This window comes from Pseudomonas sp. A-1 (assembly GCF_004801855.1).
In the GTDB taxonomy this organism is placed as follows: Bacteria; Pseudomonadota; Gammaproteobacteria; order Pseudomonadales; family Pseudomonadaceae; genus Geopseudomonas.
The window spans coordinates 1-40468 of sequence record NZ_SSTC01000043.1 but is presented as its reverse complement, the minus strand read 5'-3'; the positions used below and the strand labels follow the sequence as shown (position 1 = coordinate 40468).

31 protein-coding genes are annotated in these 40468 nt (G+C 69.0%); 13 read left to right on the top strand and 18 right to left on the bottom strand.

The genetic code is table 11. The annotated features are described in order from the left end of the window. From E5198_RS11785 to E5198_RS11770, 4 genes are all read right to left on the bottom strand, one after another. Positions 1 to 368, bottom strand: a 368-nt coding sequence (locus E5198_RS11785; RefSeq protein WP_136490187.1) for an ATP-binding cassette domain-containing protein, incomplete at its 3' end; no start/stop codon positions are given. 283 nt (positions 369 to 651) lie between these two features. Continuing rightward, positions 652 to 2040 carry a VOC family protein gene (locus tag E5198_RS11780; protein WP_136490186.1) on the bottom strand — a complete coding sequence of 463 codons (1389 nt, stop codon included), beginning with the start codon at positions 2038 to 2040 and terminating at the stop codon, positions 652 to 654. Between the two features lie 233 nt (positions 2041 to 2273). Further along, positions 2274 to 3524, bottom strand: coding sequence for an aspartate aminotransferase family protein (locus E5198_RS11775; RefSeq protein ID WP_136490185.1), 1251 nt, complete (start codon positions 3522 to 3524; stop codon positions 2274 to 2276). Positions 3525 to 3841: 317 nt separating this feature from the next. Further along, positions 3842 to 4732 (bottom strand): LysR family transcriptional regulator, encoded by an 891-nt coding sequence (locus E5198_RS11770; protein WP_136490184.1) that lies wholly within the window; start codon positions 4730 to 4732, stop codon positions 3842 to 3844. 134 nt (positions 4733 to 4866) lie between these two features. On the opposite strand from E5198_RS11770, the gene E5198_RS11765 reads away from it, so the two are divergent. The 3 genes from E5198_RS11765 to E5198_RS11755 all read left to right on the top strand — a co-directional run bounded on the left by E5198_RS11765 (position 4867) and on the right by E5198_RS11755 (position 10803). Next, positions 4867 to 6357, top strand: coding sequence for an aldehyde dehydrogenase family protein (locus tag E5198_RS11765; RefSeq protein ID WP_136490183.1), 1491 nt, complete (start codon positions 4867 to 4869; stop codon positions 6355 to 6357). 140 nt (positions 6358 to 6497) lie between these two features. Continuing rightward, positions 6498 to 8453 (top strand): DNA topoisomerase III, encoded by a 1956-nt coding sequence (locus tag E5198_RS11760; RefSeq protein ID WP_178084067.1) that lies wholly within the window; start codon positions 6498 to 6500, stop codon positions 8451 to 8453. A 100-nt stretch (positions 8454 to 8553) separates the two neighbouring features. Beyond that, the gene (locus tag E5198_RS11755; RefSeq protein ID WP_178084066.1) at positions 8554 to 10803 is read left to right on the top strand and encodes an LTA synthase family protein; all 2250 of its coding nucleotides are present in this window, start codon (positions 8554 to 8556) and stop codon (positions 10801 to 10803) included. On the opposite strand, the gene E5198_RS11750 is transcribed toward E5198_RS11755, so the two are convergent. After that, entirely contained in the window at positions 10800 to 12464 is a 1665-nt protein-coding gene (locus tag E5198_RS11750; RefSeq protein ID WP_136490181.1) for a SulP family inorganic anion transporter, read from the bottom strand. The two genes, E5198_RS11755 and E5198_RS11750, sit on opposite strands and share 4 nt — an antisense overlap. A 211-nt stretch (positions 12465 to 12675) precedes the next feature. Here E5198_RS11750 and E5198_RS11745 point away from each other — a divergent pair, with 211 nt between their 5' ends. Continuing rightward, complete coding sequence (locus E5198_RS11745; RefSeq protein ID WP_136490180.1) at positions 12676 to 13569, top strand: diaminopimelate dehydrogenase; 894 nt, start codon at positions 12676 to 12678, stop codon at positions 13567 to 13569. A gap of 94 nt (positions 13570 to 13663) precedes the next feature. Here the strand turns inward: E5198_RS11745 and katG are convergent, their stop codons facing one another. Beyond that, entirely contained in the window at positions 13664 to 15835 is a 2172-nt protein-coding gene (gene katG, locus E5198_RS11740; protein WP_136490179.1) for a catalase/peroxidase HPI, read from the bottom strand. A gap of 523 nt (positions 15836 to 16358) precedes the next feature. Between katG and E5198_RS11735 the strand changes: the two genes are divergently transcribed. Both E5198_RS11735 and E5198_RS11730 read left to right on the top strand, forming a co-directional pair. Continuing rightward, positions 16359 to 17207: an alpha/beta fold hydrolase gene (locus E5198_RS11735; RefSeq protein WP_136490178.1), complete on the top strand. Its 849-nt coding sequence runs from the start codon at positions 16359 to 16361 to the stop codon at positions 17205 to 17207. Between the two features lie 115 nt (positions 17208 to 17322). After that, positions 17323 to 17934 (top strand): hypothetical protein, encoded by a 612-nt coding sequence (locus E5198_RS11730; RefSeq protein ID WP_136490177.1) that lies wholly within the window; start codon positions 17323 to 17325, stop codon positions 17932 to 17934. 676 nt (positions 17935 to 18610) lie between these two features. Here the strand turns inward: E5198_RS11730 and E5198_RS11725 are convergent. From E5198_RS11725 to hmpA, 8 genes are all read right to left on the bottom strand, one after another. After that, complete coding sequence (locus E5198_RS11725) at positions 18611 to 19705, bottom strand: CaiB/BaiF CoA-transferase family protein (RefSeq protein ID WP_136490176.1); 1095 nt, start codon at positions 19703 to 19705, stop codon at positions 18611 to 18613. Further along, positions 19702 to 21327, bottom strand: a complete 1626-nt coding sequence (locus tag E5198_RS11720; RefSeq protein WP_136490189.1) for a long-chain fatty acid--CoA ligase — start codon at positions 21325 to 21327, stop codon at positions 19702 to 19704. Before E5198_RS11720 ends, E5198_RS11725 begins: the two co-directional genes overlap by 4 nt. 95 nt (positions 21328 to 21422) lie before the next feature. Then, positions 21423 to 22196: an enoyl-CoA hydratase gene (locus E5198_RS11715; protein ID WP_136490175.1), complete on the bottom strand. Its 774-nt coding sequence runs from the start codon at positions 22194 to 22196 to the stop codon at positions 21423 to 21425. A gap of 16 nt (positions 22197 to 22212) precedes the next feature. Beyond that, the gene (locus E5198_RS11710) at positions 22213 to 23403 is read right to left on the bottom strand and encodes an acetyl-CoA C-acyltransferase (RefSeq protein ID WP_136490174.1); all 1191 of its coding nucleotides are present in this window, start codon (positions 23401 to 23403) and stop codon (positions 22213 to 22215) included. A 14-nt stretch (positions 23404 to 23417) separates the two neighbouring features. Beyond that, complete coding sequence (locus E5198_RS11705; protein WP_136490173.1) at positions 23418 to 24182, bottom strand: SDR family NAD(P)-dependent oxidoreductase; 765 nt, start codon at positions 24180 to 24182, stop codon at positions 23418 to 23420. A gap of 234 nt (positions 24183 to 24416) precedes the next feature. Next, entirely contained in the window at positions 24417 to 25472 is a 1056-nt protein-coding gene (locus tag E5198_RS11700; protein ID WP_256659066.1) for an AraC family transcriptional regulator, read from the bottom strand. Positions 25473 to 25637: 165 nt separating this feature from the next. After that, positions 25638 to 26828 (bottom strand): NnrS family protein, encoded by a 1191-nt coding sequence (locus E5198_RS11695; protein ID WP_136490172.1) that lies wholly within the window; start codon positions 26826 to 26828, stop codon positions 25638 to 25640. 173 nt (positions 26829 to 27001) lie between these two features. Further along, entirely contained in the window at positions 27002 to 28183 is a 1182-nt protein-coding gene (gene hmpA / locus E5198_RS11690; protein WP_136490171.1) for an NO-inducible flavohemoprotein, read from the bottom strand. 182 nt (positions 28184 to 28365) lie between these two features. On the opposite strand from hmpA, the gene norR reads away from it, so the two are divergent. Together norR and E5198_RS11680 are read left to right on the top strand one after the other, a co-directional pair. Then, complete coding sequence (gene norR, locus E5198_RS11685; RefSeq protein WP_136490170.1) at positions 28366 to 29925, top strand: nitric oxide reductase transcriptional regulator NorR; 1560 nt, start codon at positions 28366 to 28368, stop codon at positions 29923 to 29925. Positions 29926 to 30055: 130 nt separating this feature from the next. Beyond that, positions 30056 to 30478 carry a DUF6306 domain-containing protein gene (locus E5198_RS11680; protein WP_136490169.1) on the top strand — a complete coding sequence of 141 codons (423 nt, stop codon included), beginning with the start codon at positions 30056 to 30058 and terminating at the stop codon, positions 30476 to 30478. A gap of 72 nt (positions 30479 to 30550) precedes the next feature. Here E5198_RS11680 and cysS read toward each other — a convergent pair whose 3' ends face one another. After that, entirely contained in the window at positions 30551 to 31936 is a 1386-nt protein-coding gene (gene cysS / locus E5198_RS11675; RefSeq protein WP_136490168.1) for a cysteine--tRNA ligase, read from the bottom strand. Then, positions 31937 to 33607: a glutamine--tRNA ligase/YqeY domain fusion protein gene (locus E5198_RS11670; protein WP_136490167.1), complete on the bottom strand. Its 1671-nt coding sequence runs from the start codon at positions 33605 to 33607 to the stop codon at positions 31937 to 31939. Between the two features lie 140 nt (positions 33608 to 33747). On the opposite strand from E5198_RS11670, the gene E5198_RS11665 reads away from it, so the two are divergent. The 3 genes from E5198_RS11665 to E5198_RS11655 all read left to right on the top strand — a co-directional run bounded on the left by E5198_RS11665 (position 33748) and on the right by E5198_RS11655 (position 36086). Then, a complete protein-coding gene (locus tag E5198_RS11665; protein WP_136490166.1) occupies positions 33748 to 34245 on the top strand; it encodes a peptidylprolyl isomerase in 498 nt (165 codons plus the stop codon). Between the two features lie 4 nt (positions 34246 to 34249). Continuing rightward, positions 34250 to 34975, top strand: coding sequence for a UDP-2,3-diacylglucosamine diphosphatase (gene lpxH / locus E5198_RS11660; protein ID WP_136490165.1), 726 nt, complete (start codon positions 34250 to 34252; stop codon positions 34973 to 34975). Positions 34976 to 35429: 454 nt separating this feature from the next. Next, positions 35430 to 36086: a hypothetical protein gene (locus E5198_RS11655; protein ID WP_136490164.1), complete on the top strand. Its 657-nt coding sequence runs from the start codon at positions 35430 to 35432 to the stop codon at positions 36084 to 36086. A 60-nt stretch (positions 36087 to 36146) separates the two neighbouring features. On the opposite strand, the gene E5198_RS11650 is transcribed toward E5198_RS11655, so the two are convergent. Further along, a complete protein-coding gene (locus E5198_RS11650; RefSeq protein WP_136490163.1) occupies positions 36147 to 36749 on the bottom strand; it encodes a tRNA-(ms[2]io[6]A)-hydroxylase in 603 nt (200 codons plus the stop codon). A gap of 140 nt (positions 36750 to 36889) precedes the next feature. On the opposite strand from E5198_RS11650, the gene E5198_RS11645 reads away from it, so the two are divergent. Further along, positions 36890 to 37756: a universal stress protein gene (locus tag E5198_RS11645; protein WP_136490162.1), complete on the top strand. Its 867-nt coding sequence runs from the start codon at positions 36890 to 36892 to the stop codon at positions 37754 to 37756. 69 nt (positions 37757 to 37825) lie between these two features. Here E5198_RS11645 and E5198_RS11640 read toward each other — a convergent pair whose 3' ends face one another. Further along, complete coding sequence (locus E5198_RS11640; RefSeq protein WP_136490161.1) at positions 37826 to 38302, bottom strand: DUF1289 domain-containing protein; 477 nt, start codon at positions 38300 to 38302, stop codon at positions 37826 to 37828. 331 nt (positions 38303 to 38633) lie between these two features. Here E5198_RS11640 and E5198_RS11635 point away from each other — a divergent pair. After that, on the top strand, positions 38634 to 40468 hold a 1835-nt coding region (locus E5198_RS11635; RefSeq protein WP_136490160.1), incomplete at its 3' end, for a bifunctional aconitate hydratase 2/2-methylisocitrate dehydratase.

Here is a 40468-nt window from a genome sequence, read left to right as displayed (position 1 = left end):
AGCACGCGGCGCGGCGCCTCGATCACGTTGTCGAGGATGGTCATGTGCGGCCACAGGTTGAAGTTCTGGAACACGAAACCCAGCTCGCTGCGCAGGCGGTTGATCTGCCTGGGGTCGGCGGCGACCAGGTGGCCTTCGCGGGCGGTCTTCAGCCGCAGCTGCTCGCCGGCGACGTGGATCTCGCCCTTGCAGGGGTTTTCCAGCAGGTTGATGCAGCGCAGGAAGGTCGACTTGCCGGAGCCGGAGGAGCCGAGGATGGAGATCACGTCGCCGTCGCGGGCGGTCAGCGAGACGCCCTTGAGCACCTCCAGCTCGCCGTAGCGCTTGTGCAGGTCGCGGATTTCCAGGGCGGGGGCGGATGCTTGCATGGCTACACCTTTGTTGTTCTTGTCTCGCGTCCGGTCCGGGGCGGCCGGCGCGATGGCCTTGGTCACACCCCGATGAAAGCAACTCCGCGCGCACTGCTCAAACGAAAAGAACGACGCTTTCCATTCCAAAAACTACTGTTCGCGGCGCTCCTCACTGGCCCGGAAAACAAAAAATCCCCGGCGCACACGGCGACCGGGGACAGGGTAAGAACAGCGATGGGGAGAACCGCGCGCGACCGGGCAAGCCCGGTACCAGGACGCGGCGCCTGACGCGCGGCAGCGCCTACGCCAGCGGCAGGCCCAGCTCCTGCGCGCAGGCCTGCAGCGAGGCGTTCTGCACGCGGGCGTAGAGCATCAGCTCGTCGAGCGCCGGGCGGCCGAGGGCGCGCTCGAACTCGGCGCGGTTGGCGCTCCGGTCGTAGGCGCCGCGGGTGTTGCCGCCGAGGTTGGACTGGAAGATGCCCGCTGCGCTGACCGGCAGGAAGTCCTCGTAGCGCTGCGGCTCCCAGCGCAACTGGCCGGCCTTGAGAAGCGCCTCGCGATCGCCCGCCAGACAGCCCTCGCGGCGGGCCGTACGGCCCGCGTCGGTGACTTGGTAGCGGCCGAACACCAGCCCGTCGCGGCGCAGCTGGTCGTAGTCGTCGGGGAAGTCGGCGAAGCAGGCGGCCAGCGCCTGGGCGTAGGCCTGCGGGTAGTCCGCCGCCGGCACGCCCTGGCAGCGTTCGCGGGCGGCGGCGAGCAGGCGGTCGTAGAGCGCGCGGCCGCGGGCAGTCAGTGCGGCGCCGCGCTGCTCGATCTCGCCGAAGCGCGCGCTGTGCGAGCCCGGCGTGCCGCAGGCGAACTGCACCGCCTCGTCGAGCGCCTTGAAGCTGGTCTGGCGCAGCAGGATCGGGCAGCGCCGCGCCGGCGGGCCCTCAACCAGTTCCTTGGCCGCCATACCGCGGCCCGGCATCGCCGCCTGCACGGCGTCGATGTCCAGGGTGCAGGGGGTCAGGTGGTTGATGTGCGGATTGGGGAAGGCCACCACGTCGGCGATCAGGCGGTGCTGCTCGTGCAGCTGGCGATACACGGCGGCGCTGACCCGCGCCTGGCGCTGCCAGCGGAAGGTCTGCAGCGCCTCGCGGATGAACACGCCGGCCTGCTGCTCGGTCAGCCCGCCGGCCTGCTCGCACTGCTCGATCAGCGCCAGCGCCTGCTCGGTGAAGATCTGCCGGCCGGCGAGGATCCCGACGGCCTGGGCGCGCAGCGCCGGGTCATCGATCAGCTCCAGGCGCAGCAGCGAGGTGAACACGCGGAACGGGCTGTGCGCCAGCGCCGCCTCGTCGACCGCGCGGAACGCGGTGGCATGCACCGGCACGCCGGCGCAGCTCAGGTCGTAGTAGGCCACCGGCTGCATGCCCATCACCGCGAACAGCCGCGCCATGGTCGCCAGTTCCTCGGCGCTGCCCAGGCGGATGGCGCCGTGGCGCTCCTCGGCCAGACGTTGCAGCTCGCCGCTGGCGCACAGCGTTTCGGCCAGCGCCGGGGCCGCGTCCAGCGTGCGGCGGTTGATCCGGCCGACCAGGTCGAGCAGGTCGCCGTACAGCGGCACCTCACTCTGGTACATGGCGGACATGGCCAGGGAGAAACGCGCACGGATCGCGTCCGGACTGACAAAGGCGTTCTGGTTCATCGCACTGCACTCCTGGGAATCTGCTGCGGCCCGTAGGGTGCGCCGTGCGCACCTCTTGGCCATCGCTGGTGCGCACGGCGCACCCTACGGATTCATTCTGTTGAGGACTGAACCGCCGCTCAAACGACAAATTCTCTGCACTTCATTCCGCCGAGGAATTCCGATACCCGTAGGGTGCGCCATGCGCACCGCCGGCCTCTTATGGTGCGCGCGGCGTACCCTACGGGCGGGGTTCAGAGACTCGCCTGCAGGCAACGACGGAAGATCGCCATGCCTTCGTCGAGGATCGCCTCCTCGGCGGTCAGCGGCGCCAGCAGGCGGACGATGTGGCGGTGCTTGCCGCTCGGCATCAGCAGCAGGCCGGCCTCGCGCGCGGTTGCCAGCAGGCGGCCGAGGCGCTCGCTGCCCGGCCCGCCGTCGCCCGCGCGCAGCTCGATGCCGCGCATGGCGCCGACGCCGGTCAGGCGTGCCAGCGCCGGGGCCAGCTCGCTGTCCTGCCAGGCGCGGAAGTGGCGCAGGATGCACTGCTCCTGGCGCTCGCCCCAGGTCGCCAGGTTGGCGTCGCTCATCAGCTCCAGGCTGGCCAGCGCCGCCGCGCAGGCCAGCGGGTTGCCCGAGTAGGTGCCGCCCAGGCCGCCCTTGGGCAGCGCATCGAGCAGCTCCGGTCGGCCGACCAGCGCGCCGAGCGGCAGGCCGCCGGCGATGCTCTTGCCGAGCAGCAGCAGGTCCGGCTCGATGCCCAGACGCGAGAAGGCGAAACGCTGGCCGGTGCGGCCGAAGCCGGACTGGATCTCGTCGACGATCAGCACGATGCCGTGCTCGTCGCAGAAGCGCCGCAGGTACTGGGCGAAGCCGGCGTCGAGCGCCTGGAAGCCGCCCTCGCCCTGCACCGCCTCGAGGATGAAGCAGCCGACTTCCTCGACGTCGATCTCCACGCTGAACAGGCGCTCCATGGCGGCGCGGGCGGCCTCCATGCTGACGCTGTTGTCGGCGCTGGGGTACGGCAGGTGGTAGACCGGGCCGGGCAGGCTGCCGACCTTCTGCTTGTAGGGGGCGACCTTGCCGTTGAGGTTGAGCGCGGCCAGGGTGCGGCCGTGGAAGCCGCCGTCGAAGGCGATCACCGCGCCGCGCCCGGTGGCGGCGCGGACGACCTTCAGGGCGTTCTCGGTGGCTTCGGCACCGCTGTTGGTGAGCATGCCGGAGAGGCGGTAGGACACCGGCACGAAGCGCGCCAGCGCGTCCAGCAGCTGGCTATAGCCCTCGTGGGGCAGCGCGTTGAACGCCGAGTGAGTCAGCCGCCCGGCCTGCTCGCGCACCGCCTCGACGATACGCGGGTGGCAGTGGCCGAGGTTGAGCACGCCGATGCCGCCGACGAAGTCGATGTAGCGCTTGCCGGCGGTATCCCAGACCTCGGCGTTGCGGCCGTGGCTGAGGCTGATCGGGTGGACGATGGCCAGGGACTGGCTGACGTGGGTCGACGGCATGGCGCGCTGCTCCGCAAGGACTGGTGGTGCGCACCATGAAATCGGCAAGGGCAGGCAGGCGGCAAACGAAAAAAAATCGCTCTCTTATTCCTTTTTTTCCTGCCAGCGCAGGATCACGCCGGGGTAATCGCATGAATGGCTTTCGAGCCGGATCAATCCGCTGTAGGGGCGAATTCATTCGCCCCTACGGACCGGGAAATCGGCTTCATATGATTGCCCTGAGGATCACCGCGGAGCAGACAACGGCGCAGCCTTGTCCACCAGCCCCCGGGGGCAGCGGCGGACAATCGCTGCGCGAGTTGTCCACCCTGCCCCGTTCAGCCCGCGTCGAGCTGGCCGCGAATCCACTTCACGAAGGCGCGGATCTTCGGCACCTCGGCGGCGTGCTCGGCGTAGGCCATGAAGTGCTTGCCGGTGCTGGGCAGCTCGTGGTCCCAGGCGATCACCAGCTTGCCGTCGGCAAGCTCGTCCTCGACCAGGAAGCGCGGCACCAGCGCCACGCCACAGCCGGCCTGGGCGGCGCGGATGCACATGTAGAAGGTCTCGAAGCGCGGGCCGTGGTAGCTGTGGCTGGTCTGCAGGCCGAGACTGTCGAACCAGTCGTGCCAGGCCTCCGGGCGCGACACGCACTGCATCAGCACCTGCTCGCCGAGCTGCTCGGGACTGGCGATGCCGCCGGCGAACAGGTCCGGCGCGCACACCGGCACCATGGTCTCGCCGAACAGCTCGATGCACTCGGCGCCCGGCCAGGTGCCCTGGCCGAAGAAGAACACCACGTCGGCCTTGCCCTCCAGCAGGTCGAACGGCTCCAGCACGTTGCGCAGGTCGAGGTGGATGTTCGGGTTGGCCTTGCCGAAGCCCTTGAGATGCGGAATCAGCCAGCGCGCGCCGAAGGTCGGCTGGGTCGCCACCTTGAGCACCTCGGTATTGCCGCCGTAGGAGAGGATGTAGTGGGTGGACATCGCCACCTGGTTGAGGATCTTGTTGACCTCGGCCAGGTACAGCTCGCCGGCCGGGGTGAGCTGCAGGCGGCGGCGGATGCGGCGGAACAGCAGGTGCTGGAGCATGTCCTCGAGCTGGGCGACCTGCTTGCTCACCGCGCTCTGGGTCAGGTGCAGCTCCTCGGCGGCGCGGGTGAAGCTCAGGTGGCGCGCGACCGCCTCGAAGCACTGCAGCGCGGTCATGGACGGCATCAGACGTTTGGACATGGCACTCTCGTTGGCAGGCAAAGCATGAATTTACGGAATGATAAGGCGAAAAACCCTCGCTTGTGAGGGCGCGAGAGGCGGATCGATACTGACCGGGAGGCCAAATTCCAACAATCCTGCGACAGGAGCCAATCATGGTCGAGCATCTTCTCAGCCGCCTGGGCGTCAGCGCCGAGGCCGCCAACCAGGGCAGCCACGTCATCCACAGCCCCATCGACGGCAGCCGCATCGGCGCCGTGGCGCTGGAGCCGGCCGCCAGCGTGTCGGCGAAGATCGCCGCCGCCCAGACCGCCTTCGAGAGCTGGCGCAGCGTGCCGGCGCCGCGCCGCGGCGAGCTGGTGCGCCTGTTCGGCGAGGTGCTGCGCGAGCACAAGGCCGAGCTGGCCGAGCTGGTGTCCTGGGAGGCCGGCAAGATCACCCAGGAAGGCCTGGGCGAAGTGCAGGAAATGATCGACATCTGCGACTTCGCCGTCGGCCTGTCGCGCCAGCTGTACGGCCTGACCATCGCCTCCGAGCGTCCCGGCCACCACATGCGCGAGAGCTGGCACCCGCTGGGCGTGGTCGGCGTGATCAGCGCCTTCAACTTCCCGGTCGCCGTGTGGGCGTGGAATGCCACCCTGGCGCTGGTGTGCGGCAACGCCGTGCTGTGGAAGCCGTCGGAGAAGACCCCGCTGACCGCCCTCGCCTGCCAGGCGCTGTTCGACAAGGCGCTGAAGGCCTTCGGTGACGCCCCGGCCGGCCTCAGCCAGCTGATCGTCGGCGACCGCGATGCCGGCGAGGCGCTGGTCGCCGACCCGCGCGTGGTGCTGGTCAGCGCCACCGGCAGCACCCGCATGGGCCGCGAGGTCGCCCCGCGCGTCGCCGCGCGCTTCGGCCGCTGCATCCTCGAACTGGGCGGCAACAACGCGATGATCCTCGCGCCGAGCGCCGACCTGGACATGGCCGTGCGCGCCATCCTGTTCAGCGCCGTCGGCACCGCCGGCCAGCGCTGCACCACCCTGCGCCGCCTGATCGCCCACGAGTCGGTCAAGGACGAGATCGTCGCACGCCTGAAGGCTGCCTACGCCAGGGTGCGCATCGGCAACCCGCTGCAGGGCAACCTGGTCGGCCCGCTGATCGACAGGCAGGCCTTCGAGGCCATGCAGAACGCCCTGGTCAGGGCCCGCGACGAGGGCGGCCAGGTGTTCGGCGGCGAGCGCCAGCTGGCCGGCGAGTACCCGAACGCCTACTACGTCAGCCCGGCGCTGGTGGAGATGCCGGCGCAGAGCGAGGTGGTGCGCCACGAGACCTTCGCGCCGATCCTCTACGTGCTGAGCTACCGCGACTTCGACGAGGCGCTGCGTCTGAACAACGAGGTGCCGCAGGGCCTGTCCTCGTGCATCTTCACCACCGACGTGCGCGAGGCGGAAGCCTTCCAGAGCGCGGCCGGCAGCGACTGCGGCATCGCCAACGTCAACATCGGCCCGAGCGGCGCCGAGATCGGTGGCGCCTTCGGTGGCGAGAAGGAAACCGGCGGCGGCCGCGAGTCCGGCTCGGACTCCTGGAAGGCCTACATGCGCCGGCAGACCAACACTGTGAACTACTCGCGCGAACTGCCGCTGGCCCAGGGCATCGTGTTCGACTGATCCTTTCCCCGGCAGCCAGCCCCGCTCCATCCTTCGCGGTGGAGCGGCGGCCAAGGCTGTACATCCATCCAGATAAAGATTGCCTGAAACGCCGTTTCTGCCCATGCTGTGCGCCATCTCCACCAGCTTTGATGGCAAGCATGCGGCTCTTCCTCTGCGAAAAACCCTCCCAGGCCAAGGACATCGCCAAGGTGCTCGGCGCCAGCCGGCGTGGCGAGGGCTGCTGGCTGGGGGCGGGCGTGACCGTGACCTGGTGCATCGGCCACCTGCTGGAGACCGCGCCGCCGGACGCCTACGACGAGCGCTACAAGCGCTGGAACCTCGCCGACCTGCCCATCGTCCCGGAAAAGTGGAAGATGCTGGTCAAGAGCAAGACCGCCAGCCAGTTCAAGGCGGTCAAGCGCCTGCTCGGCGAATGCACCGAGCTGGTGATCGCCACCGACGCCGACCGCGAGGGCGAGATGATCGCCCGCGAGCTGGTCGAGCACTGCCGCTATCGCGGGCCGATCCAGCGCCTGTGGCTGTCGGCGCTCGACGACGCCTCGATCCGCAAGGCGCTCAAGGCGCTCAAGCCGGGCAGCGAAACCTTCCACCTCTACCACGCCGCGCTGGGCCGCTCGCGCGCCGACTGGCTGATCGGCATGAACATGAGCCGGCTGTTCACCCTGCTCGGCCGCCAGTCCGGCTACCAGGGCGTGCTCTCGGTGGGCCGCGTGCAGACGCCGACCCTGCGCCTGGTGGTGGATCGCGACCGCAGCATCGCCGCCTTCGTGCCGGTGCCCTACTGGGCCATCGACGTGCAGCTGCTGGAAGGCGGCACGCCCTTCACCGCGCAGTGGCGCGCCCCGGAGGATGCCTGCGACGAGCAGGGCCGCTGCCTGAAGCCCGAACTGGCCCGGGACGCCGCCGAGGCGATGCGCCGCGCCGGCAGCGCGCGGCTTGTCGAACTGAAGACCGAGCGGGTGCGCGAGGCGGCGCCGCTGCCCTTCGACCTGGGCACCCTGCAGGAGGTCTGCTCGAAGAAGCTCGGCCTCGGCGCCCAGGAAACCCTCGACATCGCCCAGGCGCTGTACGAGACGCACAAGGTGATCACCTACCCGCGCAGCGACTGCGGCTACCTGCCGCTGAGCCAGCACGCCGAGGCCCCGACGATCCTCGCCGCCCTGGCCGCCGCCGACCCGGCGCTGGCCGCCCTGCAGCCGCACCTCGACGCGCAGCGCCGCTCGCGGGCGTGGAACGACGCCAGGGTGAGCGCCCACCACGGCATCATCCCCACCGCCGCCGCGCAGGCCTCCAGCCGCCTGGCCGGCAAGGAGCGCGCGGTGTTCAGCCTGATCCGCGCGCGCTACCTGGCGCAGTTCCTGGCCAACCACGAGTACGACCGCACCCAGGCCGACTTCGACTGCGCCGGCCATGCCCTGCGCGCGGTGGGCAAGCGCATCGTCGAGCCAGGCTGGCGGCGCGCGCTGCCCGAGGCGCTCGCGCCGGCCAAGGGCCACGAGGCGCCGGAGCCGCAGGCCCTGCCGGCGCTGCGCGAGGGCCAGGACTGCGCGGTAAGCGAGGTGAGGCTCAAGGACCTGCACACCCAGCCGCCCAAGCCGTTCACCGAGGGCGACCTGATCAAGGCGATGAAGAACGTCGCCAGGCTGGTCGACGATCCGCGCCTCAAGCAGAAGCTCAAGGACACCACCGGCATCGGCACCGAGGCGACCCGCGCCGGGATCATCCAGGGCCTGCTCGACCGCGGCTACCTGACCAAACAGGGCAAGGCGCTGGCGGCCACCCCGGCGGCGTTCAGCCTGATCGACGCGGTGCCGCGGCCGATCGCCGACCCCGGCACCACGGCGATCTGGGAGCAGGCGCTGGACATGGTGCAGAACGGCGAGATGCCGCTGGAGGAGTTCGTCGCCAAGCAGTCGGCGTGGATGAGCAAGCTGGTGGAGCGCTGCGCCGGCCTGCGCCTGACCATCAGCGGCCCGCCGGTCGCGCCCGGCCGCGGCAAGCCGGCCTGGAAGGGCAAGCGCACGGGCGCCCCGCGCAAGGCCGGCGGCACGGCAGCCCGGCGCAGCGCCTCGCCCCGCCCGAAGCAGACCTAGGCGCAGGCCCATCCAGCACGGCCCGGTCCGCGGATGGGCGCAAGAACTTTCCGCGGCCGAAGTTGCCCAAAAAAGGAGCGATCCCGCCTAGCATATCTTCATGAACATCCGATGGCGTGAGGGTTTCCTCGTGAGCATCATCCCGCGCTGCCTGCGCCATCCCCGCGCCCCGCTCGCCAGTCTCATCGGCCTGGTGCTGATCGTCCCCCTGGGCATCCGTCTTGCCCTGGGCTGGTCCGCTCCCCTCGGCCATCTGTCCGACCTGGGCATCGCCAGCCTGCTGATCGTGCTGCTGTACCGCCGTCCCTGGTGGCTGGCCCTGCCTGTGCTACTGGCGTGGAGCCTGCTGAACGTGGCGGCGGTGGAGCTGGTCAGCGCCGTCGGCCGCCTGCCGGACGTGGCAGACCTGCAGTACCTGACCGATCCGCAGTTCATGGAGAACTCCACTGCCGGCAGCCTTGCCCAGCCGTGGGTGGCCGCCGTCCTGCTCGGCGCCCTGGCCGTCTGGCTGGCCAGCCTGTGGGCCGGCCGCGCGCAACCGTCTCCGCGCCTGCCGCGGCATGCCTGGCTGGCGCCTCTGTCGCTCCTGCTGGCCCACGGCGGCCTGCAGTATCTCCACCCCAGCGAGGCGGACCAGTGGCGACTGTTCAACCTGCCGCACCAGTGGCTGGAGGCCGGCGTCGGCCACGGACAGACCCGCCTGGAGGAATGGCTGGCGGGCGATGACGCCGACACGCCACCGCCGCTGGCAGGCCTCGCCCGGCTCGACCTGGACGGCCAGAAGCTGCTGGGCGCCCCGGGGCGCGCCCGCAACGTGCTGATCGTCGCCCTCGAAGGCATCCCCGGCGCCTATGTCGGGGTGAACCGCGCCGCCCTGAACGGCAGCTACCGCGAAGACCTGATGCCCAGGCTGAGCGCCTGGGCCGAGCGGGGCATGAACACACCCGACTACGTGTTGCACAGCCACCAGACCATCCGCGGCCTGTACGCGATGCTCTGCGGCGACTACGACAAGCTCGACAACGGCACGCCCAAGGGCATCGAGATGCTCACACAGAACCAGCGCAACCGGGCCTGCCTGCCCGCCCAGCTGCGCAGCCGCGGGTTCGCCACCCACTACCTGCAGGGTGCGGGTCTCAGGTTCATGGCCAAAGACCGGATCATGCCGCACATCGGCTTCGACGCCACCCGCGGCCGGGAGTGGTTCAGGAAGCCTGCCCGCCTGGACTTCCCGTGGGGCATGGACGACAGGTCCTTCTTCGAAGGTGCGCTGGACTACGTCGGCCAGCTGCGCCGCAGCAAGCAGCCCTGGATGCTCACCCTGCTGACGGTCGGCACCCACCAGCCCTACTCGGCGCCGGCTGCGTACCTGCGCCGCCACGCCAGCCCAAAGCAGGCTGCGGTGGCCTATCTGGACGATGCCCTCGGGGACTTCCTGACCGCACTGGAGCGCTCGGGCGTGCTGAAGGACACCCTGGTGATCGTCACCTCGGACGAGTCCCACGGCATCGACGGCGTGCGCCTGGCCTCGGCCTGGGGCTTCAGCCTGGTGCTGGCTCCCGAGCAGGCACAGCTGCCCCGGATCAAGACCGGGGTCTACGGCCACGTCGACCTGAGCGCATCGGTGCTCGACTACTTCGGCTTCCCGCCCCCCAAGGTCCTCAGCGGCCGCTCGCTGTTCCGCGACTACGCCCATGGCCGCGAGATCATGTCCTACACCAACGGCAAGCTGCGCCATCACGATGGCCGGGGCACCCTGACCGAGTGCGACGTGCAGCAACGCTGCCGCTACTACGCCAGCGAAGGCTTCATCGCCGAGCGGGCCACCTTCCTCGGCCAGTATGGCGGCCGGCGCGCGCGCCAGATGGCGGCCAGGGCAAGCGCACTCGACCAGTCGTTGCTGCACACCTCGCTGAACCGGCTCTACCAGTTCGGCAGCCCGGCCGTCATCCGCCTCAAGGCGCAGGTCCGCGACGACTGGACGGACAACCTGATCGGTGCCCAGTACCTGGAGCTGCCCAAGGGCACCCTGACGCGGGTGCGTCTGACCGTGCGCTCGGTGGGCCGCAAGCAGAAGGCCTACATCCAGCTTAAGGCCAAGGAGTTCGAGCAGGACGTGCCGCTGGACATCCCCGCCCGGATACTGGTCACCCACGACAAGCCGCTGCAGATGGACTTCAGCTTCTACAACCCGGAATCGCGCAAGGCGTTCTCCTTCCACCTGCTCGGCTATGGGCGGGGAGCCATCGAGGTGAGCGACTTCAGCGTGATCACCGAGCAGGCGGAGCCGCTGCAACCCGGCGACGAGCCCCGGCTGGCGGAAGGCGGCGCCCTGCCCCGCTCCAGCTAGCCCGGCTCGCGGCGCTCGGCCGCCAGCAGCGCCAGCCCCCGGCTCACCGCATCGTCGACGCTCCAGTTGGTCAGCGCATCGGCCGGCAGACGTTCGCCAGCCGCCCGGCCCAGCACGGCGCGGGCCCGTTCGTGCAGGCGGGCAAACAGCAGGGTCATGCCGCGCGCCTCGACCTGCTGCGCCAGCTCCAGCAGCGCCTCAAGGCTGCTGCCGTCGAGATCCGGCGACTCCTCGAGACTGAGGATCAGCACCCGCGCGGCGTTTTCCGGGGCGCGCAGGCAACGGCGGACGAGCGCCAGGGTCTGCTCGGCATTGGCGAAGAACAGCGGCGCCTCCGGGCGCAGGATCAGCAGGCCCGGCACCGCCACGGCCTCCGGGTGCGCCCGCAGGTCGACGAAGTCGTGGCCCTCGCCGAGCCGGCCGAGCATCGACACCCGCGGCAGCGAGAAGCCGCGCAGGGTCATCAGCACGCTGACGCCGACCGCGACCAGCAGGCCGGCGAGGACACCGAGCAGCAGCACCGCGGCGATCGCGCTGAGCACCACCAGGCGGTCGCGGCGCCAGCCGAAGTAGCGGCGCAGCGCAGCGGGGTCGAGGCTGTGGCCCACCGCATGGATGACGATGGCGGCCAGCACCGGCATCGGCGTCAGCGCCATCCAGGGCATCAGGCTGAGCACTGCCAGCAGCACCACCAGCGCGGCGCACCAGGCGGCCAGCCGCGAGCGCGCGCCGGCAGCCTCGTTGGCCGCGGTGGCCGAGTAGCCGGCGCCGACCGGCATGCCGCCGAACAGTCCCGAGGCCAGGTTGGCGGCGCCGAGGGCGATCAGCTCGCGGTTGGCCGACAGGCCGTCGCCATAGCGCAGGGCGAAGCTGCGCATGCTGCCGTAGGACTCGGCATACAGCACGAACAGCAGGGCGAAGGCCAGCTCGCCGAGGCGCAGCCACTCGCTCTGGTCGAGCCGCGGCAACTCGGGCGGGCGGAACTCCAGGTCGATGCTGCCGACCAGCGCCACGCCGAAGCGGTCGAGGCCGCAGAACAGCTGGACGACGATGCCGAGGACGATGACCACCAGCGCTGCCGGCACATGTCGGCAAGGCCTGAGCAGCCGCAGCAGCGCCAGCGCACCCAAGCCCAGGCCGATGCCGAGGGGATTCCAGGCCGCGAAGTCGGCCAGCAGGCTGGCCGCCAGCTGCAGCGGATTGCCGTGGCCGGGATGCACGCCGAGGATATGCGGCAACTGGTGCAGGATCACCACCAGGGCCAGGCCGAAGGTGAAACCGCGCAGCACCGGCTTGGCGATGAACGCGGTGATCGAGCCCATGCGCGCCAGCCCGGCGCCGAGAAAGCCCAGGCCGGTGAACAGCACCAGGCCGCTGGCCACTGCCAGCTTGAGGCCGCCGTCGCCCGGCGCCATGGTCGCGGTGGCCGCCGCCAGCACCGCCGCCGAGGATGAGGTGGCCGAGACGATGGCGAAGCGGCTGCGGCCCACCAGCCCGTAGAAGAGCAGCCCGGCGAGCAGCGCGACCACCCCGTGGCGGGGCGGCAGGCCGGCGATGCTGGCATAGGCGACCGCCTCCGGCAGCAGCAGACCGGCCACGGCCAGGCCGGCGATCAGGTCCGCCAGCCAGGGATGGACGGCGGCACGTTCAGGCGGGCGCATGTCGATACTCGGTGGACGGGTGATGGCTGCGGGTCCGTTGCACAGGCATGTGGGCGTCCCTTCTGCGCGGCTGAGTGGGAGAAGTTCGCGCCGCCTGCCCGGTGCCGCGGGAGGCCGGGCGGGGGCTGATCTAACCTGAGGAAACCACCGATGCCGGCGCGGCATCCAGCACGTGCGGCATTGCCTCTTCATAGCACAGGCGGGCAGACCGATGAAGAAACGTCAGATTGCGGTGATCGGCCTCGGCAGGCTCGGCCACCGCTGCGCCGAGCTGCTGCTGGACGATCCTACCCTTACCCTGGCCGGCGTGGTACGGCGCACCCCCACACCGCTCGACTGGCTGGGTGACCTGCCGGTGGTCGGGCATTTCACCGAGCTGAAGCAGGTCGATGCCGCCCTGCTCTGCGTACCGGCGGACAGCATCCAGGGCCAGGCCCGGGAGCTGCTGCAGCACCGCATCCCGCTGGTCGAGTGCGCGCGCCTGCATGGCGACGCCTTCATCGCCCACCACGAGGAAATGCAGCGGATGGCCCACCTCTACCGGGCCACCGCGATTGTCGGCGCCGGCAGTGATCCCGGCATCCTGTCCCTGTTCCGCAGCCAGTTCGCCCTACTGCTGCCCCACGGACATACCCGCAGCAGCCTGCATGCCGGCACCAGCCTGCACCACTCGCTGGCGGCGGAAGGCATCGCTGGCGTGCGCAAGGCGCTGGCGCTGGAGCAGAAGAGCCAGGACGGCACGCTGCAGCGCTACGTCTACGTCGAGCTGGAGCCGGGCGCCGACGCGGCCGCCGTCGAGCAGGCCATCCGCCGCGACCCGCTCTATCTGGACGAGGAGACCCTGGTGTTCCCGGTGGACAGCGTCGCCGAGCTGGAGGCCGAGCGCGGCCTGCTGCTGGAACGCCATGCGGCGAGCAGCAACAGCAGCCACGCTGCCCTGCTGCTCGAGGCCCGCTTCGACGAGATCGAGCTGGCGGCGCGCATGATGCTGGCCGGTGCGCGGGCGCTGCCGCTGCTGCAGCACGGCGCCCATTCGCTGTTCGACCTGCCGCCGCGGGTGTTGTGGGGCGATCAGGGGGCAGCAGCGGAACAGGAGTGGATGTAGCGCGTCAGCCGTCGCCACCATCCCCTCGCACCTCCGCACTGCGCATAAACGAATCGGGCCTGCAAAGCAGGCCCGACTCACTTCCTGAGTTACGTCACGCCAGATCGAAGCGGTCGGCGTTCATCACCTTGGTCCAGGCGGCGACGAAGTCCCTGACGAACTTCTCCTGGTTGTCGTCCTGGGCATAGACCTCGGCGTAGGCACGCAGCACCGAGTTGGAGCCGAACACCAGGTCCACGCGGGTCGCCGTCCACTTGACCTTGTCGGTCTTGCGGTCACGGATCTCGTACAGGTTGTTGCCGGCCGGCTTCCAGGTGTTGCCCATGTCGGTCAGGTTGACGAAGAAGTCGTTGCTCAGCGCGCCGACCCGGTCGGTGAACACGCCATGCTGGCTGCCGCCATGGTTGGTGCCCAGCACGCGCATGCCGCCGACCAGCACGGTCATCTCCGGCGCGGTCAGGCCCAGCAGCTGGGTGCGGTCGAGCATCAGCTCTTCGGGACTGACGGCGTAGTCCTTCTTCAGCCAGTTGCGATAGGCATCGTGCACCGGCTCCAGCACGGCGAAGGAGTCCACGTCGGTCTGCGCCTGGCTGGCGTCGCCACGCCCCGGGGCGAAAGGCACGCTGACGTCGAAGCCCGCCGCCTTGGCCGCCTGCTCGACGCCGAGGTTGCCGCCCAGCACGATGACATCGGCCACGCTGGCGCCGGTCTCGGCAGCGATCTTCTCGTACACCGCCAGCACCCTGGCCAGACGCGCCGGCTCGTTGCCTTCCCAGTCCTTCTGCGGGGCCAGGCGGATGCGCGCGCCGTTGGCGCCGCCGCGGTAGTCCGAGCCGCGGAAGGTGCGCGCGCTGTCCCAGGCGGTGCTGACCAGCTCGCTGACCGACAGGCCGCTGGCGGCGATCTTCGCCTTGACCGCGGCGACGTCGTAGTCGCTGCGCCCGCTCGGCACCGGGTCCTGCCAGATCAGGTCTTCGGCCGGCACTTCCGGACCGATGTAGCGGGCCTTCGGCCCCATGTCGCGGTGGGTCAGCTTGAACCAGGCGCGGGCGAAGGCATCCTCGAAGGCGGCGGGATCCTTGTGGAAGCGCTCGGCGATCTTGCGGTACTCCGGATCCATCTTCATCGCCATGTCGGCGTCGGTCATCATCGGCTTGTGGCGGATGCTCGGATCCTCCACGTCGACCGGCATGTCCTCTTGCTTGATGTCGACCGGCTCCCACTGCCAGGCGCCGGCCGGGCTCTTCTTCAGCTCCCACTCGTGGTTGAGCAGCATGTCGAAGTAGCCGTTGTCCCAGCGGGTCGGATGGGTGGTCCAGGCGCCTTCCAGGCCGCTGGTCACGGTGTCGCGGCCGACGCCGCGCCTGGTCTTGTTGTTCCAGCCCAGGCCCTGCTCCTCGACGTCCGCCGCCTCGGGTTCCGGGCCGAGCAGCGCGGCGTCGCCGTTGCCGTGGGCCTTGCCCACGGTGTGGCCGCCGGCGGTCAGGGCGACGGTTTCCTCGTCGTCCATCGCCATGCGCTTGAAGGTCTCGCGCACGTCCTTGGCGGTCTTCAGCGGGTCGGGCTGGCCGTCGACACCCTGCGGGTTGACGTAGATCAGGCCCATCATCACCGCCGCCAGCGGGTTCTCCAGGTCGCGCTCACCGGAGTAGCGGCTGTTGGGATTGTTGGTGGGCGCCAGCCATTCCTTCTCGGAACCCCAGTAGATGTCCTTCTCCGGATGCCAGATGTCCGCGCGGCCGTAGGCGAAACCGAAGGTCTTGAAGCCCATCGACTCGTAGGCCACGTTGCCGGCCAGCACGATCAGGTCGGCCCAGCTGATCTTGTTGCCGTACTTGCGCTTGATCGGCCACAGCAGGCGGCGGGCCTTGTCGAGGTTGGCGTTGTCCGGCCAGGAGTTCAGCGGCGCGAAGCGCTGGTTGCCGGTGCCGGCGCCGCCACGGCCGTCGGCCACCCGGTAGGAGCCGGCGGCGTGCCAGGCCATGCGGATCATCAGGCCACCGTAGTGGCCCCAGTCGGCCGGCCACCAGTCCTGGCTGTCGGTCATCAGCGCGGTGAGGTCGCGCTTGAGCGCGGCGAAGTCGAGCTTCTTCACTTCCTCGCGGTAGTCGAAGTCACCCAGCGGGTTGGTCTTGGTGTCGTGCTGGTGGAGGATGTCGAGGTTGAGGGCCTTGGGCCACCAATCCATGGCCTGGTTGCCGGCGGTGGTGTTGGCACCGTGCATCACCGGGCACTTGCCGGAAGATTTCATGTTGGTTCCGCTCATGTTGTTCTCCATTCATGACTTCATGGGTTACCGATCCGAAGCAGCCTTCGGGTGCTTGCCCGCTTCATCCGCGGGTCGGCACTTCGACTCCTTGAGCCTGCTCTCACGCTTGCCGTGTTCAGCCAACCTTGTATCAATCTTGGCGTCCGGCTGCCGAGCCATCCAATAGGTTTTCGGAATGGGATTGATAGTAGACCCGGATTCGCCAGCCCATGGCCGCAGCCGCCGGCTGCTTGCGGTGTGCCGGGCTGGCAAGCTGCCGATCTGCCGGCTCGGATGGGGCGCGGAGGCAGGCGCCGTGCGCTCGACCAGGCAGCAAGGCGATCCGCCCCGGCCATGGCTACGGCCATCACCTTGCGCAGCGGGTACTTCCGGCGCCAGCGATTACCTTTACGTAAACTGGGAAATGTTGTTTCCTGTCGATCGTCGTCGCATCCGGATCTGCCAGCTGCCACCCCCACCGTTGCGGGCCTGTCCCGCGCAGCGCTGCGCAATCCTCTCTGACTGATCGCAAGGAGACCCCATGCAGCTGCGTGCTACCCGACAAGATCTCTGGATCGATACTTCCTGCGGCCGGATGTTCGTGCGTCGCTGGCGACCGCTGGGCGCTAGCGATCCGGAGGAAAATCCGCCGATCGTGCTGTTTCACGATTCCCTGGGCTGCGTGGAGCTGTGGCGGGACTTCCCGGAGCAGCTGGCCGTCGCGACCGGCCGCGAGGTCATTGCCTACGACCGCTTCGGCTTCGGCCGCTCGGCGCCGCATCCCGGGGACTGGTCGGCCCGTTTCATCCGCGACGAGGCGGAGCGCTTCTTCCCGATGCTGCGCGACAGCCTGGCGATCGACCGTTTCGTGGCATTCGGCCACAGCGTCGGCGGCATCATGGCGGCCACCTGTGCGGCGCACTATCCGCACAGCTGCCAGGCACTGGTCACGCTGTCCGCCCTGGCATTCGTGGAGGAGCGGACGCTGCAGGGGATTCGCCTTGCCAAGCAGGAGTTCGGCCGGCCGGGGCAGATCGAGCGGCTGGAGAAATATCATGGCGACAAGGCGCGCTGGGTCCTGGCGGCCTGGACGGACACCTGGCTGTCCGCAGGCTTCGCCGACTGGACGCTGGAAAGTCATGCGTCGTCCCTCGCCTGCCCGCATCTGGTCATTCACGGCGAGGAGGACGAGTACGGCTCGCTGCTGCATCCGGAGCGCCTGAGCCGGCTGAGCAACACCACCAGCGCCTCGCTGATTCTGGAGGGATGCCAGCATTTCCCCCATCGGGAATTCCCCGAGAGGGTGCTCGATGCGAGCGCCAGCTTCCTGGAAAGCCAGAGCGCATCCGTCGCCGGGAATGCTGCGGGGTGCGCCGAGGCCTGCTATTAGCGGCCTGCAGCGGGCGAAGCCACCCTGCCGGCAACCCTGCTGCCATGCGCAACACTGACTAAGCTGCATGGGGCGTGCGCAAGCAACCGCGCACAGGCATCCCGAGGAGAGCTCCATGTCCGTGATTCGCAACCTTCCCCTGCTGGTCGGCATCACCCTGCTCGGTGCCTGCGCCAGCCAGCCCGACGACCAGCCACTGACCAGCACGCTCAGCCAGAGCGCCGTCGTTGCCGCAGGCGTGCCGGGCGGGATCATCATCGAGGAGGAGAAAGTCGAGGCTACCGTGGTCGCCATCGAGCGCAGCAAGCGCACCTTCACCCTGCAGGATCGGCAGGGCAATCGGCGCACCGTGCAGGCCCCGCCGGAAATGCGCAACTACCCGCAGCTCGAGGTCGGCGACAGGGTCACGGCGACCACCAGGGTGGAAAGCGCCATCTACCTGCGCGAGCCGGGCAAGGGCGACGAGGAGTCCATGCAGGGCGCGGCCATGGTGATGACGCCGCCGGAGGGCAGCAAGCCGGGCCTGCTGGTGTCCAGCACCCGCGCGAGCACCGCCGTGATCAAGGCCATCGACCCCACCGCGCATACCGCCACCCTGCAGTTCGCCGACGGCAGCAGCCGCACCTACCAGATGCGCCCGGATGTCGAGGTCAAGCCCGAATACGTCAACCGCGAGGTGATGATCCGCCAGGACTCGGAACTGGCGGTGACCGTCGAGGCCCAGTGAGTCGGCCGCCGGCGGACGCGAGCGATGGGTGATGGAGCTGGGATAGGCGCAACGTGCCCCGCCCTCCGGGCGAAACAGCCGCGAGCCGGCAGCGCTGCCGGTCAGGCTCGAACGGATCGCAGATAGCACAAGGGGGAGCCCGTAGGCTCCCCCTTGAAGTCGGTCGTGCTGTGTTCTTCTTGTTGGTACAGGCTTGTTGTTCTTGTTGGTTGCCCGCCCGGACTCCATGGTCCGGTTAAGGTCCCAAGCAGGGACTCAAGAACAAACGTATTCCTTTGGACGCTGATGTCGCCACAACCCTAGCGGGTCCTACCGGTGCTGGCCGCTGCCTCGGGGCAGTTTTATCGTTCTCGGTCCGGTCGGGGGAGAACCCTGTCGGGCAACTCCTCTCCAAAAGAATCTGTTTGCTGCGCCTCCATCCGATTGTTCTTGTTGTTATGGAGTCGTTACGTGTTGTTTTTGTTCTGTTGTGATGCGTTCTTGTTTTTGTTGTGCCAAGAATAAAGCAGATGGCGTGCCAACTTTAGAAAACCCTTATAAATCAACAACTTGAGAATTCTGAAGCACCGCACATAGCCCCCGAAGGGGCCGTTCCCGTTACCGGACTGCCCAGCGCCCGTTACGCCGGAAAGACCCGGTAACACCTGAGGGTATGACCGGTAACCGCCCCCTCCTCTCAGGTTACCGCCGCGCGCGCTTCCCCCCACAGCGGCGCATCCGCCGCCAGCCGCACCGAGGCGCGCGCCTCCCCCGGCGTGCGCGACAGCCGTGGCGCCGGCGCCACCTGCAGCTGCCCGTCGACCTCGCGGTACACCCCGCGCGCCTGCAGGTGCGGGTGCTGCGGCGCCTCGTCGAGCGTGAGCACCGGCGCGAAGCAGGCGTCGGTGCCCTCCAGCAGCGCGCACCACTCGTCCCGCGTGCGGCGGGCGAACAGCGCGGCCAGGCACTCGCCCTGCGCCGCCCATTCAGCCGGATCGTCGCAGCCGGCGTAGAGCTGCTCGGGCGCCTCGATGCGCTCCAGCAGCTCGCGCAGGAACTGCGGCTCCAGCGGGCCGACGGCGATCTCGCCGCCGTCGGCGCAGCGGTAGCAGCGGTAGTGCGGCGCGGCGCCGCCGAGCAGGTTGCGTTCGCGCTGCATCGACAGGCTGCCGCCGGCGAAGAAGCTCATCAGCGAGGACACCCCGTCGACGATGGCGGCGTCGACCACCTGGCCCTGCTCGGAGCGCTCGCGCTCCCACAGCGCCGTCATGATTCCGAAGGCGAGGAACAGCGAGCCGCCGCCGAAGTCGCCGACCAGGTTGAGCGGCGGGATCGCCCCGCCCGAACGCCCGCCGATGGCGGCCAGCGCGCCGGTCAGGGCGATGTAGTTGATGTCGTGGCCGGCGGCGCGGGCCAGCGGTCCATCCTGGCCCCAGCCGGTCATCCGCCCGTAGACCAGCCGCGGATTGAGCTCGCGCAGCTCCTCCGGACCGAGGCCGAGGCGTTCCATCACCCCGGGGCGGAAGCCCTCGATCAGCACGTCGGCGCGCTCGGCCAGCTCCAGGCAGCGCGCCCGCCCGGCCGCGCTGCGGATGTCCAGCTCCAGCACCTGGCGGCCGCGGTCGGCCACCGGGTTGGGCCAGCCGTTGCCGCCGGCGCGCTCGATGCGCACCACGTCGGCGCCCATGTCGGCGAGCAGCATGGCGCAGTGCGGGCCGGGGCCGATGCCGGCGAACTCCAGCACGCGCAGGCCGGCCAGCGGTCCCTGCCGGGGTCGATTGTCCGTGGTCATCCCCGGGACTCCAGGCGCAGGGCATCGAGCAGATGGTCGCGGTAGCGCTCGCGCAGCACCTTCTTGTCGATCTTGCCGGTGGCGGTCAGCGGCACGCGGTCGATGACCACCGCATCGGGCATCCACCAACGGACGATGTGCGGCTCCAGGTGGGCCAGCACGCGCTTGACGCACACCTCGGCATCCTCGTGCGGCTCGATCACCAGCAGCGGGCGCTCCTCCCATTTCGGGTGGAACACGCCGACCACCGCGGCGATCTTCACCCCCGGGCAGGCCACCGCGACGTTCTCGATGTCGATCGAGCTGACCCACTCGCCGCCGGACTTGATCACGTCCTTGCTGCGGTCGGTGATGCGCATGAAGCCGTCGCCGTCGAGGGTGGCGATGTCGCCGGTGTCGAACCAGCCGTCGGCGTCCAGCGCGCTCTTCTCGCTGCGGAAGTAGCGCTCGACCGTCCACGGCCCGCGCACCAAGAGCTTGCCCGGGGTCACGCCGTCGCGCGGCAGCTCGCTGCCCTCCTCGTCGACGATCTTCAGCTCGATGCCGAACTGCAGGCGGCCCTGTCGGGTCCAGATCACCTCGTCGGTGGCCGCCTGGCCGCGCGCGGTCAGCTTCGGCGTCGGCGTCGAGATCACCCCGAGCGGGCTGGTCTCGGTCATCCCCCACAGCTGGCGGATGGTCACCCCGTACTTGCCCTGGAACTTCTCGGCCATCGCCCGCGGCACCGCCGAGCCGCCGATCACCAGGCGCTCGAGCGTGCCGGCGTCCTCGCCGCTGCGCTCCAGGTGGTCGAGGTACATGGTCCAGATGGTCGGCACGCCGCCGGAGAAGGTCACCCCCTCGTTCCTGATCAGTTCCTGCAGGCTGCGGCCGTCCATCCTGTCGCAGGGCAGCACGAACTTGCAGCCGTTGATCGCCGCGGCGAACGGCAGGCCCCAGGCGGTGCCGTGGTACAGCGACGAGCACGGCATCACGCAGTCGAAGGCCGACAGGCCGAAGGCGCCGCTGAGCCCGGCGGCCAGCGCGTGCAGCACCACCGAGCGGTGGCTGTACAGCACGCCCTTGGGATCGCCGGTGGTGCCCGAGGTGTAGCAGAGCACCGCGCCGGCGTTCTCGTCGAAGCTCGGCCAGTCAATGGGGCGCTCACCGGCGATCAGCGCTTCATAGCAGGGCACCGCACCTTCCCCGGCATCGAAGCAGTCGCGATCCGACAGCACGATGAAGTGGCGGATGTGCGGCAGCTGCGGGCGCAGGCGGGCGACCAGCGGCGCGAAGCTGCGGTCGAACAGCAGCACGCTGCTTTCGGCGTGGTTGAGGGTGAAGGCGATCTGCTCGTCGGACAGCCGCGGGTTGGCGGTGTGCAGCACCGCGCCGATGCCCGGCACGGCGAAGAACAGTTCGTAGTGGCGATGGGTGTTCCAGGCCAGCGAGGACACCCGGTCGCCGGCGCGTATTCCCAGGCGCTGCAGCAGCGAAGCTGCCTGTCCGGCGCGCTGCGCCAGGCCGCGGTAGTCGTAGCGCCACAGCGGCTCGTCGACCAGCCGCGAGACGATCTCGGTGTCGCCATGGGCGCTGGCGGCATGGGTGAGGATGCCGCTGATCAGCAGCGGCGCCTTCTGCATCAGACCTTCGAGCATTGCGATTTCCTCTACTTTCTTGTTGTTGTTTTCAACGGATATCGGCGGCCGGTTCCCTGGCCGCATGACGCAGGCACAGCTCAGCGATGGGTGAAGTTCGGCGCGCGCTTGTCGACGAAGGCCGCCATGCCTTCCTTCTGGTCGGCGGTGGCGAACACCGAGTGGAACACCCGCCGCTCGAAGCGCACGCCCTCGCTGAGGCTGGTCTCGTCGACTCGGTTGATGCACTCCTTGATCAGCATCGCCGCGGTCAGCGACTTGCCGGCGATGGCGTGGGCCGCCTCGAGGGTCTTCTCCAGCAGGCTGTCGGCCGGGAACACCCGCGCCACCAGCCCGGCGCTTTCCGCCTCGGCGGCGCCCATCATGCGCCCGGTCAGGCACATTTCCATGGCCTTGGCGCGGCCGATGGCGCGGGTCAGGCGCTGGGTGCCGCCGATCCCCGGCAGCACGCCGAGGGTGATCTCCGGCAGGCCGAAGCGGGCGCTGTCGGCGGCGTAGATGAAGTCGCACATCAGCGCCAGCTCGCAGCCGCCGCCCAGCGCGTAGCCGGACACCGCGGCGATGACCGGCTTGCGCCGCGCGGCGATGCGGTCGGCTTGAGCGAAGTGGTCGTCGTGGTAGATCTGCGGATAGGTCATGTCCGCCAGTTCCTTGATGTCCGCGCCGGCGGCGAAGGCCTTGGCCGAGCCGGTGAGGACGATGCAGCCGATCTGCGGGTCGGCCTCCAGGCGGTCGAGAGCCTGGTTGAGCTCGCCGACCAGCTGGGAGTTGAGCGCATTCAGCGCCTGGGGACGGTTGAGGGTGATCAGCGCGACGCGCTCGCGGATCTCCACCAGCAGGGTTTCGTAGTTCATCGGACTCTCCTTGTATTCAGTCCAGCAGCTCGACGGCCATCGCCGTGGCCTCGCCGCCGCCGATGCAGATGGCCGCCACGCCACGGCGCAGGCCGTGGCTGCGCAGTGCCGCCAGCAGGGTGACCAGGATGCGCGCGCCGGAGGCGCCGATCGGGTGGCCGAGGGCGCAGGCGCCGCCGTGCACGTTGACCCTGGCGTGATCGAGGCCCAGCTCGCGCATGGCGACCATGGTGACCACCGCGAAGGCCTCGTTGATCTCGAACAGGTCGACCTGATCGAGGCTCCAGCCGGTGCGCTGCATCAGGTTGCGGATCGCGCCGATGGGCGCGGTGGGGAACAGGTTGGGTGCATCGGCGAAGGCGGCATGGCCGCGGATCGCCGCCAGCGGACGCAGGCCGCGACGCTCGGCTTCGGAGCGGCGCATCAGCACCAGCGCGGCGGCGCCGTCGGAGATCGAGCTGGAGTTGGCCGCGGTCACCGTGCCGCCGTCGCGGAACGCCGGGCGCAGAGTCGGGATCTTCTCCGGACTGGCCTTGGGCGGCTGTTCGTCCTGCGCGACCAGGCGCTGCTCGCGGCCCTGGGTGACCGTCAGCGGCACGATTTCCCCGGCGAAGTAGCCGTCGGCCATGGCGTCGCGGGCGCGCTGCAGCGAGGCCAGCGCATAGGCGTCCTGCTCCTCGCGGCTGAAACCGTGCGCCTGGGCGCAGTCCTCGGCGAAGGTGCCCATCAGGCGGCCCTTGTCGTAGGCGTCCTCCAGGCCGTCGAGGAACATGTGGTCGAGCACCTTGCCGTGGCCCATGCGGTAGCCGGCGCGTGCCTTGTCCAGCAGGTAGGGCGCGTTGGACATGCTTTCCATGCCGCCGGCGACCACCACATCGGCGCTGCCGGCGCGCAGCAGGTCGTGGGCGAGGATCACCGTCTGCATGCCCGAGCCGCACATCTTGTTCAAGGTGGTGCATACGGTAGAGCGGGACAGACCGGCGCCCAGCGCCGCCTGGCGCGCCGGGGCCTGGCCGATACCGGCGGGCAGCACGCAGCCCATCAGCACTTCCTGCACCGCCTCAGGCGGCAGGCCGCTGCGCTCGACCGCGGCGCGGATCGCGGCGGCGCCCAGCTCGGGGGCGGTCACGTTCCTGAAGTCGCCCTGGAAGCCGCCCATGGGAGTACGGGCGCTGGCGACGATGACGATCGGATCTTCGTGGTTCATGGGGTGTTCTCCTGTCACTTGGCGGCCATGCGCAGGGCGCCGTCGAGGCGGATCACCTCGCCGTTGAGCATGCTGTTCTCGACGATGTGGCGGACCAGCGCGGCGTACTCCTCGGGCCTGCCGAGGCGCGGCGGGAACGGCACGCCCGCGGCCAGCGAGGCGCGCACCTCGTCGCTCATGCCGGCCATCATCGGCGTCTCGAAGATGCCGGGAGCGATGGTCATCACCCGGATGCCATGGCGCGCCAGCTCGCGCGCTACCGGCAGGGTCAGGGCGGCCACCCCGCCCTTGGAGGCGGCGTAGGCGGCCTGGCCGATCTGCCCGTCGAAGGCGGCGATGGAGGCGGTATTGACGATCACCCCACGCTCGCCGCCCTCGTCCGGAGTCCCCTCGGCCATGACCTCGGCGGCCAGGCGCAGCATGTTGAAGGTGCCGATCAGGTTGATGGTGACGATGCGGCTGAAGCTCTCCAGCGCGTGCGGGCCGTTGCGGCCGAGCACCTTCTCGCCGCCGACCACGCCGGCGCAGTTGACCAGGCCGTGCAGCGCGCCGAAGGTCTCGCGGGCGGCGGCCACGGCATTGCGGGCGGCGGCCTCGTCGGTGATGTCGGCGACCACGCCGCGGGCATTGGCGCCCAGCTCGGCGGCACGCGCCTCGACAGCGACGGCGACGTCGACCAGCAGCACCCTGGCGCCGGCCTCGACCAGCGCGCTGGCGGTGGCCGCGCCGAGCCCGGAGGCGGCGCCGGTGACCAGGAATACCTTGTTGGGGATGCGCATGAGTTGTCTCTCTTGTTCTGGCGACGCGCGGGCAGCCGGAGGCCGGCGCACGGGCGGCGCAACCACTTGATCGGGATTGGCGGGAAGGTGTCGGGCGGCTAGCCCGCGGGGGGATGCACGACAGGGAAGCGGGGCGGCATGGCGGTTTCCTTATCTTGTTCTAGTTCGGAAGCACGACAGGCGTGATGGCTTCATATTGGTCAGCGGGCCACGGGCCGGCAATGGCCGTTCCTGTCAATCTGCGTGACCGTTTTGGCCAATGCCGGGGGCGAGGATCAGGGTGCGGTAATGGCCGGGGTTGGTGCCGGTCCACTTGCGGAAGGCCTTGTAGAAGGCGCTGACGTCGGCGAAGCCGAGGCGCTCGGCGATGGCGCCGAAGCTGACCTGCGGATCGGCCAGCCAGGCGGTGGCGCGCTCCTGGCGCACGGCGTCCTTGATCGCCTGGTAGGACTGGCCGACCTCGGCCAGCCGCCGGCGCAGGGTCGAGGGCGACATGCACAGCACCTGGGCCAGCTCGTCGCCGGTCGGCCAGCGTTCGCCCGGCAGGCTGCGCAGATGGCTCTTGATGCGATGGGCCAGGCTACCGGTGTCGCGGTACTTGACCAGGATGTTCGACGGCGCGCGGGCGAGGAACTCGCTGAGCTCCGCCTCGCTGCGCCGCACCGGCAGGTCGAGCACCTCGGCGGCGAAGATGATCCGGTTCGACGGGCGGGCGAAGCGCAGGTTGTCGGAGAACATCACCCGGTAGTCGCCGATGTACTCGGGCTCCGCGCCGCGCAGCTCCACCGCCAGCAGCGGAAAGCGCCGGCCGACCAGCCAGCAGGCCAGGCCGTGCAGCAGCAGCCAGAAGGTGAAGCAGGCGAAGGGTCGCAGCGGCTCGCCCGTGCGCTCGTGCAGCACCACCTCGGCCAGGCTCTGGCTGCGGGCGAGCGTCGGACGGAAGTTGTCGAAGGTCAGGGCGAAGAAGTCCAGCGCGGTGTGCAGCGCCTCCTCCAGAGTGGCCTGGTTGCGGCAGGTGCGGCACAGGAAGGCGAAGCTGCCCCAGCGCATGCGCCGCGGGTCCATGGCGAAGAACTCGTCGTCATAGCGCCGCGCCAGATGCAGCCACAGCCGGCTGTAGTCGCGCACCTCGACCCGCGCGTTGGGGTCGGCCAGCAGCGCCGGCTCCAGGCCGATCTCGCGTAACAGCTCGTCGACCGGCTCGCCGCGCTCGGCGAAACCGCGCAGGGCCTCCTCGACCAGACGGATGGAGATGCTGTCCTTGACTACCGGTGCTACGCGCTGGATCACGGGGTCCGCTTCCCTGATGAGTGGGCGGACACCATAGGGCAAGGCGGGCCTGCAGCGCCAGAACGGGTACACAGGACCGTAGGGTGGACAACACGCGCAGCGTTTGTCCACCGGAGCGCTGCATGTTGGTGGACAAGGCTGCCCCGCCGTCCACCCTGCGTCGCCCTACCCCGGCTGCCCGTCCAGCCGCGGCCGGCACAGCATCGGCCCGTAGTGCCAGACGAACAGGGCGAAGGCCGCCACCCAGGCCGTGCCGGCCAGATGCAGGCCGCCGAGCGGGAAGAATGGCGGCAGCAGCACCCGCGCCGCGGCACCGAGGTTGACCAGTGCGAAGGCGCAGGCCATCGCCTTTGGTGCCTGCAGCGGCCGGCCGGTATGGCCGAGGCTGACCCGCGCAACCATGGCGAGGATCAGCCCGCCCATGCCGCCGACGCCGAGGGCGTGCAGGGCCAGGCTGGCGCTGGCCAGCAGGCCGAAGTGCCACAGCGCCTGCCCGGCCAGCGCCACCACCAGCCAGGCATAGGCCAGGTGCAGCGACCACAGCAGCGGCACCCGCCACAGGCCGGTGTCGTGCCAGCGTGCCAGACGCACGCCGTGCAGCAGCGCCACCAGGGCGAACAGCGCGCCCTGCCAGGCCTGCGGCGCGAGGGCCAGGCCGCTGGCGGTGAGTACGGCGAGCAGCACCAGGCCGCCCTGGGCGCTCCATTCCAGCCAGGGCAGCGCCGGCACCTGCGCCGTGCGGCCAAGACCGCGCTGAGTGAAGAACGGGATCACCCGTCCGCCGATCAGGCCCATCATCACCGCCACCAGCCACAGCGCGGCGATCACGCCCTGGCGCTGCCAGGCATCGTTGGACTGCGCGAGGCCGGCGACCACCAGCAGGTCGGCCAGGGTCAACAGGGTGAGGACGCCGACGATGGGGTAGTTGCGCACCTGACGCACCGCCCACAGCATGCGGCCGAGCACCACGGCAACGGCGGGCAGGAAGGCGATTTCCAGCGGGATCAGCAGCCACAGCGGCGCGCCCAGCAGCCAGGCCAGCCGCGCTGCCAGCCACACTGCGGCCAGCGCGGCCAGCGGCGGGCCGGAGAGGCCGGGGCGGCCGGTCCAGTTCTGCGCGGCGGTGAGCAGGAAGCCGGCGATGATCGCCGCGCCGAAGCCGAACACCATCTCGTGGCGGTGCCAGCCGAGCGCGCCGCCGGCCGGTTGCCAGGCAGGCCAGAGCCCGGCCAGCGCGCCGAGCCAGAGGGGAATGGCCAGCGCGGCGAAGGCCGTGCCGGCGAGGAAGAAGGGACGAAAACCGAGGCGCCACAACGGCGCGATCTGCAACAGGGCCTTGCGGTCGACCAACTGCATGATGTGTTCCTGTATTGCTGATGGTGCCCACGCTCCTGCGTGGGCACCGGACTCCGGGCGCTCCGCGCCCTGCCACGGCGGTAGCGGGACGCGGAGCGTCCCTGCACAGCGTTCCCACGCCGGAGCGTGGGAACGATCACTCCACCCTACACCGGGCCTCACCGCAGCTTAGATCAAGCTTCCAGCGCCGCCGCCGGGCCGAAGAACTCGTAGCGGCACTGCGCCTGCGGCACGCCCAGCTCGGCGAGCTGCTGCTTCACCTGGGCCATGAACGGCTTCGGGCCGAGGAAGTAGGCGTCGAGGTCGCGCTGCTCCGGCAGCCAGTCGTTCAGCAGTGCAGCGCTGCTGAAGCCCTCGGCGTCGGCCTGATCGCCCTCGCGCGGCTCGCTGTAGCAGTAGAAGCGCTTGAGCTGCGGGTGCTGCGCGCTCTTCTCGTCCAGCCACTCGCGGAAGGCGTGCACGCCGCCGTGACGGGCGAAGTGGATGAAGCGCACCTCGCGGCCGGTCTGCAGCGCCTGCTCGAGCATGGCCACCGCCGGGGTGATGCCGACGCCGGCGGTGATCAGTGCCAGCGGCTTGTCGCTGTCCTCGAGGACGAAGTCGCCGGCCGGCGGGAACACTTCCAGCTCGGCGCCGACCTGCACCTCGTCGTGCAGGTAGTTGGAGATGCGGCCGCCCTCCTCGCGCTTGACGCTGATGCGCAGCTCGCGGCCGTTCGGCGCGGCGGACAGCGAGTAGTTGCGGCGCATCTCCTCGCCGTCGATGACGAAGCGCAGGCCCAGGTACTGGCCCGGCACGAATTCCGGCACCGCGCCGCCGTCCACCGGCTGCAGGTAGAAGGAGGTGATCTCCTCGCTCTCGGCTTCCTTGCGCGCCACGCGGAACTGGCGCGAACCACGCCAGCCGCCTTCCTTGGCCTCGTTGGCGGCGTACACCGCTTCCTCGGCGCCGATCAGGATGTCGGCCAGCTGGCCATAGGCGGCGCCCCAGGCTTCCAGCACCTCGTCGGTGGCGATCTCCTCGCCGAGCACTTCGCGGATGGCGCGCAGCAGGCAGGCGCCGACGATCGGGTAGTGTTCCGGCAGGATCTGCAGCGACACGTGCTTGTGCACGATCTGGCCGACCAGCGGGCCCAGCTCCTGCAGGCGGTCGATGTGGCGGGCGTACATCAGCACGCTGTTGGCCAGCGCGCGCGGCTGGTCGCCGCTGGCCTGGTGGGCCTGGTTGAACAGCACCTTCACCTGCGGGTACTCGCCGAGCATGATCTTGTAGAAATGCTTGGTCAGGGTTTCGCCGCCGGTTTCCAGCAGCGGGACGGTGGCCTTGATGATGGCGGTTTGTTGAGCAGACAGCATGGACAACTCCTGAATGGGACCAAGTGAGATGGGCGGCCATCGACAGGCCGCCTGCACGCAAGCACAATGGACATATCAGTTTCCGTGCCAGATTTTTTATTCAATAAAATCAATGACTTGAGATTATCGAGAGTCATCTAGACAACAACCGAACGCTGTCAACCCGACAACACGCTATCGAAATGACAACGCATCCGCTGCTCAACGCCCTGATCCCGCTGGTCGCCGACCTGTCCCGCGACCTGCCGGAAGCGGAACGCTACCGCCGCCTGCTCGGCGCCCTGCGCGCCCTGCTGCCGGCCGATGCCGCCGCCCTGCTGCGCCTGGACGGCGACACCCTGGTGCCGCTGGCGGTCGACGGCCTGAGCGCCGACACCCTCGGCCGGCGCTTCCGGGTCAGCGAGCATCCGCGCTTCGAGAGCCTGCTGGCCCATCGCGGGCTGACCCGCTTCGCCGCCGACTGCGCCCTGCCCGACCCCTACGACGGCCTGGTCGAGGGCCTTTCCGGCCACCTGGAAGTGCACGACTGCCTGGGCTGTCCGCTGTACGTCGACGAGCAGCCCTGGGGGCTGCTGACCCTCGACGCCCTCGACCCGTCGCGCTTCGAGCACATCGACCTGGACAACCTGGAAGCCTTCGCCAGCCTGGCCGCCGCCACCGTGCGCGCCGCCGAGCGCATCGACGCCCTGACCCGCCGCGCCGAGCACGACGAGCAACTGGTCGAGGTGTACCGCGAGGCCGCCGGCCAGCAGGCGCGCCGCGAGCTGATCGGCCAGAGCCGCGAGCACCAGCGCCTGCTGGAGGAGATCGCCCTGGTCGCCGGCAGCGACCTGAGCGTGCTGATCAGCGGCGAGACCGGGGTGGGCAAGGAGCTGGTCGCCCAGGCCATCCACGGCGCCTCACCGCGGGCGCGCAAGCCCTTGATCAGCCTCAACTGCGCCGCGCTGCCGGATACCCTGGTGGAGAGCGAGCTGTTCGGCCACGTGCGCGGCGCCTTCTCCGGCGCGGTCAGCGAGCGCCACGGCAAGTTCGAGCTGGCCGACGGCGGCACGCTGTTCCTCGACGAGGTCGGCGAGCTGCCGCTGGCGGTGCAGGCCAAGCTGCTGCGCGTGCTGCAGAGCGGCCAGCTGCAGCGGGTCGGCTCGGACCGCGAGCACCGCGTCGACGTGCGGGTGATCGCCGCCACCAACCGCGACCTGGCCGAGGAGGTGCGCGCAGGGCGCTTCCGTGCCGACCTCTACCACCGCCTGAGCGTCTACCCGCTGCCGGTGCCGCCGCTGCGCGAGCGCGGCCGCGACGTGCTGCTGCTGGCCGGCTACTTCCTCGAGGAGAACCGCGCCCGCCTCGGCCTGCGCAGCCTGCGCCTGACCGGCGAGGCGCAGGCCGCCCTGCTCGCCTACGACTGGCCGGGCAACGTGCGCGAGCTGGAGCACCTGATCGGCCGCGCCGCGCTCAAGGCCATGGCCGCCGGCGAGCGCAGCGAGCGCCGGCGCATCCTCAGCATCGGCGCCGAGCTGCTCGGCCTGCCGGGCGCGACACCGGCCAGCCCGGCCAGCACCGCTGCCGAGGCCGAACCGGCAGTGGTTGGCGGCAACCTGCGCGAGACCACCGAGCAGTTCCAGCGCCAGCAGATCGCCGCCGCGCTGGAGCGCCACGCCCACAGCTGGGCCGCCGCCGCCCGCGAGCTGGGCCTGGACCGCGCCAACCTGCACCGGCTGGCCAAGCGGCTGGGGCTGCGCTGAGGCGGGCCGCCCCATTCGCTGACCCGAGATGCGGCTCCGCCAGCGGGCATGGTCGGCCCGGCTCCCGCCCCCGCGGCAGGGCAAACCGACTACCATGGATTGCCAGGACCAACCGTCGGGGAGCCCGATCATGACCGACTCAGCCAACCTCAACACTGCCGCCGGCCAGGCCGAGCTGCTGCAGACCCTGCTCAGCGCCGAGCGCGCCGGCGCCAGGGTGGCCGGCGAAACCCTGCGCCAGGCCACCGATCCCGACCAGCGCGAACTGCTGCAGCAGATCCTCGCGGGCGAGGGCGAGAGCTGCCAGCACCTGCTGACCTGCCTCAAGCACCTGGGCCTCCCCCCCAACCACGAGACCGGCGCCTTCTACGACAAGGCCATGGCCATCGAATCGCTGGAGGAGCGCCTGGCCTTCGTCGACCGGGGCCAGCAGTGGGTGATCCGCAAGCTGCGCGAGTTCCTGCCCGGCTGCGAGGACGCGCTGATCCGCAGCGAACTGGAGCGGATGCTGCAGATCCACGAGGAGAACAGCGCGGCCGCGCAGCAGCAGTAGCGCACTACAAATAGCGCGCCACAAACGAAAGGGGCTGCCTCGCGGCAGCCCCTTTCGGTACAGCGGATCGACCTACTCGGCCAGGCGCCAGGTGGTGCCGCCCTTGCCGTCCTCCAGCACCACGCCCATGGCGGTGAGCTGGTCGCGGATGCGGTCGGACTCGGCCCAGTTCTTCTCGGCGCGTGCCTGCAGGCGCGCGGCGATCAGCGCCTCGACCTCGGCGGCGTCGACCTTGCCCTCGGCACCGGCCTGCAGGAAGGCCTCGGGGTCGAGCTGCAGCACGCCGAGCACGCCGGCCAGCTCCTTGAGCCGCGCGGCCAGCGCGGCGGCGGCGGCAAGATCCGACTCGCGCAGGCGGTTGACCTCGCGGATCATCTCGAACAGCACCGCGCAGGCTTCCGGCGAGTTGAAGTCGTCGTCCATCGCCGCGCCGAAGCGCTCGACGAACTCCTCGCCACCGGCAGGCGTCGCCTCGGGCAGACCCTTGAGGCCGTTGTAGAAGCGCTCCAGCGCGCCCTTGGCCTCGCGCAGGCTGTCCTCGGAGTAGTTGATCGGGCTGCGGTAGTGGCTGGACACCAGCAGGTAGCGCACCACTTCGGGGTGGTACTTCTCCAGCACCTCGCGGATGGTGAAGAAGTTGCCGAGGCTCTTGGACATCTTCTCGCCGTCGACGCGCACCGCGCCGGCATGCATCCAGGCGTTGGCGTACAGCTTGCCGGTGGCCGCCTCGCTCTGCGCGATCTCGTTCTCGTGGTGCGGGAACACCAGGTCCGGGCCACCGCCGTGGATGTCGAAGGTCTCGCCCAGGCAGCAGGTGGACATCACCGAGCACTCGATGTGCCAGCCCGGACGTCCGGCGCCCCAGGGCGATTCCCAGCTCGGCTCGCCCGGCTTGGCGCCCTTCCACAGCACGAAGTCGAGCGGATCTTCCTTGGCCTCGTCGACCTCGATGCGCGCGCCGATCTTCAGGTCCTCGATCTTGCGCCGCGACAGCTTGCCGTAGCCCTCGAACTTGCCGACCCGGTAGTAGACGTCGCCGTTGCCCGGGGCGTAGGCGAAGCCCTTGTCGATCAGGGTCTGGATCATCGCGTGCATGCCGGCGATGTGGTCGGTGGCGCGCGGCTCGATGTCCGGACGCAGCACGTTGAGGCGCGCCTCGTCCTCGTGCATCGCTTTGATCATCCGCGCGACCAGGTCCTGGAACGATTCGCCGTTCTCGTTGGCGCGCTTGATGATCTTGTCGTCGATGTCGGTGATGTTGCGCACGTAGGTCAGCTCATAGCCGCGATGACGCAGCCAGCGGGCGACCACGTCGAACGCCACCATCACTCGCGCGTGGCCGATGTGGCAGAAGTCGTAGACGGTCATGCCGCACACGTACATGCGCACCTTGTTGCCTTCCAGCGGCTTGAACGCGTCCTTGCTCTTGGACAGGGTGCTGTAGATGGAAAGCGTCATTCACTGCCCCCAGGAGTCGCGCAGGGTGACGGTACGGTTGAACACCGGGGCGCCCGGCTTCGAGTCCTTCAGGTCGGCGCAGAAGTAGCCTTCGCGCTCGAACTGGAAGCGCTCTTCCGGCGCGGCATTGGCCAGCGACGGCTCGGCGCGGCAGCCCTTGAGCACCACCAGCGACTCCGGGTTGATGTTGTCGAGGAAGCTGCCGCCCTCCTCGTCGGTCTTCTCCGGGTTGGCGGCCTTGAACAGTCGGTCGTACAGGCGCACCTCGCACTCGACGCTCTCGGCGGCCGGCACCCAGTGGATCACGCCCTTGACCTTGCGGCCTTCCGGGTTCTTGCCCAGGGTGTTCGAATCAAAGGAGCAGCGCAGCTCGACGATATTGCCTTCGGCATCCTTGATCGCCTCGTCGGCGCGGATCACGTAGCTGCCGCGCAGGCGCACTTCGCCGCCGGGGATCAGGCGCTTGTAGCCGGCTGGCGGGACTTCCTCGAAGTCGCTGGCGTCGATGTAGATCTCGCGGGAGAACGGCAGCACGCGCACACCCATGTCCTGCTTGGGATGGCGCGGCAGCTCGAGGTTCTCGACCTGGCCTTCCGGATAGTTGGTGATCACCACCTTGAGCGGCTTGAGCACGCACATGGCGCGCGCGGCGTTGGCGTCGAGATCCTCGCGGATGGCGAATTCCAGCATGCCGATGTCGACCAGGCCGCCGGCGCGGTTGACGCCGATCATGTCGCAGAAGGCGCGGATCGATGCCGGGGTGTAGCCGCGGCGACGGTAGCCGGACAGGGTCGACATGCGCGGGTCGTCCCAGCCGGTCACGTGATTCTCATCGACCAGTTGCTTGAGCTTGCGCTTGCTGGTGATGGTGTAGTTCAGGTTGAGGCGGGCGAACTCGTACTGGCGCGGCTGGGCCGGCACCGGCAGGTTGGCGAGGAACCACTCGTACAGCGGGCGGTGATCCTCGAACTCCAGAGTGCAGATCGAGTGGGTGATGCCTTCCAGGGCGTCCGACTGGCCGTGGGTGAAGTCGTAGCTCGGGTAGATGCACCACTTGTCGCCGGTCTGGTGGTGATGGGCGTGGCGGATGCGGTAGAGGATCGGGTCGCGCAGGTTCATGTTCGGCGAGGCCATGTCGATCTTGGCGCGCAGCGCACGGGCGCCGTCGGGGAACTCGCCGGCCTTCATGCGCGCGAACAGGTCGAGGTTCTCCTCGACGCTGCGCTCGCGGAACGGGCTGTTCTTGCCCGGCTCGGTCAGGTTGCCGCGGTAGGCGCGCGCCTCGTCCGGCGACAGGTCGCAGACGTAGGCCTTGCCGGCCTCGATCAGGTGCACCGCCCAGGCGTACAGCTGGTCGAAGTAGTTGGAGGCGTAGCGCTCCTCGCCGGCCCACTTGAAGCCCAGCCACTCGACGTCGGCCTTGATGGCGTCGATGTACTCCTGGTCTTCCTTGGCCGGGTTGGTGTCGTCGAAGCGCAGGTTGCACTCGCCGCCGAACTCCTCGGCCAGGCCGAAGTTCAGGCAGATCGACTTGGCGTGGCCGATGTGCAGGTAGCCGTTGGGCTCCGGCGGGAAGCGGGTGATGATCTTGGCGTGCTTGCCGGCTTCCAGGTCGGCCTGGACGATCGGGCGCAGGAAGTTGGCGGCTTTTTCGACGGTGGGCTTGCTCATGGTGTCCTTGAACATGTCGGTGCCGGCCAGGGTAGGCCAGCCAATGCAAAGCGCTTATCATAGCGAACCCGTCAGGCACCCGACAGACCACCTGCCGCCGCAGGTGCCGGATGCCCTCACCCATTCAGCGGAATTCCCCCATGATCAAGCTGCACACCAACCACGGCGTCATCACCCTCAAGCTGTTTGCCGACAAGGCCCCGGAAACCGCGGCCAACTTCGAGCAGTACGTGAAGGACGGCCACTACGACGGCACCATCTTCCACCGCGTGATCGGCAACTTCATGATCCAGGGCGGCGGTTTCGAGCCGGGCATGAAGCAGAAGAGCACCCGCGCGCCGATCAAGAACGAGGCCAACAACGGCCTGTCCAACAAGGTCGGCACCATCGCCATGGCCCGCACCATGGACCCGCACTCGGCCAGCGCGCAGTTCTTCATCAACGTCTCCGACAACAGCTTCCTCGACCATACCGCACCGACCACCCAAGGCTGGGGCTACGCCGTGTTCGGCGAAGTGGTGGAAGGCATGGACGTGGTCAACAAGATCAAGGCCGTGGCCACCGGTAACCGCATGGGCCACGGCGACGTGCCGGTGGACGACGTGATCATCGAGAAGGCCGAAGTCGTCGCCGAGTGATTCGATGAGCGTCCTGTTCATCGCGGACCTGCATCTCGAAGCGGAACGCCCGGACATCGTCCGGGCGTTTCTGCATTTCCTCGACACCCGCGCCGCCCAGGCCGAGGCGCTGTACATCCTCGGCGACTTCTTCGAGGTATGGGTCGGCGACGACGGCATGGACGACTTCCAGCGCTCCATCGCCAGCGCCCTGCGCCGCCTGAGCGACGCCGGCACGCGCATCTACCTGATGCACGGCAACCGCGACTTCCTGATCGGCCGGCACTTCTGCCGCGAGGCCGGTTGCACCCTGCTCAGGGAAGGCAGCGTGGTGGAACTGTACGGCGAGCCGGTGCTGCTGCTGCACGGCGACAGCCTGTGCACCCGCGACGAGAGCTACCAGCGCCTGCGCAAGCGCCTGCGCAACCCGCTCTCGCTGTGGCTGCTGCGCAACCTGCCGCTGGCCACCCGCCACAAGCTGGCGCGCAAGCTGCGCGACGCCAGCCGCATGCGCACCCGCGAGAAGGCCGCCGACATCATCGACGTCACCCCCGAGGTGGTGCCGCAGGTGATGGCCGAGCGCCGCGTGCGCACCCTGATCCACGGCCATACCCACCGCCCCGCCGTGCACAGGCTGCTGGTCGACGGCCACAACGCCCAGCGCATCGTCCTCGGCGACTGGGACCGCCAGGGCTGGGCGCTGGAAGTGGACGCCCAGGGCTACCATCTGGCCCCCTTTCCGCTGGGCTGAGCCCGCTCGCGACCGGCAACGCGCCACCCTGGCTGCGTTGCGCTCGCGAAGCGCCGTCGAAGGCCGTTCCAGAGCCATCGGCTTCGCGCAAGACACAACTCGCCTACTATCAATTCACAAACTGCGCAAGTGAATCGACCCATCCATTCGTCGCCATTTCACGAAATACTGCGAACCATTTCACGATCCATTCACTCTCACTCCTCACTGTCGCAACAGACAGCACGGTGATGGCGCCCCTACTCGCGCCCGCCGCCATGGCTCCCCTATCTCCCCGAAGAGGAGCCGCCCCACCGACGGGACACGACGCCCCGTCAGCACAACTGGGCAAGGCGATACTTCAGCAGCCGCAACCTGCGGCGAGCGCCCTGCCGCTGCAACACCAGGAACAAGGACCTCCATCCAATCAATCGCAAGTGCCGCCGGCACCGAAAAAAGAAACAGAGAGGCAACCATGGAACTGAGCAACTTCCTCCAGGCATTCCTGCAACAGGAAACCGCCGTCGAACTCGCGCGCATGGGCATCGTCTACGTCCACCTGATCGCCTGCTGCGTGGCGGTCGGCCTGATCCTCACCAGCGACGTGGCGCTGATCCGCAACCTGCTGCGCGGTGGCGCCGCCGAGCCCGAACAGGCGCAGCATCTCGAACACCTGAAGAAGAGTGTCTCGCTCGCCCTGATCGTGCTGTGGGTCAGCGGCATCGGCATCGTCGGCCTCGACTATGCCGGCAAGGGCATGGAGTACTTCCTCAATCCCAAGCTGCAGGCCAAGGTGACCATCGTCACCCTGCTGACCCTCAACGGCTTCATCCTGCACGGCACCGTCCTGCCCGCCCTGCAGAAGAGCGGCTCGCTGCTGCAGCTGCCCCCCGGCCTGCGCAGCCTGGCGCTGCTGGCCGGCTCGGTTTCGGCGGTATCCTGGTTCTACGCCGCCATGCTCGGCATCGGCCGCCCGCTGGCCTGGAAGTACTCGCTGCTCGAGCTGATGGCGGCCTATCCGCTGCTCATCGCCGCCGGCTTCCTCGGCATGCAGCTGCTGTGCAGCTGGGCCGAACGGCGCAACGCCGGTGAGGATGAGTGGCCGGCCGGCGTGATCGTCACCGCCCACTGAACTGAATAGCGGCGATAACCTGAAATGAGAAAAGGGGGGCAGCGATGCCCCCTCTTCGTTTCAGGCCGCCGCGCCGCTGTGGAAACGGAACTCGGCGTCCGGGGTGAGGATCGCCTGGCGCTCGATCTCGGCGAAGAAGGCCACCCGCTCGTCGATCGGCTCGCCGGCGTACTGGCGGGCCATGTTCAGGTAGTCCTGGTAGTGGCGCGCCTCGGACTTGAGCAGCGAGACGTAGAACTTGCCCAGCTCCTCGTCGAGGAAGGGCGCCAGCCGGTAGAAGCGCTCGCAGGAGCGCGCCTCGATGTAGGCGCCGACGATCAGGGTGTCGACCAGCTTGCCCGGCTCCTGCTTGCGGATGTGCGCGTGCAGCCGCTGGGCGTACTGCGAGGCGCTGACCGGACGGTAGGCGACGCCGCGCTTCTTCATCAGCGCGGCGACCTGCTCGAAATGCCGCAGTTCCTCGCGCGCCAGGCGCGACAGCTTGTACTGCAGGTCCTCCTTTTCCACATAGCGATACAGCAGGGTCAGCGCCGTGCTCGCCGCCTTCTTCTCGCAGTTGGCGTGGTCGATCAGCAGGATCTCGGGATGTTGCAGCGCCTGGTCGATCCAGGCCTGGGGCGTCGGGCAGAGCAGGAAGCTCTCGATCTCGGGGAGCAGGGACATGGCAATCCGGCTAGTCTTGGGAAGCCGCGCATTATACGGCTCCCGCCCTCCACCGGCATGCCCGGCGGTTGACGTGCATCAAGCGGCATTCCTCCTGCCTGCGTCTAGAGTTGAACTTGAAGCCAATGAGGGAGACGACCATGCAAGCCATCCGCAGCATCCTGGTAGTGCTGGAACCCGACCAGGAGGAAAGCCTCGCGCTCAAGCGCGCGCGGCTGATCGCCGGCTGCACCGGTTCCGAGCTGCACCTGCTGGTCTGCGACGGCCAGCACGACCGCGGCGAGCTCCTCGGCGAGCTGACCGAAGGGCTGGAGACGGAAGGCTTCAAGGTCAGCACCCGCCAGGAATGGCAGGACGCCAGCCACGAGATCATCATCGCCGCCCAGCAGGCCGAAGGCTGCGGCCTGGTGGTCAAGCAGCACTACCCGGACAACCCGCTGAAGAAGGCCCTGCTCACCCCGGACGACTGGAAGCTGCTGCGCTACTGCCCCTGCCCGGTGCTGCTGGTCAAGACCGACCGCCCGTGGGGCGGCGGCAAGGTGCTGGCCGCGGTGGACGTCGGCAACGACGACCCCGAGCACCAGACCCTGCACGCGGCCATCGTCTGCCATGCCCACGAGGTCGCCCACCTGGCCAGGGGCGAACTGCACGTGCTCAGCGCCCACCCGGCGCCGATGCTCAGCGCCGCCGACCCGACCTTCCAGCTGCGCGAGACCATAGCCGCGCGCTACCGCGAGGCCTGCCAGCGCTTCCAGGACGAATACGGCCTGAGCAACCACCAGCTGCACATCGCCGAAGGTCCGGCCGACCTGCTGATCCCGCAGCTGGCCCTGCAGCTCGACGCGGTGGTCACCGTGCTCGGCACCGTGGCGCGCACCGGCCTGTCCGGCGCGCTGATCGGCAACACCGCCGAGGTGGTGCTGGACGTGCTGGAAAGCGACGTGCTGGTGCTCAAGCCGGACGACATCTGCGACCAGCTGGAGAAGCTGCTCGAAGAACAACCCTGATCCCCCTGTAGGAGCAGATTCATCTGCGACCCTGTCGCGAATGAATTCGCTCCTACAACGCTGGCGCGATCAGACGCGGATATCCTCGCCGTCGACCAGGAAGCGCGGCGCGATGTAGCGCTGGTAGTGGGCCTCGGAGAGCAGGAAGAACTCGCGGTCGATGGCATCGCGCAGCTCGGGCAGGCCGCTGCCGCGGAACTCGGGCAGCAGCGTGATGCCGTAGGCCTCGATCTGCTGGATCTGCCGCGCGCCACGGGCGATCAGCTGGTAGGCCCAGCAGTAGGGCGACTGCTGGACCACGAAGCGGATCTGCCGCTGCTCCAGCTGGCGGCGCAGCAGGGCCGCATCGATCACCTCGAGCTTGGCCTGCACCACCTGCACCAGCAGGCCTTCCAGGCGCCGCCACACGGCGCGCTTCTCCTCCTCGCCGTACAGGTTCCAGTTCACCACCTCGTGGTGGAAACGCTTGCAGCCGCGGCACACCAGGTCGCCGTAGACCGTGGAGCAGAGGCCGACGCAGGGGGTCTTGATGCGCTGTTGGGACATGGCGGAAGCGGACTGGCGAGGGAAACTGGGCGGCATGTTAGCCCTTTGTCTAAGCCGGGTCATCCGCCAGCGACCGGGAGTCTTGCTTAACTTATCGCGGTCTTTCCAGTAGAATCCGCCTGCCTTGTTACAGGCACCAATGTCCGCAGGAAGCTGTTTTCAAAGCGTCACGAGCACAGTAAACCCGGCTGGAAGCGGTTGGTGGACAGCATCGCGACAGATCGTTGTTCACCACCTCATCCTCGTCACAGTCGCCGGCGTAAAACTTTGAAAACAGCTTCTGGACGAGAGTCCCGGACTCCCGCATGGGACCACTGATGAGGGTAATACTGTGCTTGAAGCCTACCGCAAACACGTAGAAGAGCGTGCCGCCCTGGGCGTCGTGCCCCAGCCGCTGAACGCCGAGCAGACCGCTGCTCTGGTCGAGCTGCTGAAGAATCCGCCGGCTGGCGAAGAAGAATTCCTGGTTGACCTGATCACCAACCGCGTTCCCGCTGGCGTGGACGAAGCCGCCTACGTCAAGGCCGGCTTCCTGACCGCCCTGGCCAAGGGCGAAGCCACCTCCCCGCTGCTCTCCAAGACCCGCGCCGTCGAGCTGCTGGGCACCATGCAGGGCGGCTACAACATCGCCACCCTGGTCGAGCTGCTGGACAACGCCGAGCTGGCCAACGCCGCCGCCGAACAGCTCAAGCACACCCTGCTGATGTTCGATGCCTTCCACGACGTCGCCGAGCGCGCCAAGAAGGGCAACGAAGCCGCCAAGGGCGTGATGGCCTCCTGGGCCGAAGGCGAGTGGTTCACCAGCCGCCCGGCGCTGGCCGAGAAGATCTCCCTGACCGTCTTCAAGGTCACCGGCGAAACCAACACCGACGACCTGTCCCCGGCTCCGGACGCCTGGTCGCGCCCCGACATCCCGCTGCACGCCCTGGCCATGCTGAAGATGGCCCGCGACGGCATCAACCCGGACGTTCCGGGCTCGGTCGGCCCGATCAAGCAGATGGAAGAGCTGAAGGCCAAGGGCTTCCCGGTCGCCTACGTCGGCGACGTGGTCGGCACCGGCTCCTCGCGCAAGTCCGCCACCAACTCCGTGCTGTGGTTCTTCGGTGACGACATCCCGAACGTGCCGAACAAGCGCGCCGGCGGCTTCTGCTTCGGCACCAAGATCGCCCCGATCTTCTACAACACCATGGAAGACGCCGGCGCCCTGCCGATCGAATTCGACTGCACCAACCTGGCCATGGGCGACGTCATCGACGTGTACCCGTACGCCGGCAAGGTCTGCAAGCATGGCACCGAAGAAGTCATCACCACCTTCGAACTGAAGACCGAAGTGCTGCTGGACGAAGTCCGCGCCGGCGGCCGCATCCCGCTGATCATCGGCCGTGGCCTGACCGAGAAGGCCCGTGCCGAGCTGGGCCTGGCGCCGTCCTCCCTGTTCAAGAAGCCGGTCGCTCCGGCCGACAGCGGCAAGGGCTTCACCCTCGCCCAGAAGATGGTCGGCCGCGCCTGCGGTCTGCCGGAAGGCCAGGGCGTGCGTCCGGGCACCTACTGCGAGCCGAAGATGACCACCGTCGGCTCCCAGGACACCACCGGCCCGATGACCCGCGACGAGCTGAAGGACCTGGCTTGCCTGGGCTTCTCCGCCGACCTGGTGATGCAGTCCTTCTGCCACACCGCCGCCTATCCGAAGCCGATCGACGTCAACACCCACCACACCCTGCCGGACTTCATCATGAACCGCAGCGGCGTGTCCCTGCGTCCGGGCGACGGCATCATCCACAGCTGGCTGAACCGCATGCTGCTGCCGGACACCGTCGGTACCGGTGGTGACTCGCACACCCGCTTCCCGATCGGCATCTCCTTCCCGGCCGGTTCCGGCCTGGTGGCCTTCGCCGCCGCCACCGGCGTCATGCCGCTGGACATGCCGGAATCCGTGCTGGTGCGCTTCAAGGGCCAGATGCAGCCGGGCATCACCCTGCGTGACCTGGTGCATGCCATCCCCTACTACGCGATCCAGGCTGGCCTGCTGACCGTCGAGAAGAAGGGCAAGAAGAACATCTTCTCCGGCCGCATCCTCGAGATCGAAGGTCTGGAAGGTCTGACCGTCGAGCAGGCGTTCGAGCTGTCCGACGCCTCCGCCGAGCGTTCGGCTGCCGGTTGCACCAT

Bases quoted from the DNA above. Each gene is read 5' to 3' on its own strand.
- E5198_RS11780 (WP_136490186.1), bottom strand. From the start codon at position 2,040: ATGAACCAGAACGCCTTTGTCAGTCCGGACGCGATCCGTGCGCGTTTC.
- E5198_RS11775 (WP_136490185.1), bottom strand. From the start codon at position 3,524: ATGCCGTCGACCCACGTCAGCCAGTCCCTGGCCATCGTCCACCCGATC.
- E5198_RS11770 (WP_136490184.1), bottom strand. From the start codon at position 4,732: ATGTCCAAACGTCTGATGCCGTCCATGACCGCGCTGCAGTGCTTCGAG.
- E5198_RS11765 (WP_136490183.1), top strand. From the start codon at position 4,867: ATGGTCGAGCATCTTCTCAGCCGCCTGGGCGTCAGCGCCGAGGCCGCC.
- E5198_RS11760 (WP_178084067.1), top strand. From the start codon at position 6,498: ATGCGGCTCTTCCTCTGCGAAAAACCCTCCCAGGCCAAGGACATCGCC.
- E5198_RS11755 (WP_178084066.1), top strand. From the start codon at position 8,554: ATGAACATCCGATGGCGTGAGGGTTTCCTCGTGAGCATCATCCCGCGC.
- E5198_RS11750 (WP_136490181.1), bottom strand. From the start codon at position 12,464: ATGCGCCCGCCTGAACGTGCCGCCGTCCATCCCTGGCTGGCGGACCTG.
- E5198_RS11745 (WP_136490180.1), top strand. From the start codon at position 12,676: ATGAAGAAACGTCAGATTGCGGTGATCGGCCTCGGCAGGCTCGGCCAC.
- katG (WP_136490179.1), bottom strand. From the start codon at position 15,835: ATGAGCGGAACCAACATGAAATCTTCCGGCAAGTGCCCGGTGATGCAC.
- E5198_RS11735 (WP_136490178.1), top strand. From the start codon at position 16,359: ATGCAGCTGCGTGCTACCCGACAAGATCTCTGGATCGATACTTCCTGC.
- E5198_RS11730 (WP_136490177.1), top strand. From the start codon at position 17,323: ATGTCCGTGATTCGCAACCTTCCCCTGCTGGTCGGCATCACCCTGCTC.
- E5198_RS11725 (WP_136490176.1), bottom strand. From the start codon at position 19,705: ATGACCACGGACAATCGACCCCGGCAGGGACCGCTGGCCGGCCTGCGC.
- E5198_RS11720 (WP_136490189.1), bottom strand. From the start codon at position 21,327: ATGCAGAAGGCGCCGCTGCTGATCAGCGGCATCCTCACCCATGCCGCC.
- E5198_RS11715 (WP_136490175.1), bottom strand. From the start codon at position 22,196: ATGAACTACGAAACCCTGCTGGTGGAGATCCGCGAGCGCGTCGCGCTG.
- E5198_RS11710 (WP_136490174.1), bottom strand. From the start codon at position 23,403: ATGAACCACGAAGATCCGATCGTCATCGTCGCCAGCGCCCGTACTCCC.
- E5198_RS11705 (WP_136490173.1), bottom strand. From the start codon at position 24,182: ATGCGCATCCCCAACAAGGTATTCCTGGTCACCGGCGCCGCCTCCGGG.
- E5198_RS11695 (WP_136490172.1), bottom strand. From the start codon at position 26,828: ATGCAGTTGGTCGACCGCAAGGCCCTGTTGCAGATCGCGCCGTTGTGG.
- hmpA (WP_136490171.1), bottom strand. From the start codon at position 28,183: ATGCTGTCTGCTCAACAAACCGCCATCATCAAGGCCACCGTCCCGCTG.
- norR (WP_136490170.1), top strand. From the start codon at position 28,366: ATGACAACGCATCCGCTGCTCAACGCCCTGATCCCGCTGGTCGCCGAC.
- E5198_RS11680 (WP_136490169.1), top strand. From the start codon at position 30,056: ATGACCGACTCAGCCAACCTCAACACTGCCGCCGGCCAGGCCGAGCTG.
- cysS (WP_136490168.1), bottom strand. From the start codon at position 31,936: ATGACGCTTTCCATCTACAGCACCCTGTCCAAGAGCAAGGACGCGTTC.
- E5198_RS11670 (WP_136490167.1), bottom strand. From the start codon at position 33,607: ATGAGCAAGCCCACCGTCGAAAAAGCCGCCAACTTCCTGCGCCCGATC.
- E5198_RS11665 (WP_136490166.1), top strand. From the start codon at position 33,748: ATGATCAAGCTGCACACCAACCACGGCGTCATCACCCTCAAGCTGTTT.
- lpxH (WP_136490165.1), top strand. From the start codon at position 34,250: ATGAGCGTCCTGTTCATCGCGGACCTGCATCTCGAAGCGGAACGCCCG.
- E5198_RS11655 (WP_136490164.1), top strand. From the start codon at position 35,430: ATGGAACTGAGCAACTTCCTCCAGGCATTCCTGCAACAGGAAACCGCC.
- E5198_RS11650 (WP_136490163.1), bottom strand. From the start codon at position 36,749: ATGTCCCTGCTCCCCGAGATCGAGAGCTTCCTGCTCTGCCCGACGCCC.
- E5198_RS11645 (WP_136490162.1), top strand. From the start codon at position 36,890: ATGCAAGCCATCCGCAGCATCCTGGTAGTGCTGGAACCCGACCAGGAG.
- E5198_RS11640 (WP_136490161.1), bottom strand. From the start codon at position 38,302: ATGTCCCAACAGCGCATCAAGACCCCCTGCGTCGGCCTCTGCTCCACG.